Below are 57,671 nucleotides of genomic sequence, written 5' to 3'. Positions count from 1 at the left end.
TGGACAACGCGGCGTCGTCCCAGTCGATGAGCCACATGCGGCCGGGGGCCGCCAGCACGTTGCCCAGGTGCGGATCGGTGTGGCACACGGTCGACGGTGTCACCGCCGACGCCAGCGACTCGACCCGGTCCACCGCCGCCGCGATGTGCTCCGCGTTGTCCATCCAGAGATTCCTGGTCTCCGCCGCGATCGCGTCGGCCGGTGGCGAGGCGTGCAGCAACGCTTCGGTCGCCCGGGTCGCGGCGAGTTCCCGGTCGTGGCCGGCGACGGGCAGCACGGCCGCCAGTTCCGGCGTGACCGGCAGGGCGTGTGTCGCGGCGAGCAGCGCACCGAACTCGCGCCACTGGGCCTCATCGAGACCACCGTCGAGGCCGTTGCGGTCACCGACCCACGGGGTCACCGACAGGCGGCGTCCGTCGCGCTCGGAGCAGAGGCGACCGTCCCGGGTACGAACCGGAGCGGCCACCGCTCGCAGTCCCCGATCGGCCAACGCGCCCGGCACCACGAGCCCGGCGGCGCTGCCACCGGCGGACCACTTGATCGCGTACGTGGCCGTTTCCGTGCGGCCCAGGAAGTTCTGCGCTGCCCGATCCACCCCGCCGGTGACCACGTCGACGGCGGTCAGGTGGATACCGAAGTCCTCGGCGACGTGAACGATCACGACGCGGATGTTAGCGCCGTGGATTCCATCAGGCAGACAGATTTCCGTCCCTCCCGATGGGCGTGCTCGGCGGGTTCTCCGCCGCCGACCACACTTCAACTGATTGATTCAACTCGATTGATGGGCGAGAATGGCGGGATCAGGGGCCGTCATCGCCCGTCTTCCTCGTCCGGTCGGGAGGAGGTGTCGAGCATGGAGCGCTACGAGGACCTCGAAGGAACCGCCGTGGGCCTGATCAACGCCGTCATCAACTGACGTCGCCGGTCACCAACCGGGCGGGCACGGGCTGTCCCTTCGTCGCGTGTCCGCCCCTCGGTACCGAACCAACCGACCGGGCGGGAGGACAGGGTTGGCCGACCTCACCTGGCGGGACCCGGCGGCGTTGCCGCTGCGCCCGCTCATCGACCTGACCGCCGATCCCACGGTCCCGCCGTCCCTGGTCGCCGAGGCGGCACTGTTCTGCGCCGACCGGCCCGACCCCTGCGACTGGCTGCCCGTCCACGCGCCGCCCGCCGACCTGCGTCGCACGATGCGCCGCGCCGGCCTGCTCGACGCCACGGACCCGCTCGTCGTCCCACCCGGGGTGGCTGAGCGACTCACGATCGACGACCACACCGGCCTGCTGTGGGCGGCCCGACTGATGCGCGCGCTGGGCCGCCGGGAGGACGCCGTGACACTGCTGCGGCGCATCGGTGGTGACGCGCCGCCCCCGGTGTACGCCTGGCGCGATCTCCTGCTCGCCGAGGACGGCCGGCAACCACTTCCCCCGGTTCCGTCCGAGGCGGCGGGCCTGCCGGTCCGCCTCACCACCGCACTCGCCCACGCCCGGTCCGCCGTGGCCGACGGGCAGGCGCTCACCACGGCGGAGTCCCTGGCCGCTGCTCTGGCCGGGGACCGGATCGGGGTGGTCGCCCGGGCCCGGATCCTCGCCGTGCGGCTGCGCTGCCCGGACGAGCCGGTGCCCGACGCCGACACGGTCCGCGCGACCGCTCGCGACCTGGGGACGGACCGGACCGACCTCCTCGCCCGGGACGCCGCACTGACCCTGCTGCGGGCCGCCACCCGCGCCGCCCTGGACGGGACCGATGTCGGGTCGGCGTACGAGTTCGCCAGTGCCGCCCTCGACCTCGATCCGACCGGCGCGGCGACCCGGCTGCTCGTGGCGGACGCGGCGCGGGCAGCGGGTGACCGGGAGTCGGCCCGTACCCACTACCGGGTGGCCGTCCGGACCGGCCTGGCCGAGCGGACCGCCGCGCTGGCCGGACTGCTCGACCTGGCGGCCCCCACCGCGCCCGACGCCTACAGCGGGCCCACCGGTGGGTCGACTCCAGCCGCAGACACCGGTGAGCTGGTGGGGGCGGTGGCGGACCTGCTCGCCACGGACCGCCGCGCGGAGCGGGACCGCCTGGCGGTGCTCGTGGCGCGGGGTCCGGCGTTGGAAGGCACGGTCTGCGCCGACGCGGTGCGGTGGGCGGTCGCCGTACGCGATCCGGTGGCTGGGGCGCGTCCGCTTCCGCTGGAGCGCTACCGGCCGTTCCTCGATCTCAGCCCGAGCGGGGTCCTCGACCCGGTCGACACCCCGCCGGTCGCGATCCACACGCCGCTGATGTCGTACGCCGCCGTGCTGGAGCGTCGCGAGCCCTGGTTCCGGGAGATCCACCCGCAGCGGGCCACGGCCGCCATGTTCCGCGACGAGATGCAGGCGACGGCGGCGGTGTACGGGTACGCCTGCGGTGGTGCCTCGGCCGACTACCGGACGTGGCTGGCGGCACCGGACGGCTGCCCGCCCGAGGTGCGGGACCGGCTGGCCAACGTGTCCGACCTGCCGCCGCTGGACCGGGCGTTGCTGGGCCGGCTGCTGTCCGCGCTGGGTTTCCACGCCGAGGCCAAGCGGATCCTCCCCGGGCCGGACGTGCCGGTACGCGACCCCGAGAGCGCGTACGCGCTGGCCAGTTGGATCTTCGCCGAGCAGATGCTCACCACGGGGCACGCGGCCGAACTGGAACCGCACTTCCGCACGTTGTACGACCAGCTCGGCGACGACGTCCGGTACGCGCGCACGCGGGTGGTCACCACCATCAACGCCACGGTCAACGCGGCCCGACGCCGGGAGCCCGACACGATCGCCAGGTGGCGCAAGGTCGGCGAGGAGGACCTGGCCCGGTACACCGCGCTGCCCGAGGTGTCGGAGTTCGACGCCGCGATCATGACCAGCAGATGGTTCCGGGCCATGGGGTTCCTGCCGTTCCTCACCGGCGACCGTGACCTGCTGCGCGCGGACATGGACCGGTGGCTCGGCATCGCCCGGGAGGTGACCGGGCACGACGGGCACACCCGGATCATCGCCGCCGACAACTACTTCCCGGCCGTGGAGACCGCCGTGCGCACCCACACCCACCTCGGCGAACACGACACCGCACTGGCCCTGGTGGACGAGTTGGCGCAGCGGATCGATCCGATCGACCCGAAGACCTGGCTCACCGCGGGCGAACTGCGGTACCAGGCCGGCGACCACGACGGCGCGCTTGAGGCGTACCTGCGGGCCGCGCACCTGCAGTTCCCGTACGGCCGGATCTCCTGGTTCAACGCCGGCCAGGTGCACGAGCAACTCGGCCGGGCGGACCTGGCCGCCGAGTGTTACCGCCTGTCGCTCGCGCACTGGCCGACCGGGGTGACGCCGCTGCGCCGGCTACGTGACCTGCACCTGCGCGGTCTGCTGCCCGACGACGGGGGAGCGTTGGCGGCCTGGATCGCGGGTCAGCCGGCGTGGTCGCAGCTGCCCGCGTTCGCGGGGTGAGCCGGGTGGGGGTGCCGCCCTACGGGGCGCAGCGTGAGCTGCTGCTGCTCAGCGACACCGACGGGGCCGGCCTGCCCCGGCACAACCCGATGCCCCGGGCGTGGACGCTGTGGCACGTCCGGGGCGAGGTGGACGTGCCGCGCCTGGCCGCCGCGATGCGGGCCGTCGCCGCCGGAAACGACGTGTGGCGGGCCCGGTTCGCCGCCGGCCCGGAGCTGGTGTGCGGAGCCGGGCAGCCGTTCCCGGTGACCACGGTGGACTGTGCCGACGTGCCGGCGGACCGGCTGCCGGAGGTGGCCGGGGCGGCGCTCGGCGAGGCGGTGTACGCGCCGATCGACCTGCGCCACGACCCGCTGGCCGGCGCCTGCCTGGTGCGGCTGGCCCCGGACGAGCATGCGCTCGCCCTCGTGGTGGACCACGGCTTCGCCGACCACGCGACGCACACCCGGTTCGTGCGCCGCACGGCGGCGGCGTACGAGCATCCGGGGCGAGCCCTGCCGGCGCTGCCGTCGTTCTTCGCGCACGCGGCCGGGACCGCCGCCGATCCGCGGCGGGCGGCGTCCCGGGAGTTCTGGGCGGCGGCGATGAGCCGGGACGTCCCGGCCGTCGCCTTCCCCGGCGGGCGCTGGAAGCCGTGGCGGGACACCACCGCCAGCGCCGCCTGGCCGCTGCGGCTCGACGCCGCGACCACCCGGGCCATCCGGTACGGCCGGGACCTCACCGGCGCGACCGGCTCCGGCCTGCTCCTGGCGGCCCTGTCGTTCCTGCTCGGACTCTGGGCCGACGCGGACGTCCCGGTGCTGTACGCGCGGGGCGGCCGGTGGACGCGGGAGAGCGTCGAGGTGCCCGGCGCGTTGCACGAGGCGGTGGTGAGCGTGCCGCCGGACCACCTGCCGTCCGCCTCGCTCGCCGACCGGGTCCGTGCTCTCACCGCCGTCAATGCCGCCGCGCCGCCGCTGCTCGGCCAGTGGCTCACCGACTTCGGTGGGGTCGAGGCCCTGCGGGAACGGCGTCGGCTCGTGCTCAACGTGGTGGCGGCGGAGCCCACCGTGACGGTGGGCAACGCCACGATCGGCCCGGCGGACCGGTTGCTGCGCGGCAGCGTACGACCGCCCGCAGGTCGGCGCGGGTTCCCCGCCCACAACGCGCTGCACCTGGCGGTGACGTGGTCGGCCGAACAGCCCGAGGTGACCGTCCACCACGACCCCGAGGTGCTGCCGGCCGCCGCGCCGTTCGGTGCCGCCCTGGTCCGGTTCTTCGCGCTGCTGGCCGAGCAGCCCGACATCGCCGCCGACCGGGCCGCCGACCTGCTGCGCGCGACGTGGCTACAGGCGACCGACGCCACGGCCGCGTCGACCTGACGTGGCGTACCGCCGTGGCGGGCTGCTCCGGCAGCACGACTTCCGGTCCCTGTGGCTCGGGGCGGCCGCGAGCCAGTTCGGTGCCCGGATGGCCCTGGTGGCGCTGCCGTTGGTGGCGGCCGGCCCGATGCACGCCTCCGCCTGGCAGGTGGGTCTGGTCGGCACCCTGAGTACGGTGGCGTTCCTGGTCGTCGGCCTGCCCGCCGGCGCGGTCGTCGACCGGGTGCGCCAGCGGCGGCTGCTCATCGGCACCGACCTGGGGCGGGCCGCGCTCGTCGCCTCGCTGGCCGTGCCGGCGGCACCGGGCGGGGTGGCGCTCGGCCAGTTGTACGTCGTCGTCCTCGGCGTCGGGGTGCTCACCGTGTTCTTCGACGTCGCGCACCAGAGTTACCTGCCCCGGGTGGTGCGGGCCGACGAGCTGGTCGAGGGCAACGCCCGGCTGAGCACCACCCTCGCGGTGGCGCAGGTCGCGGGGCCCGCGCTGGCCGGGCTGGCCGTCGAGCTGGCCGGCACCGGACCCGCCGTCCTGCTGATCGCCGTGGGGTTCGCCGGGTCCGCCGCGTACCTGGCCCGGATCCGGACGGCCGATCCACGGCCCGCCACCACCGGCCGGTCCCGGCTCACCGGGCAGATCCGCGACGGCGTGGCCTACGTGCTGCGCCACCCGGTGCTGCGGGTGCTGGCGCTGGCCGGCGGCGCGTACAACATGTTCGCCCTGGTGGTGCAGACGATGGTGCCGGTGCGGCTGGTCAGCGAGCTGGGCGCGTCCCCGGCGACGGCCAGCGCGTACTTCAGCGCGGGCGGCGCGGGCGGCATCCTCGGCGCGGTCGTGGCCCGGTGGCTGGCCCGCCGGCTCGGGCAGTACCGCTCGGTCTGGCTCTGCCTGCTCGGCACCGCACCGTTCGCGCTGCTCACCCCGCTGATCGACAGCGTCGGCGGGATCTGGTTGGCGGCCGGCGGCTACCTGGTGTTGTGGGCGGGGGCGACGGCCTCCAACGTGGCGCAGGTCAGTCTGCGTCAGCAGTTGTGCCCGCCCGAACTGCTCGGCCGGATGAACGCCACCATGCGGTTCCTGCTCGGCGGGGCGATGCCGGTGGGCGCGCTGCTGGGCACCGTGCTGGGGGCCGCCGCCGGTGCCCGGGTGGCCCTGTGGGTGGGTGCGGTCGGTCTGCTCCTGTCCTGCCTGCCGTTGCTGCGCCTGCGGGTGGCCCCGGAGGGGGAAGTGATCAGCCGAGGGGGCGCAGGCGGGCGGCGAGGGTGTCGCGGTAGAAGTCGATGAAGCCGTCCGGGTCGGGGCCGGCGTTCTGCAGCACGAGGTGGTCGAAGCCGGCGTCGACGTACTTCCGCACCGCCGCCACGTGCGTGTCCGGGTCCGGTCCGACGGCGAACTGGGCCCGGATGTCGTCGTCGGTGACGGTGCGGGAGGCGGCGTCGAAGTTGACCGGGTTCGGCAGTTCGCTCATCACCTTCCAGCCGGTCACCGCCCAGCGGCTGGTCTCCCACGCCGCCCGCACGGCCTGCTGCTCGTCGGGTGCCCACGCCAGCGGCACCTCGGCGTAGCGCGGACCGTCGCCGCCGCCGCGCCGGTACGCCTCGACCAGGTCGGGTTTCGGCTCGGTGGCGAACAACCCGTCGCCGTACTCGGCGGCGATCGCCGCGGACACCGGACCGCTCGCCGCCACCGCGATCACCGGAGGCTCGGCGGGCAGGTCGAACACCCGCGCGTCCTCCAGTTGGAGGTGCCTGCCCTCGTAGGAGCGGTAGCCGCCCCGCCAGAGCAGCCGGATGATCTCCAGTGCCTCGCGGAGGCGTTCGTGGCGTCCCCGTACGCTCGGGAAGCCCCGGCCGACGACGTGTTCGTTGAGTCGTTCCCCCGCGCCCACGCCGAGGGTGAACCGCCCGTCGGAGACGATGGCCAGGGTTGCTGCGGCCTGCGCGATGATCGCCGGGTGGTAGCGCACGGTCGGGCAGGTCACCCCGGTGGCCAGGCCGATGCGTCCGGTGCGCGCTGCGATCGCGCCGAGCACCGTCCAGGTGAACGACGAGTGGCCCTGCACGTCGAGCCAGGGGTGGAAGTGGTCGCTCATCTCGACGAAGTCGAAGCCGGCCTCCTCGGCCCGTACGGCCTGCCGGATCAGCTCCTGCGGCCCGAACCCCTCGCTCGACAGCTTGTACCCGATCTGCATGGCATCTTCCCGACGCTGGGCGACTCGACCTCCCCTGCCACCTTTCCACCCGAACGGGACGGAAACCGTCGGACCGGAATATTCCCTGACGCCCCGCTTGCGGTGAGTCGGGCGCTCAGGTCACCAGCCCGGTCCGGTAGGTATCGGTAGAGCAGTTTGCGGCTGCCTGGTAGCCGAGTTCGGTGACCTCGGCGAGGAGTTGGTGCCGCCGAAGGCGGGGTCTTTGTCGGCGGCGTCGACGTAGGTGGTCGACGAGGGTGGCCCGGTGTTGCTGCGGTATCCGGACGAGGCGTTGCGGAAAGCTCCAGGTCAGCCCGATCTCTCAGGAGGTCGTGCCCAGTCGCGGTGCGGCGCGTACGTGGGCGCGTTCGCCCTGCCTGCCGACGAGGCTCAGGAACTCGACGGGCCCGGAACTGGTCGCGCCGAACCAGTGCGGCGTGCGGGTGTCGAACTCGGCGGCCTCCCCGGCGTGCAGGGTGAGGTCGTCGTCGCCGAGGACCAGGCGCAGGGTGCCGTTGAGGACGTAGACCCAGTCGTACCCCTCGTGGGTGCGCAGGTCGGGCACGCGGTCGTCGTCGCCCGCCGGCAGGACGAACTTGTAGGCCTGGATGCCACCGGGTCGGCGGGTCAGCGGCAGGATGGTCACGCCGTCGGCGGCGGCGATGGGCCGCAGGTTGATCCGGGGGTCACCGGTCAGGGGAGCGTCTACGAGTTCGTCGATGGTGACGCTGTGGGCGCGGGCGAGTGGGAGCAGTTGTTCGAGAGTGGGGCGTCGTAGGCCCGCTTCGAGTCGGGACAGGGTGCTGGCGGAGATGCCGGTCTCCTCGGCGAGGTCGGTGAGGGTGATGTTGCGGCGCAGCCGTAGCTGCTTGAGCCGGGGGCCGACCGCGTCGAGGGTGCGGTTCACGTTCTCGTCCACCCGGCCATTTTGCCATTCGGCAAGAATCTTTGCGGGTTCTCCCCGGTGGTCGCAGGATCGCCTCATGACTGGCCAAGACGGGGAAAGGACAGGTCGAATGACCGCACCGAAGGAGATCGTCACGGTCGCGGAGGCCGTCCGATGACGCACCGCTTCGACCGGGACTACTGGCAACGGCACTGGCAGCCCACGGCCGGGCACCGGCCCGGCTCGATGGCCGGCAACCCGCCGAACCCGTACCTCTCCCGGGAGACCGCCGGCCTGGCACCGGGCACCGCGCTGGACGCCGGGTGCGGCGCCGGCGCGGAGGCGATCTGGCTCGCCACCCGTGGCTGGCGGGTCACCGCCGTCGACATCGCCGTCGAGGCCCTGACCCACGCCGCCGACCGCGCGAGCGCCGCCGGATTGACCGGACCGCCCCTCCGGTGGGTGGAGGCGGACCTGACCGGCTGGGAGCCGGGCGTCGGCTTCGACCTGGTCACCACGCACTACGCGCACCCCGCGATGCCGCACCTCGCGTTCTACCGGCGGATCGGCGGGTGGGTGGCGGCCGGCGGCACCCTCCTGATCGTCGGTCACCTGCACACGCCGCACCCCGGCGGCCACGGGCACCACCATCCGGCCGAGGCGACGGTCACCCTCGCCGACATCACCGCCGGCCTGGACGTGGCGGAATGGGAGATCCACACCGCCGAGGAACACCACCGGGGCATCCCCGGACCCGGCGGACGGACTGTCGCCCTGCACGACGTGGTCGTACGCGCCACCCGCCGCCCCTGACCCCACCTTCACCGCGACGCCGGGACCGAGGTCCACCCCGGCGCCGTACCGAACCGTGCCCTCGAAAGGAAACCCACGCATGTCCTCGCCCGACAGTCCCTCCCCCCTGGGTGGCCCCGACGCGACCGTCCACGACCCGCGCCGACGCCGCGCCATCCTGGTCGCGGTGTGTGTCGCCCTGATGGCGGTCATCGCCTCCGTCTCCGGGCTCAACGTCGCCCAGCCGCAGGTCGCCGTCGAGTTCGACGCGTCGCAGAGCACCGTCCTGTGGATGATCAACATCTACACCCTCAGCCTGGCCGCGCTGCTGCTCCCGCTCGGCGCCCTCGGCGACCGGGTGGGCCGCAAGCCGATCCTGCTCGCCGGCCTGGCCCTGTTCGGCGTCGCCAGCGCCGCAGCCGGCCTGGCCACCTCCGCCGCGATGATGATCGCCGCCCGGCTGCTCGCCGGCGTCGGCGCGGCGATGATCATGCCGGTCACGCTCGCCGTCATCACCTCCACCTTTCCCGACGGGGAACGCTCCAAGGCCATCGGCATCTGGACCGGCGTCGCCGGTGGCGGCGGCATCCTCGGCATGTACCTGTCCGCGGTGCTCGTCGACTGGGCGAACTGGCGGTGGCTGTTCCTGCTGCCGGTGGTCCTCGTCGTCGCCGCCGCCGTCACGGCCCTGCAGGCCGTCCCGAACTCCCGCGAACGGACGCGGCACCGCTTCGACGTCGTCGGGTCGCTGACGTCCGTGGTCGCCGTGACCGCCCTCATCTACGTCCTGCACGAGGGCCCGGTGCACGGCTGGACCGCGCCGGTGACCATGGTGAGCCTGCTCGTCGGTGTCGTCGCCGTGATCGGCTTCGTAGCGTGGGAACTACGCCTTCCGGCACCCCTGCTCGACGTCCGGCTGTTCGGTGACCGACGCCTCGCCAGCGGTTCGCTGGCCCTGCTGACGCTCTTCGGCGTCCAGGCGGGCATTTTCGTCGTCCTGTTCCCCTACTTCCAGGCCGTCCTCGGCTGGTCCGGCCTACGCGCCACCCTCGCGCTCATGCCCATGGCGGCGATGATGATGCTGTCCTCCGGCCTCGCCCCGCGGGTGGCCGCCCGCGTCGGGGCCCGCGCGACCATGGCCACCGGCATCGTGCTCGGCGGTGCGGGTCTGGCCCTGATGGCCACCCTCGTCTCCGTCGACGGCGGCTACCCGGCGATCCTGCCCGGCATGCTCGCCATGGGACTCGGCATGGGCCTCACCCAGCCCCCCTCCACCGAGGCCATCACCACCGCCCTGCCCCGCGACCGTCAGGGTGTCGCGTCCGCCCTCAACGACGTCACCCGGGAGTTCGGCACCGCGCTCGGCGTCGCGCTGCTCGGCGCGGTCCTGACCGCCGGCTACCGCAGTGCCGTCGACACCCACCTCGACACGGTCCCCGCCGGCACCGCCGATGCCGCCCGGGAGGGCATCGCCACCGCCATCGCCGCCTCCGACACGGCCGGTGCCCAGGCGCCCGCACTGGTCCGCGCCGCCCAGGAGTCCTTCGTGGACGGCTGGCAGCAGGCCATGTGGGTGGGCACCGCCGTGATGGCAGTCCTGCTCGGATACGTCCTGGCCCGGGGCCCGCGACGGACCGCACCCGGGACACCGGTGACCGTGCCGACGTCGACCGGCGACGTCACCGTCGGCTGACACCGGCCGGACGGCCGTCCGCGTCCGACGGCCGAAGACCCGACGTGCCCCCGCTGCCGGACCGGCAGCGGGGGCACGTCGGGTCTACCGGGTCACGGCAGGGCCCACTTCTGGTTGGCGGCGGCCAGGCAGGTCCACAGGTGGACGGCCTGGCCGTCGGTGGCGCTGTTGTTCGACACGTCGAGGCACTTGCCGGACTGCGGGTTGCGCAGGGTGCCGTCGGTCTGGGCGGACCAGTTCTGTGCGCCGCTGCCGTTGCAGGTCCAGAGTTGGATCTTCGTGCCGTCGGCGGAGCCCCCACCGGAGACGTCGAGGCACTTGCCCAGTGCCTTCACCGTGCTGTTCGGGGTGACCGTCCAGGTCTGCGCTGCGGAACCGTTGCAGGTCCAGATCTGGATCTGCGTACCGTCGGCGGTGGCCGCGTTGCGGACGTCAAGGCACTTGCCGCCGAGCCCGACGATCGGCCCGGTACCCGGGGTGCCGGGGGTGCCGCCGCCCCGGACCAGGGTGAAGTCGTCCACGTCGAACAGACCGGTCCCGGAACCGGTGAAGGTCAGGTACACGGTCTGCGTACCGGTGGGCACCCCGGCCAGGGTGGTGCTGACGTCGGCGTACGTGGTCCAGCTTCCGGTGTTGGGCACCGTCACCTGGCCGAGCAGCGGACCGGTGGCCGAGCCGGTCCGGATGCCGATGGTGCCGCCCGCCCCACCGGAGACCACCCGGGCCCGCAGCGAGGTGACCCCGGTCAGGTCGAGACCGGGGTACGCGGCCCAGTCGCCCGGGTCGACGTAGCCGAGGGTCTGCCCGCCGTTGGCCCCGGCCTTGGTGAACGCGCTGACCCCGTTGGCCGAACCGAACGCCTCCGCCTGCACCGTGGTGGTGCCGCCCGGGGTACCGCCCAATTCCTTGATCCGGACGTTGCGGAACGACACGTCGTCGCCCGTACCGTGGTTCTGGAGCCCGACGTGGCCGGCGAGCGAGCGGGCCGGGTCGGTGTTGGTGAAGTCGTTGATCTTCCGACCGTTGAGGAACACCTGGAGGCGTTCCCCCTCGACCAGCAACTCGTAGGTGTTCCACTCTCCCGCCGGGTTCAGGGCGGCGTCCCGGGCGGCCAGGTCGGCGGACTGGAAGGTGTAGACCGCGCCGGTGGTGCGGTCGGCGGCGTCGGTGGCGTCGATCTGGATCTCGTACCCGTTGTCCACCGCCGACCAGGGGTCGGTCGACGGCGGGAAGCCGATGAAGACGCCCGAGTTGTCGTCGCCGGCCATCCGCCAGTCCAGCTTCAGCGAGTAGTTGGTGAACTGCCTGGCGCTGTACCAGTACAGGCCCATGCCGCCGACGGAGGTGAGGGTGGCGTCGGCGTTGCCGAAGCTGCCCGGACCGGCCTGCGACCAGCCGGTCGTGGACCCGTTGTAGAGGTTGACGTAGCCGGTCTCCGGACGGCAGTCGGCCTTCGCCCGGCCGGCCGCGTACCGGATGCCGCCGAGCAGGTGGCTGCGGAACGCGGCCTCCGTGTACGACGCCTGGGTGTGCCCCAGGCCGGTGTAGAACGACCGGCCGGAGTTGACCGTCTTGCACCAGGAGATCGGATGGTCACCGCCCATCGAACCGCCCGAGTACGACGACTCGTCCAGGGTGGCGAGGACCCGGGCGCCCGAGCGCGGGTTGGTCTGGTAGTTGTACCACTCGTCGGTGCGGGTCCAGGTCTGCGGCAGGTGCCCGGTGGCCGGGTGCGCCCGGTTCTCGACGCGGACGTTCGCCTGCTGGATGGCCGGGTGTGAGGCGAAGTAGCCGCCCACCAGGCTGCCGTAGTACGACCAGCCGTACTCGGTGTCGGCGGCGGCGTGGACGCCGACGTACCCGCCGCCGCCGTTGACGTACGACTCGAAGGCGGACTGCTGTGCGGCGTCCAGGACGTCGCCTGTGGTGTTGAGGAAGACCACCGCCTCGTACTGGGCCAGGTTCGCGGTGGTGAACCGGGACGCGTCCTCGGTCGCGGTCACGGTGAAACTGTTCGCGGTGCCGAGTTCGCGGATCGCCTGGATGCCGACGGCGATCGAGTCGTGCCGGAACCCGGCGGTCTTGGAGAACACCAGCACGTCGTACGGGGCGTCGGCCGCACTCGCCGACATCGGGACGGCGAGGATCGCGGCGGCGGCGGTCACCGCGCCGAGGACGGATCGAAGGAGTCTGCGCATGTCACTCTCCCGAACGGGTGGAGGAGGGTGCCGGGTGCCCCGCTTGCCGGGTCACGGCAGGGTCCACTTCTGGTTGGCGGCGGCCAGGCAGGTCCAGAGGTGGACGGCCTGGCCGTCGGTGGCGCTGTTGTCGGACACGTCGAGGCACTTGCCGGACTGGGGGTTGCGCAGGGTGCCGTCGGCCTGTGCGGACCAGTTCTGGGCTCCGCTGCCGTTGCACGTCCACAGTTGGATCTTCGTGCCGTCGGCGGTGCCGCCGCCGGAGACGTCCAGGCATTTGCCGAGCGCCTTGACGGTGCTGTTCGGGGTGACCGTCCAGGTCTGGGCGGCGGTGCCGTTGCAGGTGTAGATCTGGATCTGCGTACCGTCGGCGGTGGCGGCGTTGCGGACGTCGAGGCACTTGCCGCCGAGCCCGACGATCGGCCCGGTGCCCGCGGTGGTGCCGCCGGTGACGAACGTGAACGTGTCGAGGTCGAACAACGCCCCGGTGCCCCCGGCGAAGGTGAGGTAGAGCGTGCCGGTGCTGGCCGGTGCGCCGGAGAGGGTGCCGGTGACGGTGGTGAAGGTCTCCCAGCCGCCGGTGACCGGGACGGTCGCCTGGCCCAGCACGGTGCCGGTGGGTGAACCGGTCCGCACCTGGAGGGTGCCGCCGACACCGTTGGACGAGACCCGGGCGCTGAACGAGGTGGCCTTGTCGAGGCGGTACGGCTCGAACGCGATCCAGTCGCCGTTGTCGATGCTACCGACGGTCTTGCCGCCCTCGGCGGGGGTCTTGTCGTAGACGGTGATCCCGGACGAGGTCTTGAAGTGCTCGGCCTGGCGCTTGCGTGGCTGGAGGGTGTGCTGCTTGTGGGTGGTCAGCCCACCGGCGTCGGTGTACTCGGCGTCGAAGATCGCGAAGATGTTCGCCGCGTCGTCGTGCTCACCGTCGACCGGGATGGTGATCGTGCCGGAGCAGCCGCTCTTCGCGGTGATCTGGTGGCCGTGCTGGTCGTGGCCGAGCACGTAGGTCATCTTGACCCTGGCGCAGTCGATGGTGCCGTCCTCCGGGTCGGTGACGGTGATGCTGAACGGCACCGTGTCGCCGTAGGAGAACAGCGAGCCGTTCGCCGGGCCGGTGATGGTGACGGTCGGGGCGGTGTTGCCGACGCCGATCTGCACGCTCGCGGTACCGGTCGCGCCCTGCGGGTCCCGGACGGTCAGGGTGACGTTGTAGGTGCCGTTGGCGGTGAACGTCTTGCTGGGGTTCGCCGCCGTGGAGGTGGTTCCGTCACCGAACGCCCACGAGTAGGTGAGCGCGCCGCCCTCCGGGTCCGACGACCCGGCCGACGAGAAGTTCACCGTCAGCGGTGCCGCCCCGGAGGTCTTGTCGGCAGTTGCGGCGGCGGTCGGCGCGCGGTTGCCACCGGCGACGTAGTCGTACCGGTACAGCGCCGAGTTGGCGTCACCGTTGAAGTAGCCGGTGCCGTAGTCGAGGACGTACAGCGCGCCGTCCGGACCGAACGCGGAGTCCATGACCTGCTTGCCGTTCCAGGGGAACGACGCGTCGATGGCGCCCCGGGAGCCGTCGGCGTTGACGTGGATGGGCTTGATCCAGCCCCGGCCCAGTTCGGTGGCGAAGAACTGGCCGTCGAAGGACTGCGGGAACTTCGTGGTGGACGGGTTCGACGCGCTGTACCGGTAGACCGGACCGGCCATCGGCGACTCGGAGCCGCCACCGAACTCCGTTGGGCTGCCGGCGTCGCCGGCGTACCGGATCCAGGCCGGCTGTGCCGCGGGCAGGGTGGGCAGGCCGGTGTTGCGGAACGAGTTGTTGGCCGGGCCGCCGGCGCAGTTGTACTTGGCACCGGCGGTGCCGGCGGCGAAGTCCCACTCCGCGTACGTCTCGGCGGCCGTGTTGGTGCCGGTGCAGTACGGCCAGCCGTAGTTGCCCGGCCCGGTCACCCGGTTGAACTCGACCTGCCCGCTGGGGCCGCGCGTGCCGGTGGTACCGGCGTCCGGGCCGTAGTCGCCGACGTAGACCACCCCGGTGGCCTTGTCCACGCTCATCCGGAACGGGTTGCGGAACCCCATCGCGTAGATCTCCGGGCGGGTCCGCGCGGTGCCGGGGGCGAACATGTTCCCGGCCGGGATCGAGTAGCTGCCGTCCGCGTTCACCCTGATCCGCAGGATCTTGCCGCGCAGGTCGTTGGTGTTGGCCGCGCTGCGCTGCGCGTCGTACGCGGGGTTGCGGTTGGTCCGTTCGTCGATGGGCGAGTAGCCGGCGGAGTCGAACGGGTTGCTGTCGTCGCCTGTCGACAGGTACAGGTTCCCGGCCGCGTCGAAGTCGATGTCCCCGCCGACGTGGCAGCAGATGCCCCGGTCGGCCGGCACGTCCAGGATGTTGACCTGGCTGGACGTGTTCAGCGTCCAGTTGGCGTTGAGGGTGAACCGGGACAGCCGGTTCACGCCCTGCCAGGCGGAGAAGTCCGTGCCGGTGGCCGGGGCGTCCCCGGCGGGGGTGGACAGCGGCGGGGCGTAGTACAGGTAGACGTGCCGGTTGGTGGTGAAGTTCGGGTCCACCCCGACGCCCTGCAGGCCCTCCTCGTCGTGGGTGTAGACGGGGACCGTGCCCACCACGGTGGTGGTGCCTGCCGCGTCGGTGCGCCGCAGTGTGCCGTTGCGGGCGGTGTGCAGCACCGACCGGTCGGGCAGCACGGCGATGGTCATCGGCTCGCCGACCTCGGGTTCGCCCTTGGCGAGGGTGACCTGCTGGAAGTCGGCGGGGTTGATGGTGTGGGCCTGGGCTGGGGTCGGGCTGCCCAGGGCGACCAGCCCGGCGGCGGCCACCAGCAGTAGTGCGGAGCTGACCGACGCCGTTCGCCGGCCGAACGCGCCATGGTGTGAGGACACTGGCTGTCCGTCCCTTCCTGACGTTCGAATGCCAGGGCGGGGCGCGCGCCGTCGCGCCGGATGCCGTAGCGGGGGAGGGGGTCGATGGATCACCGCGCCGCCGGTTCACCTCGCCGAAACACTTCCGTGATGGCGAAGACATTAAGCTTTTTCGATCCCCCTGTCCATACCTTCTGTCGAGCCAGGGCGGACTTTCGCTCGAACCACGAAAAGTCCCCTGCCGCCGTCGCGTTGCGCGGCAACCGCATGCGGCGCGCGGGGGGCTGTCCGCTCACAACCAACGCATGATCTTTCCAGTGGCGGACCGCGGGATGTGGTCGACCGGCTCGATGGATCGCGGCACCTCGATCGGGTTCAGCTCGGCGGCGCACCATCCGTGCAGGTGTCCGACGGACGTTCCCGGCTCCAGCACGACCCGACACGCCGGCACCTCGCCCCGGACCTTGTCCTCCACCCCGAAGACCTCCGCATCGTGCACGCCCGGGCACCGGAGCAGGACCTCACGGATGCGCGCGCAACTCACCCGGGCCCCCGCGACCTTCAGGAACTCGGCCTGCCGACCGACGAGCCAGAGACCCTTCGGGCCCATCCGCCCGATGTCGGTCGTGGGGAACCATCCGTCGACCGTCAGTCCGGGGAGGTAGTCGCCGTCCCGAATGATCCCCTCGGCCAGTCCGTCGGTCCGGATGTGTAGTGGACCCTCGTCGGAGTCGGCGCTCCGGGTCAACCGGATCTCGACCCCGGGCAGGGGCTGGCCGACGTAGCCGAACGGGTCCGGGACCGACCGTGCGTCACCGATGGCCAGGGTTCCGGTCTCGGTGGAGCCGTAGATGTTGTACAGGGGCAGGGCGGCGGCCAGCGCCTGGTCGATCACCGATCTGCTCAGCCTGCCTGCCGACGACAGCAGCGCGGACAGTCCGGAGAAGACGCCTGTGCTGCTCGACCGGAGGACGAGATCCAGGTGGAAGGGAAGGCCGGTGAACACCTGGACCTCGGGTCGGTCGACCGCGGCAGCGATCACCGACAGGCTCGCACTGGGCGTGACCGCCCACACCCGGAGCCCACGTCCCAACGCGGCCACGAGGTGGCTGAATCCGTAGAGGTGGAAGCACGGGGCGGCCAGTACCACGCCGTCATGCCCCTGGTAGACGGCGTCGGCGATCCGCGGGCTGTCCACCGAGGTGGCTCGTACGCTCCGGACGATCCGGTTCGGCGTCGCGGTCGAGCCGGACGACATGAAGCTGTACGAGGGTTCCCCCAGTGGCGCCACGAGCGGCGAAACGGCGGTGGCGCGCTCCTCCAGGAGCCACCCCGCATCCGCCGGTCCGTCGCTGCCGCACCGGTCCCGTGGATAGCCCGACGCGGCCCGGATGCCCAGGCTGGCATGATCCAAACTGGGGTCCAGGTAGGTGACGTTGACGGTGGCGGCCTCCGCGCAGACGGCCGCGGCGACGACCGATGCGGCCTTCGAGCACCTGGCGACGATTGCCGTCGGGCCGGCGAGTCGGCCGGCCAGCGTCAGTCCGGCCGTCAGCAGCTCGCTGCCCGACCACCACCTGCCGTCCTCGAACAGCACCGGGGAGTCCCCGGCGGCCGACAGGATCCGCGAGAGGGTCACTCCCGTTCACCGGCCTCGGCCAACGCCAGCGTCACAAGTTGCCGGGCGGCTGTGCCGGAATCCGACGCGAGCACCCGGGACAGCATCGACTCGATGGAGACGGCGAGCGTACCGGGATCGCCCACCGGCAGGTGGCCCGAGTTCGCGACCACGAAGATCTCGGCGCAGTCGTCGACCTCGCGGATCTCCACGTACAGTTTGCTGCCGTGTCGTAACAGGTCCTTACCTCGGGTGAGCTTGCGGGCAGCTCTCGACGGACCGGCGGCCTTCCGTAGTCGCAGTGACCGGGTGTCGTTGTGGAAGCTGTCGAACCAGGGGAGTTCGTCGAGACCCCTGGCAACCTGTAGCTCCTGGCGCATGCTGTTGCAGACGTGCGGGTTGAACCGGCTCATCCGGTAGGCGCTCAACGAACCCTGGTAGACCGCGTTCGCGATGTCCTCGAAGCTCTTCTCCCCGACCTCGACCGGCAGCCCCCAGGGCTGCGCGATGTTGCCGACGAATGCCATCTCCGAGGGGGAGAACCGGTTGGACAGCATGCTCTGCATCACCACCTGCTCTCGTTCGGAGAGGACGGAGACGAGTACGGCGGTCGCGGCCATGAACACACTCGCCGAACTGACCCGGAGCTTCGCGGCGATGTGGTCCGCGGCGGCGGTTGCGGCCGGACTGACCAACATCGCACTACCGAGCACCGCGCGGTTGGTCAGCTTCACCGGAAACATCCTGGTCTCGTGCGACTCGAGAAGGCTCCGCCAACGCGACACCGCCCGCTCGGAGATCGCCGTGAGGCGTTCGCCCGCCTCGTGCTCCGCCCGGCCGACCCCGGTGATCCTGCCGCTGCCCGACCACACGTGGCCGCCGCGGAGCAGGGCGCGCATGTCCTGCACCAACGCCCGCTCACCGAACTTGTCGAGCACGAGGTGCGAGGTCACCCCGAGAATGGCGAGCGGCTTTCCGCCGGAAACGGCCAACGTGAATCGGACCGGCCACTGCCCCGCCGTGTCGAAAGACCGCTGGCTCCACTCCTCCAGGTAGGAGTCCACGTCGGCCGCAGCCAGTTCGACGGTGGGTAGCGCTACCCGTCCGGACGAGCTGACCTCCTGGTAGCAGGTGCTGCCGTCGTCGGCCAGCGGGAACCTCGTGCGGAGGCCTTCGTGCACCGACATCACGGTGGCGACGGTCGAGACGATGTCCCGATACTGGCTCGTCGGTTCCGCGGGAACCGCGAACCTGACGTTCAGGTGGCCGTCGTGCGGCCTGTCGCGTTTGATGGCGGGCCAGATACTCTGCTGGGCCCAGACGAGTGGACCCGAAGCGTTCCGCCCACCCGAAAACCTCACCTCACTCATCGGCCGTGGCCTCCCTGCAGCGGTGTCGGGCGTGCTACGAACGGAGGTCGGCCATCGCCCCGGACCCCACGAAAACGGATTTCGAGGGTGTCATGCCGACTTCCTCCAGCATGGAGAAGGCGTAGTTCTCGCGGACGATGAACCGGTCTCTGCCGTAGATCAGGTAGCGATCGCTTTCGACCGATGGCGTGAAATTGATGGTGACGACGTTCGCGCCGGCGAGATAGCCGATCTTCTGACTGCCGGAGGAGGTCTTCGCCAACGCGCTCACGGATGGGATGAGCCATCCCGGATTCAAGATACGGCTTACCGCGATCGCGTTGAGGGTCATGTCGGCGCTTCCCGGATCGGCACCCGTCAGTGGGGTGTCGAGGGCCGGGATGAACGGCGAGAAGCTGCACATGTCGACGTCCAGCTCCAGCGCGAGAAGGATGTCGTCGGCTACCGAGCCGACAGTCTGGCCCGGAAGCCCGACGATGCCGCCGACGCCCACCCGGAACCCCAGTTCCTTCAGGACCCGGATACTGTCGAGGCGCTCGTCGAGACGCTCCTCCCGCATCTCCAGGTTGAGGGCGGGATCGCTCGTCTCGAATTTCATGATGTAGCTGTCGGCGCCCTGCTCCTTCAGGTACTCGAACTCGGCTCTGCTCTTGATGCCGAGGTTCAGCAGGATCTCCACGTCGCCGCCGAAGATCTCCTTGATCCGGGGTATGGCGCGCCCGACGATCTTGGTTGTCTGTGGTATCTCCCCGCCCTGGAAGAAAACCACGTTGATGCCATTCTGCTTCATGACCCCGGCGACCTCGACGAGGTCGTCGTCACTCGCGGTGAAACGATCGATCTTGCGGGTGTTGTCGCGACGCATCGGGCAGAACTTGCAGTTGACCCGACAGATGTTCGCCACTTCCGAAACCCCGCGTACGACGACCCGCCTGCCGAAGACCTTGTCGCGGGCCGCCCTGGCCTCCTCGAAGAGGGCTGCCTGTTCCTCCCCGGCTGATTCGAGCATCTTCACGATCTCGGCCTTACCGATCACAGCATCTCCCCCACCGGTGCGTTCGGGTGATTGACAGTCGGAGTACGTGTCGACTGGCGGGCCAGCGCGGCCTCGATGTACGACGCCAGCACCCGGACGCTCATGGTGCTGGTCATCAGCTCGGCGTCTCCCAGGGTGACGCCGAATCTCTCCTCTGCTGTCGAGAGCACATACATGATCGACAGGGAGTCGAATCCGAGGTACCCCCGTAGATCCGTGTCGAGTTCCAGGTCGGCTTCAGTTGTCGTACCGTCCGAGTCGTGCAGCACCTCCAGGACTATCGACCGAATCTGCTCCGTGACTTCTGGACTGTTCTGCATCGGACGACTTTCTCGCTGGTGCCCCCGGGCGGTTCCGCTGCCAGGGGCTCCTCCGTCGAGTCGCACCACGAGCGAGTGCTGGGAACGGCTGATACAACTGGGTCGCCATCGCGTCTCCTCGCGGTGACTCATGTCAGGAAACCGCCCGATCAGCTCGCCGACCACGCAGCGCGCCTCGGCGATCGCCAACCCGTCGCCCAGGCAACGGTGCGCCCCCGAGCCGAAGCCGAGGTGGCCCGCGGTCCGCCGCCCGAGCAGGAACAGGTCGGGGTTCTCGTACTTCGCCTCGTCGCGGTTCGCCGACGCGAACGACGCGATCACGAGTTGGCCGTCGCCCTTCAACGCTGTGCCGGACAGTTCGAGGTCCCGTGTCAGGTAGCGGCTGGACGAGAGGGTCAGCGGCGGCTGGAACCGGAGGGTTTCCGCGATCAGGTCGTCGACATCTGCCGTGCCGGCGGCAAGCGCCTGCGCGACGTGTGGGAAGCTCAGGTAACACCAGATCGCGTTGGTGATCAGATTGACGGTGGCTTCGTGGCCGGCGACAACCAACAGGGTGATGGTGGCGATGAGGTCGTCGTCCGTGACGCCCGACCTTCTGGGGCGGGCCAGGAGATCCCCGATCAACCCGTTGCCATCTACCGGGTGTCTCTTCTCGAAGATCTGCGAGATGAAGTCGGTCAGTTCGGCACGGGCGCCGGCCATTCGCCTGGCGCCGTCGTCGGTCGCGAGAAACTCGGTCGTCCACCGGCTCAGCCGCGGCTCGTCCTCGGGAAGGATGCCGAGGAGCCTGGCGGTCACCAGTACCGGAACGACCCGGGCGAGGGTCGGCACGAGGTCCACGTCCTCGTCCTCGGGGAGCAGTGCGAGCTGCTGGTCGACGATGTGTGAGATCGCGGGGGTCATCGCCCGGATGCCGGACTTGGAGAAGGTGCCGGCAATCGTCTGCCGCAGCATCGAGTGGCGAGGATCGTCCGATTCGAGCATGTGACTGTCGCCGGATCCCGGGCGCTGGTTGCTCACCGAATTGGACGACAACATCAAACGCGCGCCTGCATGATCGAGTACGAGGTGACAGCGTCGGCCGTCCGGCAGCACGACGTTCTGGACAGGACTTTCGCTGCGGAGCAGGGAATAGCACCCGTGTGGGTCGGAGTAGATCGTCGATCCGAATCGCTCCAACAGATCAATCAACGCTAACTCCTCCACCTCGACACTTCCAACATGCGTTGCGGTCGGCTTCTCGTAGGGGTGCCGGCATCGGCGTCGGCGAACCACTCGACTGATGTGCGACTCAGGGGTCGGCGGGCCCGGCCCGGTGGTCGGGCATGGCGTCCACGCAGGCGGATCGGGCCCCGTGGACCGGGGTCGAACCGTCATCCGCCTGGGCGGGTTCGGTGGCAGGTCCACCTCCGAGAGGATGGTCATCGATCTCCACTCACAGTAGACGCGGTCATCGCGGGTGTCTACCCGGAGGAGAAGTTGAATTGACGTGTCTCGCTCGATCCCGGCCTGCGGGGGAGACGATCCGAAGTAGGCGAGGTCAGGCGACAGTGACCGGCCGACCCGGCCGGTCGGTAGCCATTCCGACCTGCCGGAATGGCTACCGACAATTCGCTCGGACCTTCGCGGGCCCGATCCACTGTGGCTCGCGCGACAGCGCGGCGGATGGATAGAATTTCTCGCGGCGGTGACGACCGGGCGGAGCTGGACGTGCGCATTCGACGGGCGGGGGAGAGTGCGGTGCTGCGCCGCTGCGTCGGCCTGGTGCGGCGGCTGGATCGCGCCGTGGGCATACCGATGCCGTTCGAGCTTGAGGAATTCCTCGACCGGTGGAGCAGGTACCGTGCCGGTCGGCCGGTCTCGTTGTTTCCGATGACCGATGCCGAGCTGCCTGCGAACACCTGTGGGCTGTGGCTGGCCCTGCCGGATCGGGACATCGTGGGTTTTCCGATGGCGGCGCCGCGGAACCACCGCGACCATATCGTGTTGCACGAGGTGGGACACATGCTCGCGACGCACGCGGACGGTCTGGCCGGACCCGTCGACGGCTTCTCCGGACTGGTGCCGGATCTGGATCCCGCCATGGTGCGCTCGGTGCTGGGTCGCTCCGCCTACGACGACGTGCAGGAACAGGAGGCCGAGCTGATCGCCTCACTGATCATGCATCGCTCCCTGACCGTCGCGCCGCGGTTACCGGTGGCCGGGCGGATCGGCGTGGTGATCGAGCGGCTGGAAAGGACGCTGGACCGCTGAGCCAGCCGGACCGCTCGGCCCGTTGAGTCGAGCGGGGTCGGTCGACATTCAGCGCTGACCGGGATCGCTGGTCCTGCCGAAGCGTTTGACGATCGGAGACCTGCCGTAGGCGTCGCTGACGTCTTCGAGGCGACGCACGACCGTGCCGAGGTCCGGCTTCTCGTCGGCGGGCGCGGCGGCAACTCCGACGTCGCAGGCCGGCTGGGTCCGGTCGTCCCGTAGCGCGGCCAGGCCGGCGGCGAAGACGGCGGCCTCGCGAACCGCGCGGGCGGCCTCGCCGGTCAGGGCCGCGTCGTCGACCGCGTCGTCGATCTGCCGGCGCAGCCCCGCACCGACCCGCTGCCCGGCCGCGAGCTGCGCGTCCTGGATCTCGATGACTCGACGGTAGAGGCGCAACCGAGCCCCGCCCCGGCCATGCGGAACCGGGAGCACCGCGTGCGGCCGGACCTCGCGGGCCGCCTCCCACAGCGGACGTAACCGTCGGTGGGTGTTCCGGTACTGCCGCCATCGGCCGACGGTCTTCAGCACGACACCGGTCATCGACAGCGTGACGCCGACGCCTGGGACCACCGCGGCGACGACGAACTCGATCAGACCGAAGCGGTCGTCCTGCTCCACGTCGATGCCCAGCCGGTTCAGGGACAGCGCCGCGATCCGGCCCGCGAAGTAGATCATGCCGGTCACGCAGGCCCACTGTTGTAGCACCAGATTGATCCGCATCATCCGATCGGAGGTGTGCGCGGCGTACTGGTGGATCAACAGGAACAGGCTCGTGACGGTGGCGCCCAGATAACCGGTGAAGACCAGGTAGTAGGCGACGATTCCGCCCGGCGCGTCCGGCGAGGTGAACCTGTCGGCCGGGGTGGGCGTACTCAGGAAGAGGCTGGTCATGGCAGCGAGCGCGAGCAGTAGCGCGACCAGCCAACGCCGGGCCCGGACGACGGCGTCGGCGCGTCCGTAGAGGATGTGCAGCACCATGACCTGAAGCGCGTACGCGGCGACGAGCGTCGTCCCGTTACCCGTCAGCTGGCCCAGATTGGTGACGACCAGGTTCTGCGCGCCACGCGCCGCCGGTGACTGGATCAGGAACGACAGGCCGAGCGTGCCCAGCGACACGGTCAGGGCGGTGCGGGCGGGCGTGCGCGCCGAGTCGCCGGCGGCGCTGAGGATGGCGGTCGACGCCAGAATCGTGCCCGTGGTGACGAATACGCCGTTCACCAGGTTCGCATGTGACATCGAGCGGCATCTTATCAGTCGATTATGCGCTATAGGCGACACGACCGTCGGCAATGACCTGCCCGTTCGATCCGAGGCGCTGGTGCCTGCCGACCTGGTGGAGCCGCTGTCCGGCCATCCGCCCTCAGTGCTCCGGTGTCTCCGGGCCTTTCGCGGCGTCGCCGGTCAGGCTCTGCATGATGCGCAGGATCGCCTGTCGGTCAGGGCGGGACAGCGTGGTGCTGCGTCGCATGATCTCCCGGACGTCGGCATCCCGCGCCGCCGCCAGCAGCATCAGCTGCTCGTCGATGTCGGCGGCCTTCTCGTCCGACAGGAAGTAGGCCGGCGGTACGCCGAAGAACGCGGCCAGTGCCTCGATCTGCTTGAGCGTGGGATTGTCCCGGCTGCCGTTGCGCAGTGCCCAGAGGTACTGCGGCGATATCTGCACGTCGCCTTCGGCGCTCACCGCGCGAGCGACCTCCGGATTGCTGTAGGGGCGGGTGCGCCCGGCCGGGATGACGACCGCGAAGAGGCGGTTCAACCGATCCGCGAGGTTCGAGTGACGGGCGCCGTCGTCCGGCTCAGGCATGGATGCGGCGACCTCCTCTTTACCTGCGCGTTCAGGGTAGCGCCATCGGCATCGCCTGCGACACGCCGGGATCACCGGTTGGCCCGGCCCCGGGCCGCCGGTCAACCGGTGATGCGGTTGGATCGCACCGACCGTCGGTGGGGCCGGGGCCGAGACCGTGTGAATAGTGGGGCCAGCCGGCTGCAGACCGTCGGGTTCGCAGACCCGGGTGTCTGTCTCCCTGACGTCCACCCCGGTTCTGCCGGACGACGACTGCCGGCCGGGTCCGGTCGTCGAACGGTGGTGTGTGCGGTGCCATGTTTCGTCCCGGGGGAGAGGGGCATCTTCCGGCGGCGACCCGTGCGGGCCGCGCGTCGCACTGATGGAGGTGCCCCGATGACGGCCGGTCGTCCGGAAACGTTGCCAGTGGTCGACGGCGGTTCGGGCCGTGCCGGCCGGCTGCGGTCCGGGAGACCGTCCCGGACGGCGGGAACCCGGTCGTGACCCCCGGAGGCGACGACCCGGGGACGGCGTTCCGGTCGGCCGTACACGCCGGGCTGCTCGACCTGCCGTTGCCCGGCGGCGGACGGACCCGTGACCGCTTCCTGCGTCTCGTCGAACTCGGCCGCGCCGACCTGACCCTGGCCCGGCTGGGCGAGGGGCACGCCGACGCCCTGGCGATCCTCGCCGAACTCGGTGTTCCGGTCGAACCCGGGTGGTGCCGTGAGCCGTGGGGTGTCTGGGCGGCCGTGCCGGCGTCGGTCACGGCGACCAGGGACGGCGACCGATGGCGGCTGACCGGTGACCGGCCCTGGTGCTCCGGGGCGGGTCTGCTGTCCCGCGCCCTGGTCACCGCGACCGCCGACGACGGCGTCCGGCTGTTCGCCGTCGAGGTCGACGCCGCCGGGGTCACCGCGTTGCCCGACACCTGGCCGGCCGTGGGCATGGCCGCCAGCGACAGCCGTACCGTCAGCTTCGACGGCGTGACCGGCGTCGCGGTGGGCGGGCCCGGCAGCTACACGGCGCGGCCGGGTTTCTGGCACGGCGGGCTGGGGGTGGCGGCGTGCTGGTACGGCGGGGCGGTCGGGGTCGCCGACACCCTGTACGACGCGGCGCGGCACCGCCGTCTCAGCCCGCACGCCCTGGCGCACCTCGGTGCGGTCGACGCGGCCCTGACCGCCGCCCGCACCGCCCTGTCCGCCGCCGCCGACGAGGTCGACGCGAACCCCACCGGGGACGCGGACCGGTTGGCGCACCAGGTGCGGGCCACCGTCGAGGCGGCGGCCACCACTGTCGTCGACCGGGTCGGCCGGGCGTTGGGGGCGGGCCCGCTGTGTCAGGACGCCCACCACGCCCGCAGGGTCGCCGACCTGACGGTGTATCTGCGGCAGAGCCACGCGGAGGCGGACCTGGCCCACCTCGGTGAACTCGTGGCGGCGGTGGGGGACCCCGGATGGTGAGGCCGATCGTCGACGCCGGCACCGACGAGAGCAGTTGGCGTGCCTGGCCGGCACCGGCGGGCTGGCCCGTGCTGGCGCTGGACGACGGCGTGCGGGCGGTGCCGCCGCTGGTGGTCGCCCCGCACCCCGACGACGAGGTGCTCGGGGTGGGTGGCCTGGTCGCGATGCTCGCCGGCGGCGTCGAGATCGCGGTCGTCACCGACGGCGAGGCGTCGCATCCGGACTCCACGGTCCACCCGCGGGCGACGCTGGCCGCGATCCGGCGGGCCGAGACGGTCACGGCCTGCGGGCTGCTCGGGGTCGCCCCCACCGCCATCGACCATCTCGGTCACCCCGACGGCGGTGTCGACGAGGCGGCGCTCGCCGAGGCGTTGACCGGCCGGCTGACGCCGGGGCGCTGGTGTGTCACGACGTGGCGTGGCGACGGACACCCGGACCACGAGGCGGTGGGGCGGGCGGCGGCGACCGCCTGCCGGCGTACAGGCGCGATCCTGCTGGAGTTCCCGGTGTGGACGTGGCACTGGGCCCGACCCGACCATCCCGACGTGCCGTGGCACCGCGCGCGCCGGATCGACCTGACCGGGCCGGCCAGATCGGCCAAGCTGGCGGCGGTCGACGCCTTCCGTAGCCAGGTGCTGCCGCTGGGGCCGGCACCCGCCGACGCCGCGATCCTCCCCCCGAACGTCCTCGCCCGGTTCGCGCGTCCCTACGAGACGGTGTTCGTGCCATGACCTCAGGCGGCACCCCGGCCGGGTACTTCGACGACATGTACGCCGGGGCGGAGGACCCGTGGAGTTTCGAAACCCGCTGGTACGACCAGCGTAAGCACGAGGTGACGGTGGCCTGCCTGCCGCGCCGGCGGTACCGCTCGGCATTCGAGCCGGGCTGCTCGACCGGGACGCTCACCCGCCGCCTCGCCCCGCGGTGCGACCGGTTGCTGGCGGTCGACATCGCCGCCGCGCCGGTGGCGAGCGCCCGACGGCGGCTGGCGGAGCAGCCACACGTCCGGGTGGAGCGGATGCGTGTTCCCGACGAGTGGCCGGCCGTGACGGACGACGGTTTCGACCTGATCGTGCTCTCCGAGTTGGGCTACTACTTCGACGACGCCGGACTGGATCTGCTGGTGGCCCGTACGGTCGACTCGCTCGAACCCGGCGGCACGCTGGTGGCCGTGCACTGGCGGCCGGCGGTGGCCGAGCACGCCCGCAGTGGCGACGACGTGCACCGGCTGCTCGCCGGCGTGGACGGCCTGACGCGGACGGCACGGCACGAGGAGGCCGACTTCCTCCTCGACGTGTTCCTCCGGGTGCCGCCGCCGGCCAGGTCCGTCGCCCAGGCCGACGGGCTGTGGTGAACCGGATTGCGGTCGTGGTGCCCGCCCACGACGAGCAGGCGTTGCTGCCCGGCTGCCTGGCCTCCGTCCTCGACTCGCTGCGGCACCTGCCGGTGCGCTCGGAGGTGATCGTGGTCGCCGACGACTGCCGGGACGCCACGGCCGCCGTCGCCGAACGTCTCGGTGTCGTCGTGCTGACGGTGCGGGCCCGCAACGTCGGCCGGGCCCGCGCCGCCGGCATGGCGTACGCGCTGCGCGACGGCCCGCAGGGGTTGTGGCTCGCCACCACCGACGCGGACAGCCGGGTGCCCCGCCGGTGGGGCGGCTGGCAGTTGCGCCACGCCCGCGCCGGCACCGACCTGCTGGTCGGGACGGTACGGGTCACCGACTGGGCGCCCCGCGCCACCCCGGTTCGTGACCGGTACGAGGCCAGGTACCGGCAGGGGCTGACCGGCGCCGGTCACCGGCACGTCCACGGTGCGAACCTGGGCTGCGCCGCCACCGCGTACGAGCGGCTGGGCGGCTTCGCCGACCTGCGCCACGGCGAGGACCACGACCTCGTCGAGCGTGGTCGGCGGCAGGCCATGCGGGTCGTCGCCGACGCCGGCTGTGCGGTACGCACCAGTGCCCGCCGCCATGGTCGGGCCCCGCACGGCTTCGCCGGTTACCTCGACGCCCTCGAAACCGACCTGCGGCCCCCGACGGTGGAGTCCGGGCGGATGCCGTGCGGCGGGTGCACCGTGGCGTGACGAACCGCCCTGCACCGGCGGCGCGCCGAGCGCGCGTACCGGAGAGGGCGGTGTCGCTCCCGGCCAGGGTCCGACCGGACCCTGGCCGGGAGCGTCCGGTCAGCCGATCCGGCCGGCGCGGTGCCGGCGGCGGGTCAGCACGACGAGGACCGTGCCGAGCAGGGCGAGCAGCACCCCGACGGTCAGCGGCGCGAGCATGGCGTCACCGGTCACCGGCAGGATCCCCCCGACGTAGCGGAAGGTGGAGCCGTTGGAGGTGCCGCCGGCGGTGCTCACCACGACCGTGGTGTCACCGGCCGCGCAGGGCGGTGTGCGGAAGGTCAACGAACGGCCGTCCGGTGCCACGGTGACCTGGTCGGCCGGGATGGTCGTGCCGCAGATGGTGACCGTGGTGCCGCCCGGTACGAACCCGGAGCCACCGACCGTCACGGTCGTGCCGCCACCGGTCGGCCCCTGCCCGGGGTTGACGGTGTCGATGCGCGGCGGGGCGGGTTCGTAGGTGAACCCGTCAGGTGCGGTGACGTCGTCACCGGGCAGCAGGACGGTGACGTCCACCGTCCCGGGCGAACCGGGCGGGGTGACCACGGTCAGCGAGGTGCCGTCCGGGTTCACGACCAGGTTGGTGCCGGGTGTGTTGCCGAAGTTCACGCCGGTGGCGCCGGTGAGACCGGTGCCGGTGATGGTCACCGTGGTGCCGCCGGTGGTCGGTCCGGTGTCCGGCACGATGGAGGTGATCGTCGGTGCGACGTACGTGAAGACGGGCGCGGTGGCGGTGCCCGCGGGGAACACCAGGCGGACGTCCGCCGGCCCGGCCGTGTTCGGCGGTGTCACCACGGTGATCGTGGTGCCGCCCGGGTTGACGGTGAACCCGGTGCCGGGCACCCCGTCGAAGGTCACCCCGGTCGCTCCGGTGAACCCGGTCCCGGTGACGGTGACCGTGGTGCCACCCGAGGTCGGTCCGCTCGTCGGGGTCAGTCCGGTCACGGTCGCGGCGCTGCCGTCGGCGAGGTAGGTGTAGTCCAACGGTGCCGCCGTGCCGCCGCCGGTGGCCACCAGCACGACGGCCGGTCCGACCGCGCCGGGCGGGGTGACCGCCGTCAGGGAGGTGCCGCCCGGGGCGACAGTGACGTTGGTGGCCGGTGTGCCGTCGAAGGTGACGGTCGTTTCACCGGGGACGAAGCCGGTGCCGGTGATCGTCACCGTCTGCCCGCCCGACTGTGGACCCGCGTTCGGGGTGATCGACGCGACGGTGGGCGCCGCTGCCACGTACGTGAAGCCGTCCGGGGCGGTCGCGTCCGCGCCCGGCAGGAGCACTGTGACGTCCACCGGGCCGACCTGACCCGGCGGGGTGACCACGGTCAGCGAGGTGCCGCCCGGATTGACCGTGACGTTGGTGCCCGGGGTGCCGTCGAAGGTCACTCCGGTCGCCCCGGTGAAGCCGGTGCCGGTGATCGTCACGGTGGTGCCGCCGGGGGTCGGTCCGGTGTCCGGGACGATCGAGGTGATCGTCGGCCCAAGGTAGGTGAACGTCGGCGCGGTCACCCGACCGGCCGGGAAGACCAGTTCGACCAGGGCCGGGCCCGCCGGGTTCGGCGGTGTCACCACGGTGATCGTGGTGCCGGCCGGGTTGACGGTGAAGCCGGTGCCGGGCAGGCCGTCGAAGTCCACTCCGGCCGCCCCGGTGAAGCCGGTGCCGGTGATCGTCACGGTGGTGCCGCCGACGGTCGGACCGGAGGTCGGCGTGAGGCCGGTGATGGTGGCCGCGCTGCCGTCGGCCAGGTACGTGTAGCCCAGTGGTGCGGCCGTGCCGTTGACCGTGCCGACCACGACCTCGGCGGGACCGACCGCGCCGGGCGGGGTGACCGCCGTCAGGGAGGTGCCACCCGGCGCTACCGTGACGTCGGTCGCGGGTACGCCGTCGAAGGTGACCGTGGTGCCGCCCGGGATGAAGCCGGTGCCGGTGATCGTCACGGTCTGGCCGCCCGACTGCGGGCCCTCGTCGGGGGTGATCGTCGCGGTGGTCGGTGCCGCCGACGGACGCTCGCAGAGCGCCTCGGCGACGATGACGGTTCCGACGGGAATGGTGGTCGGGACACCGAGGATGCTGCCCGACAGGGTCAGCACGGCCCGTACCGTGATCGCGGTGGCACCGGTGGCGGTGGTCGTCTCGACCCTGGTCAACGAGGCGTTCAGGCTCGCGTCCAGCAGCCCCGGCACCAGCACGGCCGCGCTGCCCACGACGGCGGGGGTGTTCGCCGTCAGCGTTACCGCCGAGCCGAACAGTTCCAGCCCGACGAGCGTGGTGTCCGCGCTGGTCGCGCCGACCTGGGGACAGACCGCGGTGGCGGTGACCTCCGCGGCGTCCAGCACGTCGATGCCGAGCACGGTCAGGTTGAGCCCGTTGACGCTGGAGGACGCCGAGGAGGAGTCGGCCGCCCGGGTGGCGGTGACCTCTTCGACGGTGCCGCTGGCGGTCACGCCGACCGCCCCCGGTACCGCGACCGCCAGCAGCGTCTCGGTGTCGGTGCCCCCGGCGGCCGGCGCGGTGGCGGTGCCGATGGTCGCGTCGGCGCTGATCACTGCTATCCCGGCCACCTCGGCGGACAGGTCGACGACGACGCCGCGGGCGCTCGCGTCGCCCGGTGCCGCCAGTGCCGGCGTCCCCAGGGTCAGGGTTGCCAGGCTGGTGACCAGCAGCGCCGTGGCGGCGCTGGTGGTTCTTCGCAGGACGGTCCTCACCAAATTTCCCCCGTTCAGATGGATGACGGGCCTGCGTGATGTGGCGGCAGCCGTCAACGAGTGAACGAGGGCAAATCGGGCAAGTTACGCATTTCGCAACCTCCGATGGGGCAACCGCCGGGGCCGGCGTGGCACCCGACGCCCCGACCGGCCGGTCCCGGTGGACCGCAACGCGCTCGACGATCCTCGGACGGAGGGCTTGATCGGGAGTGCGCTCCAGGTGGCAGGGTCGACGCCATGGCAGGGGACAGGGCAGTGGCCCGGCTGGTGCTGGGGACGATGAACTACGGCACGACGGTGCACCAGGAACGCGCGTTCGCGCTGCTGGACAGGTTCGTGGAGAGGGGTGGCGAGTGGATCGACACCGCCAACTGTTACGCGTTCTGGTCCGACCCGAGCGGTCGAGCACCCCGTTGATCAACGGCGGCTACGTGCGCCCCGACAAGCCCCTCCCCGAGGCCTACGACCACCCGGGGACGAGCCGGGTCCTCGGCGTGCTCGACGAGATCACCGTCGAGACGGGGGCGACACGCAACCAGGTGGTGCTCGCCTGGCTGCTGTGGCAGGGCATCCGGCCCATCGTCGGCGTGAGCAGCCTCGCGCAGCTCGACGAGGCCGTCGACGCGGTGGACGTGCCGCTGGAGGACGGGCAGTTGGCCCGGCTGGCCGCCGCCCGCTGAACAGGAACGGAAGGTGCCGGGTGGAACGTCCTTCCCCGGGCCGGTGCCGCCGTCGGGTGGCGGCGGCACCGGCCGGTCTGGTGGAGCCTCAGGTGGCGACGGTCGCCAGTGGCTTCAGGCCGTAGGTGCGGGCGTAGCCGTTCTCGGTGCCCACGAGCAGGTCGACGACCTCGAAGTAGCGGTCCCAGAAGGGGGTCTCGCGCAGGGCGTCGATCAGCAGGCGGTAGGCGTCGTGGTCGTCCGCCTCCCAGACCCAGATGTCGGTGACCCGCGCCGAGTAGAACTCCGTGTCGTAGAAACGGGAGCGGACACCACGGGTGCGGGCCTCGATGGCGGGGAGAACGTGGGTGGTGAAGGCCTGGACGCGTTCGGCCACGGTCATCGCCAACCACTCGGGCGTGGTTTTGACCAGCATGAAAGCGGTGACCGGCGGCTCGGTCCGGTCAGCGGGCATCGACGGCCCCCTGGGTGGTGAGGAGGGCGGGCCGCAGCGTCCGGGCGCACCACCGCGCGAACGTGGTGGCCGTCCCGGCCTGCGGTGAGCGGTCGACGCCCGAGTCCAGGCCCTCGTCCTTGGCGCGTTTCATGTCGACCATGGCCTCGACGAACGCCTCGTTGAGGCCGTAGCCGAGCATGGTGGAGCGCAGTTCGTCGAGCGACTGACGCCGGTAGCGGACCGGACGGCCCAGTTCCTCGGTCATGATGCGGGCCAGGTCGTCGGGGGAGAGGTCCTGCGGGCCGAGCACCGGGACGTCGCCCACGCCGGTCCAGGAGCGGTCCAGCAGCAGCGCGGCCGCGGCGGCGGCGATGTCGGCGACGGCGACCATGGGGGCCGGGCGGTCCGCGGCGACGGTGTCGGTGAAGACCCCGTCGTCGCGGATCGCGTCGACCTCCTCCAGCAGGTTCTCGTAGAAGGACGGGCAGGCCAGGGCGCGGTAGGCGACGCCGGAGTCGGCGATCAGGTCGTCCATGGCCAGGGAGGCGGTGACCAGCCCGGCCCGGGTGGCCTGCGGGGTGCCGCGGCCGAGCGCCGAGACGCCGACGACGTGGCCGACGCCGTTGGCGGCGAAGGCACGCACGGCCGGGCGGGTGAAGCCGCTGTAGGCTTCGTCGGGCGTGCCGGAGGCGTCCGGCGGCACCAGCCAGAACACGGCGTCCGCCCCGGCGAAGGCGCGTTCGACGGTCGCGGCGTCGCCGTGCGAGCCGACGACCACCTCGACCCGTCCACGGACGTCTTCGGGGAGCCGGGCCGGATCCCGGACGACGACACGCAACTCCTCACGGCCTGCGGGTGCGGCCTCGATCAGCAGCGACAGCAGGTGCCGCCCGATGTTCCCGGTGGGTCCGGTAATGACGATCATGAAACCTCGATTGTCGGATCGGCAGGACTCACCCATCGTGCGGACGGGCACCGCATTGCCACAATGGGAACTTCAGCATCCAATCATTGCCTGAAGTGGAATAAATGCGGTGAGCAGCCCAGTCCCGAACCTTGATGCCAACCTCGCCGTCGCTCTCGACGCCCTACTGACCGAGCAGAGCGTCACCCGCGCCGCCGCGCGGCTGCAGACCTCCCCTGCGGCGATGAGCCGTACCCTGGCCCGGTTGCGCCGGGTGCTCCGCGATCCACTACTGGTGCGGGCCGGACAGCGGATGGTGCCCACTGCGCGCGCCGAGGCGCTGCGGGACGAGGCCGCCGCGGTGGTACGCCGGCTGGAGGCGTTGCTCGCCCCGAGCGGCGGAATCGATCCCGCGGCACTGCGGCGGACCTTCACCATCCAGGCCGCGGACCTGGTCGGTGACGCGGTCGCGCCCGGTCTGCTCCGGCTGGCCCGACGGCGGGCGCCGGGCGTCTCGCTGCGGGTGCTGGCCGAGGAGTGGGAGGCGGGCCCCGCGCTGCGTGACGGACGGATCGACCTGGAGGTCGGGGCCATCGACCACGTCGACCCGGAGACCCACGTCGAGGAACTCGTCACCCTGCGGATGGCGGCCGGTGTCAGGGCCCGGCACCCCCTCACCGAGGGAACCCTGACCGCCGCCAGGCTCGCTGCGGCCGAGCACGTGGCGGTCAGCCGTCGTGGACGCTTCACCGGCCCGCTGGACACCGCCCTGGCCGCACAGGGGCTCAGCCGGCGGGTCAGCGCCGTCCTGCCCGGACACCTGGCCGCGATGATGCTGGCCGCAACCGAGGACGTGGTCTGCCTGGTGCCGACCGCGCTGCCGGGTGAGCCTCCGTCCCGGCTCAGCGACGCGGCGCACGCGCTGGGGCTGCGCCTGCTGGAGATTCCACTGCCGCTGCCACCACTGACGATCGGTATGGCCTGGCACCCACGGCACAGCGTCGACGGCGCCCACCGGTGGCTGCGCGACGCCGTGCGTCACGTGCTCCGCCCCACCCGGGAGGGATAGGACCCGGGCATCAGGCCGCGTACGTGCCCGCGCTGTCCGCGGGTGTGGACGCGGCCGATCACCGGCGGCGGCGGGACATCCACTGCCAGAGGTGGGTGCCGTCGACGCTCGGGTCGTTGCGGGCCACGTAGATCCAGGAGAAGTGCCCGGGGAACCGGTAGCCGTTCCAGACGACGTGGTCGTAGAGGGTGACCAATGATCCCGGGATGAGGTCGTGGGCGTGGACCGTGTTGGTCTCCGGTGGCACGGTGTCGTCGTCGAGCGAGGTGACCAGCCAGGTCGGGGTGCGGATCGCCGCCAGCTCCGCGTCGGTGACCAGCGGCGGGCCCCCGCCGCCGAGCGGCTCGACGACGCCGCAGATCGGCACCGACGCGGCGAACAGGTCGGGGTAGGCGACCGTCATCTTCAGGGCCATGTAGCCGCCGTTGCTGCAGCCGACCACGTGGATCCGGTCGGGGTCGACGCGCTCACGGCGGACGAGGTCCCCGACGATGTCGCGGATCAGCGGGGCGAACCGGGGGCCGTCCTCCATCCAGTACGAGGTGCTCTGCGGGGCGACGACGTACGCGCCGGAGAAGATCCGTTGCGCCTGCGGGGTGGCGAAGCCCAACGCGCCCCGGTTGGCGCGCAGCGTGGTCTCGTTGTCGTAGTAGCCGTCGGGCAGGGAGGCGCCCTCGCCGGCGCCGTGTAGCCAGAGGATCAGCGGCCGCCGGCCACGACCCGGTGAACGCTCCGGGGAGTACAACCGGTACTTCATGCCGGAGCCCGAGACGTGGTGGCTGAACGCGTCCACCTCGGGGTTCGACAGCCGCCCCTGGACGAAGTCGGTGACGGTGACCGGTGGGCCGTGACGCCGGACGAGCGGGGTGTTCTGCGTGATGGTGTAGACGAGGTCCAACCGGACGTTGCGGCCCTTGCTCAGGATGTAGCCGAGGGTGCCACCGCCGAGTTGACCCTCGCCGTGGTTGAGGTCGAGCACGATGTTTCCCTGCCGGTCGAGCCGGGCCGCGGTCACCGTGCGGTCCAGGTCGTACTCGCTGAAGATCAGGTCGCCGGGGGCGATCGGGATCGGGCTGGTGGCCCTGGCGTGCACGCTGAACGTCCCGGGGTGGAGCCCGGCGGGGTCGATCGGCCCGAGCCGGCGGGTGTCCAGGGTGACCGAGGTGACCTGTTCGCCGCCGTCGAGTGTCGTCGCGTCGAGGGTGAAGCTGACGCTCACGGGGTGGTGGCCGCCGGCGTGGGCGGCCGGGCCGGGCAGCGCGAGGCCGAGGGCGACGCCGGCGCCACCGGCCAGGACGGTGCGGCGAGTGACCGACGTGGACATGCGACCCCCGACAATTACGTAGACGTGCGTCGATAGAGGGTCAACGTAGCGTCGGGGAGATCCGCTGGCAACCGGTGGGCCGTGGCTCTCACCCCACCCGCGACGGCGAACCGGGCTCCCCTGTGGTCGGGTCAGGGTGGGAGACTGGGGCGTGCCGCGTCACGCCGTCCGGAGCCAAGCGGAACACCACCGCGTCAGTTCGGTGCCGGCGTGATCGCAGGTCACTGGGAGGTAGTCGTGGTCGGCGGGCGGATCGCCGGGGCGTCCACCGCCTGGGCGCTCGCGCCGTACGCCGAGCGGATCCTCGTCCTGGACGCCTCGCGGCCCACCGCGTTCTGGCCGCAACAGTCCACCTGGGACCGGTCGGGCAACCTCGCCTGGTCCGCACTCGGCCTGCTGGAGACGGTCCTGGCCTGCGGTGCCCCGCGCACCTACGGCGACACCCAACGCATCGGCGCGGACGTGGTCGAGCGGGTCTACCCGCGTGAGGACGCCTACTCGTTCCGGATGAGCGTGCCCCGCGAGGTGCTGGACCCGGCGCTGCTGGCGGCGGCCAGCAGCCGGGGCAACGTCACCGTGGCCCGTCCGGCCCGGGTGCGGGACCTCACGATCGAGGCCGGGCGGGTGCGTGGGGCGACCGTGCGCCACGGCGCGGTCGACAGTCAGGTGACCTGCGACCTGCTGGTGCTCGCCGACGGCCGGTTGTCCCGCAACGCCGAACGGGTGGGGGCCAGCGCCTACCGGGTCGTGGAGTCACCGTGGTTCGCGTTGCTGGCGTACTACGGGGACCTGCCGCTGCCCACGGACCGTTCGTACTTCTCCCTGCAGGACCGCAGCGTGCTCATCTCGACCCCCTGCGGCGACGGGCAGTGGTGCGTGGCGGTGGACCTGCACCAGAGCCTGATCGACGAGACCGGGCAGCACCCGGCGCGGTCGTTCGAGCGGCTGGTGCGCGACGACCCGTATCTCGGCCCGGCCGTCGCCGCCGGCCACCGGAGCACCCCGATCGGCGGTGCCGGGCGGATGCGGATGCTGCGTCGCCCGATGAGCGGGCCGGGATGGTGCCTGGTGGGCGACGCCGGATACCACCTGGATCCGGTCACCGCCCAGGGCACCCGGGCGGCCCTGGTGACGGCCCGGATCCTGCGCGACCGGGTCGCCGGGGCCGGCGGCGTACGGGGCACGGACCTGACCGGCCTGACCGACGAACGCGACGACGCCCTCGACGACGACTGGACCTACACCGAGCAGATCGTGCGCGGCTGACCCGTCGTCGGGCCACCGTGCGATGCGGGGGCGACGGTCACCCGACCGGCCGGGTGCCGTTGACCGTCACCCGCTGGCCGTAGCGGGAGTGCGGGTAGTAGTCCCACACGGCATGGTGCTGGGTGCAGCGGTTGTCCCAGAACACCAGCGTGTTGGGCGTCCAGCGGACCCGGCAGCTCAGGATCGGCTGCCCGGCGACCCAGCCGAAGAGCATGTCCAGCAGCGCCCTGCTCTCGTGGCGGGAGAGCTGCACGATGTGCGAGGTGAAGCCGGCGTTGACGAAGAGCAGCCGACGGCCGGTATCCGGGTGGCGTACGACGACGGGGTGTTCGCTCTTGGGCACCACGTATTCCGGCGGGGGAGTGTGGCCCTGCCACGGGATCAGCCCGTCGTGGACCGCGGTCAGGCCGTCGAGCAGGGCCCGCACCGGTGGAGAGAGCATCTCGTACGCCAGGTGCATGTTCGCCCAGAGGGTGTCGCCGCCGACGCCGATCTGCGGGGTCCGGGTGACGTAGAGCATCGACCCCAGCGACGGTTCGGCCTCGGCCGTGCCGTCGCTGTGCCAGTCCTCGCCGGCCACGAAACGGGAGTCCGGGCCGGCGCTGATCTCCAGGATGGCCGGGTCGCCGCCGTCGAGGTCGGCCAGCGGCTGCTGGCGTAGCTCGCCGAAGTGGCGGGCGAAGCGCTTGTGTTCCTCGGCGGTGAGCACCTGGTCGCGGAAGACCAGCACGTGGTGGGTGAGGAAGGCGCGCCTGATCTCGGCCAGTTGCTGCCCGGTCAGCTCCGTGGCGAGGTCGACGCCGCAGACCTCCGCGCCGATCACCGGGGAGATCGGTTCGACGGTGATGGTGTCGTAGTGCTCGGGCGGGCGGGTGGTCGCCCGCTCGACGGCGGCAAGGACGTGCTCTTCCACGTGCTCCTCCTGATGTCCGGTGTCACAGTCCGCGGGCCAGCAGGTCGGCCACGATCAGCCGGCCGAAGGCGAGATTGCCGTGGATCGGGTCGTCCGGCTCGCAGAACGCGGCGCGCTGCCGGCCGGTGGCGTCGGTCACCCGCGTGCGGAGGTCCACGATCTCCACGCCCAGCCCGGCCAGCGCACGGCGGATCGTCTCCTGGGCCGCCGTGAAGACCTGCGGGTCGGACATCCCCGGTACCCGCTGCGGTGGCAGCACCGCGAGGACACGCAGTCCGAGGCCGCGGACGTGGCGGTAGAAGGCGAGCGCGTCGCGGGCCATCGCGCGCACGATGTCGTCGAAGAGGCCGCCGGTGAGGAAGCCGGCCGGGAAGTCACCGTCGCCCGTGCGGTAGATCTGCCAGTTCGCGGTGGTGGCGTAGAAGTGGACGCTGAGGCCGAAGGTCGACACGAGCGGGACGGTGAGCCGGCCGAGGCGGGGCACGCCCACGGTGGTCAGGAAGCCGCAGTGGAGTTCCTGCACTGCGGTGTCCCGGAACACCACGTCGTCGTCGTGGGCGTCGAAGAACCCGACGGTGAAGTCCCGGCCGGAGCCGACCGGCCCACCGACGAACGGCAGCCCTGCCGCGGTCGCCGCCCGGGCGATCGGGCCGGCGTGCGAGTCGCCGAGCAGCAGGAACCTAGCCGGCGCGGTGGTGGTCGAGGACGGCGTCGTCACAGAACAGGTCACCTCCGTCGGGGGTGTCGGCGGGTCGGTCCGTGGCACGTGTCGGTGCGGCCGCCTCGCGGTCGCGGGTGAGGGCGGCGAAGAAGTGCCGCATGACGAAGGCGACCCCGGCCGGTGTCACGGTGCGCAGGTCCGGCGCGAAGAAGACCCCCCGGAACGGGAAGCCGGTGATCAGCTCGTAGGAGGGGAAGTAGTCGACGTGGTCGTGTTCCTGGGCCAGTTGACCCGCCGCGGCCCGCAGCACGGACTTGGAGTATCCGGTGGCGGTCAGCACGTGCGCCCCGGTGGCCGTCGCGGTGAGCGGCACCGGCGACACGGTCAGCAGCACGGTCAGCCGGGGGTTGGCGGCGCGCAGCGACGCGACGACGGCGGTGAGGTCCCGGTGCACCTCGGCCGTGGTGTAGTTGTGGAAGGTGTGCCGTCCGGCGTCGAAGGTGCCCCGGACGGTGCCGGGGCAGACCGGGTGGACGGTGCCGGTGGCGGTGTCGCGCCAGGCCTCGGTCAGCCCGAGGGTGAACAGGAGACACCCCGCGCCGGTGACGGTCCGCCGGATCGCGGCCAGGGTGGACCGGCGGGCGGCCAGGGTCGCCTCCGGCGAGTCGTAGCCGTCGGGTTCGACCGACGGACGGTACGGGTCGACGTACCGGTCGCCGTCGCGCCACACCTCGTCGGGTCCGGTGTCGTCGGTCAGCGCCCAGGTCAGCCACTGGCGTAGGGCGGCGGCGGTGTAGATGGTGCCGGTGCGGAAGGAGTACGCCCCGAAGTGACGGGCCCGGCGTTCGGCTGCGGTCAGCCCCGGCGGCGGCAGCTCGGCCTCGGCCCAGTTCATGCCCTCGTCGCGCAGGGCGGGACCGAGGTGGCGGGCGAAGCACGAGCCGGCGGTGAGGACCGGATCGTCGGGGCCGATGTCGAACTTCGGCGTCCACACCTCGTCGACGGCCAGCATGTCCGGCTCGGCGACGGCGGGCCGCCAGAACGACCTGGCGGGCAGCGCGCGGTACGGGTTCATCGTGCTCCCGTCGGGTCGGTGGGCGGGTGCGCGTCGCTGATGGTCCCGGCCACCGTGCGGGCGTGTGCCGCCGTGACGATGCCGTGGTGGGTGGTGTCCACCACGTGCCACACGAGTGCGGGCAGGTGGGTGCGCCACTGCCGGGCCTGTTCCTGCGGGGTGGCCGGTGCCGGCAGGTCGGGCGTCGGCCGGCCGGCGAGCCAGAGCCGCCCGGGTGTCCGGGCCAGCCGGGGTGGGGTGTGCTGCGCCATGCTGGCCAGGTTGGCCCGGCAGCAGCGCGCCAGCGCGTCCGCGTACGCCGTCGCCGCCGGGTCGGCGTCGACGGCCCCCAGTTCGTGGGCGAAGAACGCGGCGAGGCGCTGCCCGTCGTACGCCCGGAAGGTCGCGGCGGCGTCCGGCGGCGGCGGGTCGAGCAGGTGGAGCAGGTCGGCGGGCTGGCCGGCGGCCTCGGCTTCGGCGGCCATGCCGAGCGCCACCCACGCCCCGAACGACCACCCGCCCAGCTGCCAGCGCCACCGGTCGCGGGGGAAGCGCTCGCGTAGCGCGGCGTGGTACCGCGCGGCCCGCTCGGTCAGCGACCAGGCGGGCGGTGCGGGGTGGGTCAGCGCGGGATCGGCGATGACGCAGACGGTGAGGTCCGGGTCGAGCGCCGACACCAGCGACCGGTACGCCTGCACGTCGCCGCCGACCGGATGGACCAGGCAGAGCACCGAACGCCCCCGCCCCGGCTGCCAGAGCTGCACCGTCACGGCGGCCTCGGTGGGGTGGGCCGGTTCGCCGAGGAGGTCCAGCAGCTCGGTCAGGCTCACCCGGTGGCTCAGCTGGGACAGGCTGAGGCTCACCCCGAGGCGTCCCTTGACCTCGTCGATCAGGTCGAGCAGCAGCAGCGAGTCGGCGCCCAGGTCGTAGAGGGACGCGGCCGGGTCGAGCCGGTCGGTGCCGAGGCGGTCCCGTAACCAGCCGCCGATCTCGTCGGCGGCCGACCGGGGCGGCGCGGTGGGCGTCGCCGCCGGTGGTCCGGTCGACGGCGTGTAGAAGGCGGGTGCCCGGTCCAGGGCGGTGGCGCAGACGAGCAGGTGCGGCAGTCGCAGCCGCAGGGCCTGTTCGACGACCCGCAGCGCCTCGTCCACCCGGAGACCGACCGCCAGGTGTGCCCGGTGCCGGGGGTCGGCGGGCAGCGCGTCGGTGGCCAGGCCGACCTCGGTCCAGACGTCCCAGTCGAGGCAGATCCGCAGGGTGCCGTCGGTCGGGTCGGTGCGGTGCCTGGCGAAGCCGTCCAGCACCGCGTTGCTGGCGACGTAGTCGAGTTGGCCCACCCCGCCGAGCTGCACCACCATCGACGAGCAGTAGACGACGAACGCCGACCGGTGCAGCGCGACGAGCCGGTGCGCGAGCAGCGCGCCGTGGATCCGGGCGGTGGTCGTCCGCCGCATCGCGGTGGGGTCCCGCCTGTCGATCAGCGCGCCGGCCGCGACTCCGGCGGCGTGGACCACGCCGTCGAAGCGTCTGCTGCCGAGCCGGGTCACCAGGTCGTCGGGGTCGGCTTCGGCCAGGTCCGCCTCGACGAGGTCGACGCGGTCGGCCCACGGGGTCAGGTCGGCCGGTAGCGGCCCGTGCCGGGCCAGCAGGACGACCCGGCAGTCACTCTGCTGCTCCAGCAGCCAGGAGGCGATGCTGCGTCCGATCCCGCCGGTGCCGCCGAGGACCAGGTAGGTGGCCGGACCGGACGGCAACGCCGGTGCCGCCGGCCCGGTCGCCGGGTGGACCGGCAGCAGCGCCTGCTCCCACCAGTAGCCGTCCCGCAGCGCCAGTCGCGCCGGTGGCGGGGTCGCGTCGGTGAGCAGGGCCGCGAGCGCCGGTGCCCAGCCGGCCGGATCGGCGGCGGGCAGGTCCACCCAGTGGCTTCCGACGTCGCTTTCCTGCGGTGCGACCGTGCACACCCCGGCGAGCAGGGCCAGCTCCGGGCGGCCCACGTCGCCGTGCACGGGTTGGGCCTGCCGGGACAGCCACCAGGCCCGTAGCCGGGGCCGGTGGGGCAGGCCGGCGGCGGCGGCCAGCAACGCCGCCGGGGTGTCGACGCAGGCCCGGTACGCGCGGTCGAGGGTGTCCGCGTCGACCTGCCCGTCGACGGCCAGCGGCAGCGTGTGCAGCCACTGCACACCGGCGCGGGCCGCGTCCGGTGCGGTGGCGTCGGTCAGGGCGGTGAGCAGCCGGCGCAGCGAGTCGGGATCGGCGGGGTCGACCCGGTAGCTGTCGGGGCCGAGGCGGGCGAAGTCGGTGGCGGCGGTGACGGTGACCACCCGGGCGTGGGATGCCGCGAAGGCACGCAGCGCGTCCGGGGGCGGTGGCTCCGTCGCCATGATCACGAGTGTTTCCGGGCGGCGGTCGGCCGGCGCGGTCCCGGCGTGCCGCCACCGCACCCAGTGCGGCTGGTGCAGCCACTGCGTCTCGGGTAGCCGCTGCGGCCACCCCTGGTCGACCGACGTGTCCCGGGGCGACGACGTCCCGGCCGGTCGGGTCGGCGCACCGGCGCGGACGAAATCGTGGTCCCCGAGGGTGAACGCCGGCGGCGGAAGGTCCCAGGGCGGCTGGGTCGGCCCGTCCGGCCAGCGGATCGGTCGACCGGCCAGCCAGGCGGCCACGAGGTCGGCCGCCGCCGTGCCGGCCGCCCCGGTGGCCTCGACGGGTGCCGCGTCGACGGGGGTGACCTCGACGCCGGTCACGGTGCGCAGCCAGGCCACGGCGGTCGTCACGTCGGCGCAGACGGCCGCGGCCCGCCAGCGGCCCGCCGCCCGTCCGGCCTGTAGGTGACGCCGCACCCGGGGGTACGTCTCGGGTCGGGCGGTCAGGTAGTCGGCGAGGCGGTCGGCATCGGTACGCAGGGCGGCGGCACTGCCACTGGCGAGCACCACCACCGGCACCTCGGCGTCGGGCGGCGTCGCCGGGTGCGCGCCTGCCGGTTCGACCGCCTCGCACACGAGGTGGGCGTTGGTGCCGCCGATGCCGAAGCTGCTCACCGCCGCCACCCTCGGCCGGTCCACCGGCCAACCGCGGGCCTTCGGGGGAACGTAGAACGGGGCCGGCTCGGGGCCCAGCCGGGGACTGAGGCGACGGAAGTCGACGTTCGGGGGGATCCGCCCGTGGTGCACCGCCAGGACGGCGCGTACCAGGCCGACCACGCCGGCCGCCGCGCCGAGGTGACCGAGTTGACTCTTCACCGACGCCAGCGCGGTACGCCCCGGCTCGGCCAGGTCGTACGCCTGACGCAGCGCCGCCACCTCGACCGGGTCGCCCAGTTCCGTCCCGGTGCCGTGCGCCTCCACGTAGCCCACGTCGCCGCTGGTGCGTCCACTGCGCCGCAGCGCGGTGCGGACCACCTCGCGCTGCCCGGCGACCGACGGTGCGGTGAAGCCGAGCTTGTCCGCGCCGTCGTTGTTGACGGCCGAGCCGGTGATCACCGCGTAGACGGTGTCGCCGTCGCGGCGGGCCGCCCGCAGGGGCTTGAGGACGACCACCCCCACGCCGCTGGCGCCGACGGTGCCGGCGGCGTCGTCGCTGAACGGACGGCAGTGCCCGTCGGGGGAGAAGATGTGCTGCGGCTGGTAGCGGTAGCCGGCGGTCAGCAGCGGGTCCACCAGCACCCCGCCGACGAGCATCACGTCGCTGTCGCCCTGCCGCAGCAGCCCGGCGGCGACGTGGACGGCGACCAGGGAGCTGGCGCAGGCCGCCTGCACGGTGAACGCCGGCCCGGTCAGGCGCAGGTGGTAGGCGACCTTGGTGGCGAGGAAGTCCTTCTCGTGGTGCAGCGCCCACTGGAAGGGGTCCGGCAGCGTCGTCGGGTCGGCCTCGCGCAGCATCGTCTGGAAGTAGGTGTTCTCGCCGCAGCTGGCGAGCAGACCGACCCGCCGCCGGGCGGGATCGGCGATGCCGGCGTGCGCCAACGCCTCGACGCAGCTCATCAGCAGGTGCCGTTGCTGCGGGTCCATCAGCCGCGCCTCGTGGCGGCTGATGCCGAAGTGTCCCGGGTCGAAACCGAGTAGCCCGGACAGTTGGCTGCGGGCGCCGACCAGGCCCTCGGCGGCGTCGAAGTGGACGATGCCCCGGTCACCGGCCTCCACCATCGCCCAGAACGCGGCGAGGTCGTCCGCGCCGGGCAGCCGCACGGCCATGCCGACCACGGCGACCGGCTCGTCCGCCGGGCCCCTGCCGGAGTCGTCCCGCCCCGGGTCGGCTGCCGGCCGGAGCTCGGCGGTGACGTCGTGCCGCGCGGTGAGGAACCGGGCGAGGCGGCGGACGGTGACGTGTTCGAACAGGGCGGGGATGGTCAGCGGCAGGCCCTCGGCGACGCCACGCAGGTGCAGACGCATCAGGTCCAGGCTGCCCGCCCCGGCGTCGAAGAAGCGCTGCTCGGGTGCGATCGGCACGCCGACGACCTCCGCGAAGAGCCCGGCCAGCCGCGCCTCCAGGGCCGACCCGGGCATCGTCGGCGCGGCGCGCCCCGGCTGCAACTCCCGGCCCGGCGCGGTCAACGCCCGGCGGCGGTCCAGCTTCCCGCTTGCGGTACGCGGCAGCTCCGGCAGCCACCGGAACCGGTCCACCCGCACGTACGCCGGCAGCAGCCCCGCGAGATGACCGGTCAGCTCCTCGACGGTCGGCGGCTCGGCCCGCACCTGCAGGCAGGCCACCAGCCGGGACCGGTCGCCGACGACCACGGCGTTGACCACCGCCGGATGGGTGAGCAGCGCCGCCTCCACCTGGCCCAGCTCCAGCCGGTGCCCGCTGACCTTCACCTGCTGGTCGTCGCGGCCCAGGTAGTGCAGCAGGCCGTCGCGGTCGAAGCGGGCCCGGTCGCCGCTGCGGAAGAACCAGCCGAGGCCGGGCAGTTCGACGAAGCGGGCCCGGTCGAGCGCCGGATCGTCCAGGTAGCACGGGGCCACCAGGTCCCCGCCGATCAGCAACTGCCCGGGGCAGTCCGGCGGCACCACCTCGTCGGCCGGGTCCACCACCCGCAGCCAGGTGTTGGTGACGGGTCGGCCGATGGCCGGGCGGGCCGGCCAGGTCGCCGGGTCACCGTCGAGGCACAGGCCGCTGACCACGTGGGTCTCGGTGGGGCCGTAGTGGTTGAACAGGCGCGCGCCGGGCAGCCCGGCGAACCAGCGGCGGATGCTGTCGGTGCAGATCAGTTGTTCGCCGGCGGTGACGACGTCGCGCAGCCGCGACGGATACCGGCCGAGGCGTACGCCGTGCTCGGCCAGCAGTTGCAGGGCGACGTACGGCAGGAAGATCCGTTCGATGCCGGCGGTGTCGAGGTGGTCCAGCAGGGCCGGCATGTCCTGCCGCCACCCGGGCCGGGGCAGGTGCAGGGTGCCGCCGCCGCACAGGGTGCCGAAGATCTCCTGGAAGGAGACGTCGAAGGAGAGCATGGAGAACTGCAGGGTCGCCGCCGCGTCCACCAGCCCGCCGGCCCCGCCCTGCCAACGCAGCAGATTGACCAGCATGGCGTCGCCGACCTGGACCCCCTTGGGAGTGCCGGTCGAGCCGGAGGTGAACAGGGTGTAGAGCGGCCGACCCGCGTACGACGGCGCGACGGGTGCGGTCGCGGTGGACAGGACCACCGGGTGGCGGGGGTGGCCGGCGTCGTCGATCGCGTCGAGCGCGGGCCCGTCGCCGGGTGCCAGCAGCACACAGCGGGGCTGGACCTGGCTGAGCACCTGCCGCAGCAGCGTCGGCGGGTAGGCCCGGTCGAGCGGTACGACGGTGAGGTTCAGCCGGGCCGCCGCCAGCAGCGCCACCACGTGCTCCACCGACGGTTCGAAGAACAGCGCGACGTGGTGCCGGCCGTCGTCCGGCACCGGATGCCGCCGGGTCAGCTCGGCGGCGAGGCCGGCGGCGTACCCGTCGAGGTCGGCGTAGCTGAGCCGGCGGTCGCCGGCGACCAGCGCGGTCGCGGCCGGCTGCGCCCGCACCCGCCGGGCGAAGCTCTCCGCCACCGTGGGCAGGGCCAGGGGGGCGTGCGGTCCCCGGCCCGGGTCGGGCAGCGCCCGGCGGTGGGGGCGCACCAGGTCGGCCAGGGTGCCCGGGGTGGTGCCGGTCACCGCGTGCAGGCCGCGCCGGAACAGGTCGGCGGCGGCGGCCACGTCGGCTTCGGTGAAGTGGTCGTCGGCGTACTCCCACAGGCAGTCGAGGCCGCCGTCGTGGGCCACGACGGACAGGGTGAGCGGGCACTTGGCGTCGGTGGAGGCCAGCCACACCGGACGCGACGCGCAGCCGCGCAGCGTCAGGGCGGAGAAGTCGGTGTTGTCCAGGACGAAGAGGAAGTCGAACAGGGGCGTATCGGTGCCGAAGTCGTGGTCGGCGACGGCGTGGGCGAGGGCCACGTCCTGGGCGTCGAGCACCGGGCGGATCGCCTGGGCCTGCCGTCGTAGCTGCGTCCGCAGGTCCTCCCGGGGGGCCAGGGTCAGGGGCAGCAGCACGGTGTTGGCGAACATGCCGACGCTGGCGTCGAAGTCGCGTACGGGGCGGTTGGCCACCGGGCTGGCGACGCGCGGATGGGTGCGTCCGGTGATCCCGTGCACGGCCCACCCGAAGAGGGTCAGCAGCAGCGGGAAGCGGGTCAGCCCCAGTTCGTCGCCGAGCCGGTCGAGGGCGGTACGGCCGGCCGCGTCGACGGTGGTCCGCAGCAGGTGGTCGCCGCCGTCGCCGCGCCGTCGGCCGGGCCGCAGTGGCGCGTCGGTCTCGTCCACGGCGGCGTAGTGGTCGCGCAGGGCGTCGCGGTGGGCCCGGTAGGCGGGGTGGGTGAACCAGTCGGCCTGCCACCGGGCGTAGTCCAGCGGGGTGGCGACCTCCCCGTCCTCCTCGACGGTCGTGCCGTCCAGCGCCGCCGCGTACCCGGCGGACAGGTCACGGAACAGCACGTCGAGTGACCAGCCGTCGACGGCGATGTGGTGCAGGTGCAGCAGCAGCACCGGGCCGCCGTCGTGGGTCAGCAGGTACGCCCGCAGCAGGCGCGGCCGGCCGAGGTCGAAGGGGACGGCGAACAGGGTGCGTGCCTGCTCCCGCCAGCCGGCCGGGTCGGCGTCGTCGTCGGGTTCGCGCCACGGGTCGTAGGGTTCGGCGACCTCCTGGCGCAGTCCCTGCGGGGTGGCCCGGAACGCGGTGCGCAGCGCCGGGTGCCGGGCCACCACCCGGCGCAGCGCCCGGCGCAACGCGTCGACGTCGACCGGGCCGCGCAGCTCGAAGGCGAGGCCCACGTGGTAGGCGGTGGAGGTCGGTGACCGTTGCTGCAACAGCCAGAGCCGCTGCTGTTCGGAGGTGGCCGGTGCGGTACGGGCGCCGGCCGGGGCGGACGGCGTCGGGTACGGCGAGCCGCCCGTGGCGCCGGCGGTGGCGACCGCTGCGGCCAACGCGGCGAGATCGCCGTCCAGCACCGCCGTCGCGGGCACCTCGCGGCCCCACCGCCGCTGGATCGCGAAGCGCAGCCGCAGCGCCGTCAGCGAGTCGCCACCACTGGCGATCCACCTGTCGTCGGGTCGCAGATCGGGCACGCCGAGCACCTCGCCGGCCAGCTCGAGGACGGTCCGCTGCCATCCGGTGACGGGGGTGCCGGTGGGGTCGTCGTCGCGCCAGGGCGGGTCGTCGCGTCGCAGCAGCGCGGCGGAGTCGACCTTGCCGTTCGTGGTCAGCGGCAGCGCCCCGACGCGGTACACCCGGTGCGGGCGCAGGTACGGCGGCAGGGTCGCGTTCAGGTGCCGGTCGAGCTGCCCGAACGACAGACCGGGGGCGGCCACCACGTACGCCAGCAGTTCGTTGGTGCCGTGGGCCGGGTCCCGTCGGGTGCACACGTACGCCTGCCGGATCCCCGGGTGGGTGAGGAGTTGCCGTTCCACCTCGCCGGGTTCGACCCGGAAACCCCGGACCTTGACCTGCCGGTCGACCCGACCGACGTACTCGATCAGGCCGGCGCTGTCGGCGCGCACCAGGTCCCCGGTGCGGTAGTGGCGGCGGCCGCCGCCGTCGAGCCAGGGCAGCCGGACGAAGCGGACGGCGGTCTCGGCGGGCAGGTTGCGGTAGCCGGCCGCCAGCGCCTCGCCACCGAGGTACAGCTCGGCGACCTCCCCGGGTGCGGCGACCCGGGTGCCGTCGACGACCAGGTGCGCGTCGGTGCCCGGCAGCACCCGGCCGATCGGTACCACCTGCGCGTCGAAGTCACGCGGCACGGGGTGGCACAGGGCGAACGTGGTCGCCTCGGTGGGCCCGTAGACGTTGTGCAGCCGGGTGCGGCTGGTGGGGTTGTCGCGGTACCAGCGGCCGATCAGCCGGGCGTTGAGCTGCTCGCCGCCGACCAGCACCTGACCGACCGTGGCGAAGCAGTGCGGTAGTTCGTCGACGACCGCGTTGAACAACGCCACCGTGATGAAGAGCGTGTCGACGCGTTCCCGGCGCAGTGCGGCGTCGAGCAGGCGCGGTGTCGTGGCCGTCTCGTCGTCGAGGACGACGCAGCAGCCGCCGGTGAGCAGCGGCACCCACACCTCGAAGCTGATGGCGTCGAACGCCGGGTTGGCCAGGCTCGCGTAGCGGGCCGCCGGGGGCAGGTCGAGGTAGCCGGGCCGGGCCAGCCGCAGGACGCCCGCGTCGCGCACCTCCACGCCCTTGGGGTGGCCGGTGGTGCCGGAGGTGTAGAAGACGAACGCGACAGGCGCGGCCGGTGCCGGCGGCTCCCCGGGCGGGTCGGGTGGGGTGTCGGACAGCAGCGTCCGCACCGGCAGCGGCCGGATCCCGTCGGGAAGGTCGGCGGGCGCGTCCGGGCCGTGGACCACGGCCACGGTGGCCGAGTCGCACAGCATGTGGTCCCGGCGTGCGGGTGGGCTCTGCCGGTCCAGGGGCACCACGGTCGCGCCGAGCCGCAGGATGCCGAGCATGACGCCGACCAGCCGCCAGCCACGCGGCAGGTGCACCGCGACCGTCTGCCCGGGGCGGACCCCGGCCCGGTGCAGCGAGCGGGCCACCGTGGCACTGGCGGCGTCCAGGTCGGCGTAGCGCAACCGCCGGTCGCCGTCGATCACGGCGACCGCGTCGGGGGTACGGCGGGCCTGGGCGAGCACCGCGGCGGCGAGACCTCCGGGTGTCATCACGTCTCCCGGGTGCCCGGCGCACCGCCGTGCGGGATCCGGTCCACCTCGCGGCACAGCAGCGCCGCGACCTGCGGCACCACCGCGCCCTCCAGGATCTCCCAGTGGTCGCAGTGCACCTGGGTGAGGTGGAAGTCGGCGGCGTTGCGGCGACGCCAGAAGGCGCGCACCTCCCGCAGGAAGCCCTCGTCGCGGCCGGCGGTGGCCTGCAACAGCACCAGCCGGGCCGGTGACGCCGGGGTCGGGTAGTCGCGCATGGTCGACCGGTTGTGGTTGTAGATGCGGTGGTACTGGTCGATCTGCTCGTCGTCGATGCCCGGGTACATCCCGTTGAACTTGACGAGCTTGTCGCGGAACTCGGCCATGTCCACCGGTTCGATCGCGCCGCGGCGGGCCGGGTCGTCCGTGCCCAGCGTGTCGAGCAGGACCACGCTGAGCCGGTCGTGCCCGGCCAGGGCCAGCCGGCGTCCCATCTCGTAGGCGACCAGACCGCCGTAGGACAGCCCGGTGAGGACCACCGGCCCGTCCAGCAGGTGCGCGACCTGCCGCAGGTACGTCCCGGCCATCGCCTCGACCGTGGGCAGGAACTCCTCACCCGGGTTGACCCCCGGGGACTGGACGCCGTGCACGCCCAGGGACTCCGGCAGCGCCTTGGCCAGCGCCAGGTAGCAGAACGCTGTGCCACCGGCCGGGTGCACGCAGATCACCTGCCCGCCGCCGTCGCCGGCCCGGAACTCGATGAGGTTGCTCGGTGGCCGGCCCGACGCGCCGCGCCGCAGCCGGCCGCCGAGCGCCTCGATCGTCGGGTGCAGCATGATCTCGTGCACCGCGAGCGGCTCGCCGAACGCGTCACCGATCGCGTGCGCCAGTTTGATCGCCGAGATCGAGGTGCCGCCCACGTCGAAGAACCGGTCGTTGATGCCGATGTCCGGGTGCAGCAGCAGACGCTTCCAGATCTGGTAGAGGGTCAGCTCGATCTGGTCGCGGGGGCTGGCCAGGTTGACCTGCCAGGGCGCGTCGGCGCGGGCCCGGCGCAGCACCTCGGCCCGGTCGAGTTTGCCGTTGACCGAGAGCGGCAGCCGGGGCAGCTCCACGAACAGTGACGGGATCATGTAGCCGGGCAGCCGCTGCGACAGCTCCGCGCGCCACTCGCTGACCAGCAGCGGGGTCGCCGCGTCCCGGACGACTGCGGCGACCAGCCTCGGCTCGCCGGTGTCGGAGTCGACCAGCACCGCCGCCTCGCGCACGTCCGGCCGGTCCAGCAGCGCGGTCTCGACCTCGCCCAGTTCGATGCGGAAACCCCGGATCTTGACCTGGCCGTCGCGTCGGCCGAGGTACTCGATGTTCCCGTCGTGTAGGAACCGGCCCAGGTCGCCGGTGCGGTAGACCCGTTCGCCGGGCACGAACGGGTCGGGGACGAACCGTTCGGCGGTCGCCCCCGGCCGGCCCAGGTAGCCCCGGGCGACCCCGACACCACCGATGTGGATCTCACCGGTGACCCCGACCGGAACCGGCTCCAGCCGTTCGTCGAGCAGGTAGACGCGGGTGTTGGCCACCGGCCGGCCGATCGGGCACTGCCGCGCCCACGGCTGCGGGTCGAGGTAGGCGGTGCTGTAGACGGTGGTCTCGGTCGGCCCGTACCCGTTGAGGACCCGCAGCCCGGGACGGGCCTGCTGGATGCGGTGCAGGCCCTGCTCCGGCAGCGGTTCCACCCCGACCAGCAGGTGCCGCAGCGTCGACCCGGCCAGCCGGGTCACCGGGTCCTCGTCGAGCCACCTGACGAACGCCGGCGGCAGGTACGCCTGCGCGACCCGGTGCTCGCGCAGCCACCCCATCAGCGCCGTCGGGTCACCGCGCAGCGGCTCGGGTACGAGGTGAAGGGTGCCACCGGTGGTCAGCGGCAGGAAGATCTCCTGCACGGAGACGTCGAAGCCGACGCTCGACCACAGCGCCGCCGCCCCCGCAGCGGTGCCGAAGCGGGACACCCAGTCGTCGAGCAGGTTCGTGACGCCGCCGTGCGCGACGGCGACGCCCTTGGGCCGGCCGGTCGAGCCGGACGTGTAGATGACGTAGGCCAGGGCGGCGGGGTGCACCGCGACGTCGGGGGGCGTGTCGTGGCGTCCCTCGGCCTCGACGGCGGTCAGGTCGTCGTCGCCGAGCACCAGCGCCGGGGCGGCGTCGGCGATCATGCCGGCGAGCCGCTGCGCCGGCAGCGCCGGGTCCAGCGGCAGGTACGCGGCACCGGCCTTGAGTACGCCCAGGATGGCGACGACCAGCCCGGCGCAGCGGTGCGCCCGCAGCCCGACCACCTGGTCGCCGCGTACGCCCCGGGCGATCAGGGCGTGCGCCAGCCGGTTGGCCCGGCGTTCCAGCGTGGCGTAGTCGAGCCGTTCGTCGCCGTCGACCACGGCGGGCCGGTCGGGGTGTTGCCGTGCCTGCGCGGCGATCCGCGCCATGACGTCCGCCGGCCGGGTGCGGGCCCGCCCGGTGGCGTTCCACTCCACCAGCAGGCGGTGCCGCTCGTCGGGGCCGGGCAGCCGCAGCGCACCGACCGGCGTGGCCGGGTCCGCCGCCACCTGGCCGAGCAGGTGCACGAAGTGGCCGGTCAGCCGGGTGATCGTCGCGGCGTCGAACAGGTCGGTGTCGTACTCGACGACGACGTGCAACGTGTCCTGCTGCTCCAGCACCTCGACGGACAGGTCGAACTTCGCCGCGCCGGTGCTGCTCGACAGGGGCCGCAGCGCCAGCCCCGGCAGCTCCAACTGGCCGCGGGGGATGTTCTGTAGCACCAGCATCACCTGGAACAGCGGCGAGTAGCTGCCGTCGCGCTGCGGGTTGAGCGCGTCCACGAGCTGCTCGAACGGCAGGTCGGGATGGGCGTACGCGTCGAGTGCGTGCCGGCGGACGTCGGCCAGCAGGGCCGCGAACGGCTGCTCCGGGTCCAGCCGGTTGCGGATCACCACCGTGTTCACGAAGTGCCCGATCAGGCCCTCCACGTCCCGGTGGTTGCGGTTGGCGAACGGGGTGCCGACGCACACGTCGTCCTGGCCGCTGTAGCGCCACAGCAGCACCGACAGGGCGGCCATCAGCGTCATGAACAGCGTCGCGTCACCCGCCCGTCCCACCTCCCGCAGGCCGTGCAGCACCGCCGCGTCCACCGTCGTGGCGTGGCAGTCGCCCCGGTAGCGCTGCACCGCCGGCCGGGGCCGGTCGGTCGGCAGGGCCAGCAGCGCGGGCGCACCGGCCAGCGTCCGCGTCCAGTAGCCGAGCTGACGTTCCCGTTCGCCGCCGTCGAGCTGCCGGCGCTGCCACAGCACGTAGTCCGGGTACTGCACGGGCAGTTCGGTCAGCGCGCCGGTCCCGCCCCGCGTGTACGCGCCGTACAGCGCGGCGAGTTCACCGAGCAGGATGCCGACGGACCAGCCGTCGGCCACCATGTGGTGCACGGTGAGCAGCCAGCGGTGCTCGTCGGGGGCCAACCGGAGCAGGCTGCTGCGCAGCAGCGGACCGGTCGCCAGGTCGAACGGGGTCCGCGCCTCGACCACGGTGGCGTCGTCGGCGTGGCGGGAGCGCTGCGGGCCGGGCAGCGCGGTGAGGTCCGTGACCGGCAGGGCGACCGGCCCGGCCGGCCGCACCACCTGGCAGGGTTCCCCGTCGACGAGCGTGAAGACGGTGCGCAGCGCCTCGTGCCGGCGCACCACCTCGGTCAGGGCGCGGGTCAGCGCCGCGGTGTCCAGGGTGCCGGTGAGGTCGAACGCGATCGGGTTGTTGTAGAACGGGTTGCCCGGGGCGAGCTGGTCGAGGAACCAGAGCTGCCGTTGGGCGAACGCGACCGGCACCGGTCGCCCGGGATGTGCCCGACGCTCGATCGTGTCGCCCGCGTCGCCGGCCAGGATCGCGAGCAGCTCCTGTTTGTGCCGCCTGATCTGCGCCAGCAGGTCGGGGGTGAGGACCTCCCGGGAGCCGGTGAGGCGCAGGCGGTCACCGTCGACCCGCAGCCCCACCGCGTGCCGGTGCAGCGTCGCGAGCAGGTCGACGGCGTTCACAGTTCCACCGTGATCGTGTCGGGGGTGGCGGGCCCGGGGACGTCCGCCGCCGGTCGTGCGCCGCCGAGCAGCGCGTAGACCAGCCGGTGCGAGGGGTCGAGGTCGAACAGGGCGGCCAGGTCGGTCGGGTCCAGCGCGCCGATGCCGCACAGGCCCAGACCGTGCCCGGGGGCGGCCATCGTCAGCAGTTGCGCCATCGCGCCCGCCTCGATGGCGGTGAACCTCGCGCTCTGCTCCTGGTACAGCGGCTCGATGGCCGCCTGCTGCGCCACCAGGAACAGCGCGAAAGCGGCGGCCTCGAAGACCGGCCGGTTGACGAAGTAGTCGAAGGCGTCGGGGCTCAGCGTACGGTCCCGGCCGAGCGCCAGCAGCCGGTGCGCGGCCGGGTCGTGGTAGTACGCCCCGCCCGGCACCCCGTCGACGCGTCCCGCCTTGACCAGCACGTACGTCTGCACGGCGTAGCTGCTGCCGGCCGAGCCGTACTGGAACACCGCGCGGTCGTCGACGGTGCGTGCGGTGAGGGTGGCCAGGAGCCGGCCGAGCGCCCCGGCCGGCAGCGGATCCGTGGTGAACCGGCGTACCGAGCGGTGGTCGGTGTAGCGCCGGTCGTAGGTCGGGTCGGCCGGCGTGGCCAGCGCGACCGTAGGGGTGCCGGGTGGAAGGTCACGGCGGCCCCGGCCGGCCGCGGTGAACGCGGCGCGGGCGGCCGGGTCCTCGACCACCGTGGCGGCCTGCCCGGCGGGGGCGGCGACAGCCTTTCCGGCGGTGTGGTCCCGGAACATCCGCAGCAGGTCACCGAGGGTCGGTTGGCCCATCAGCCGGGCCAGTCGGGGTCGGAAGCCCAACTCGCCGGAGAGGGCGTTGGCGATCCGCACGATGTCGATGGAGGTGGCGCCGAGCATCAGCAAGTTGGCGTCGGGCGCGATGACGGGCAGGCCGAGGATCCCGGCGACGATCTCCACCAGGCGGTGCTCGGCCGCGCCGGTGAGCACCGGTGCCGTGGCGGCGGTGTCCGCCGTCGGTGCCGGGTCGGGGAGCAGGCTGCGGTCGACCTTGCCGTTGGCCGACAGCGGCAACGCGTCCAGGACGGTGATCGACGACGGCACCATGTACGCCGGCAGCGCCCGCTCCAGGTGGGCGACGAGCACGGCCGGGTCGGGCGGGCCACCGGCGGGCACCACGTACGCGGCCAGCCGTTTGGTGCCCTGTGCCTCGCCCAGCAGCCGCAACGCGGCGGCACGTACCGCCGGGTGCGCCTGCAACGCCGTCTCGATCTCACCCAGCTCGATGCGGTAGCCGTGCACCTTGACCTGGCCGTCCTCCCGGCCGAGGAACTCGATCGTGCCGTCGGGACGCAGCCGGCCCAGGTCGCCGGTGCGGTAGAGCCGCACCCCGGTGACCGGGTGCACGACGAAACTCGCCGCGGTGGCCCCGGCGTCCCGCCAGTAGCCCTGCGCCAGCCCGACGCCGCTGATGTAGAGGTCACCCGTGGCCCAGGTGGGGCGGGGCCGCAGCGCCTCGTCGAGCACGTGCACCCCCTGGTGGGCCAACGCCCGGCCGTACGGGATGCTGCGCCACGCCGGGTCGACGTCCCCGACCGGGTGGTGGATGGACCAGATCGACGCCTCGGTGGCCCCGCCGAGGCTCTCCACCCGGATCCCGGGCAGCGCCGCGCGCAGCCGGTCGGGCAGGGCGAGCGGTATCCAGTCACCGGAGAGCATGGCCAGCCGCAGCGACGCGGGCAGCGGGTGGCCGGCGTCGGCGTGGTCGAGCAGCAGACCGGCCAGCGCCGGCACCGAGTTCCACACGCTGACCCGGTGGGTGCGGACCCGGTCCGCCCAGTGGGCCGGATCGCGGGCCAGCTCCGGGTCGAGCGTCACGACCGCCGCGCCGACCGCGAGCGTGCCGAAGATGTCGAAGACCGACAGGTCGAAGCTGAGCGCGCTGACGGCCAGGACCCGGTCGGCCGGCCCGACGGCGAACCGTGCGGCGACGTCGAGGAGGGTGTTCACCGCGCCGCGGTGGTCGATCGCCACCCCCTTCGGGACGCCCGTCGACCCGGACGTGTAGATCACGTACGCGAGGTCGGTCTCCGCCAGGTCCACCGGACGCAGCGGCGGCCCGCCCGCGCCGAGGGTGGTCGCGTCCACCACCAGCCGCTCGACACCCCCGGGCAGGGGCACCCGGGCCGATTCCACCAGGGCCAGTCCCGCGCCGGCCCGCTGGAGCACCCGGGCCGTCCGTTCGGTGGGCCACTCCGGGTCCAGCGGCAGGTACGCGCCGCCGGCGTACAGGACCGCGAGGGTCGCCACGACCTGCTTCCAGCCCCGGTCGAGTAGCACCGCGACGAGCTGGCCGGGCTGGACGCCCCGGTCCTGGAGCCGCCCGGCCAACCGCCGTGCCTCACCCCGCACGGTGGTGTAGTCGAGTTGCCGGTCCACGGCGAGCACCGCGGGCGCGGTGGGGGTCGCCGAGGCCTGCCGGTCGACCAGCTCGTGCAGGAGGGCCCGGCCGGCCGGTGGGGCCGTCGGCGGCGGCGGGGCGAGTGGCCCGTCCACCGGGGTGTGCCAGGCCTGCGGGTTCTCCAGTCGCCCGAGCAGCGTCCGGTACGCGGCGAACATCTCGGCGACCAGACCGGCGGGGAACAGTTCGTCGATGCTGTCCCAGTTGAGGTGCAGCCGCCCACCGGCCTCGACGACGGTGTGGTCGATCCACACCTGCGGGGTCTGGGTGATGCCGTGGACGACCTCACCGCCGAGCGCCGCGGCGAGGCCGCTGTCGCCCACGTCGGGTGCCGCCTCGGCCAGCGTGCTGTTGAACACGACCGGCAGGGCCGCGTGGCGGGTGCCCCGGGCGCGGGCGAGTTCCCGGTTGACCCGGACGCCGCTCGCCGCCGCGTGGTCGATGTCCTGCCAGAGCTGCTCCTGCACGGTGCGGGCCCGGGTGACGAAGTCGACCCCGGGGGTGGCGTCGACCTCCAGCAGCACCAGGGAGGTGAAGTCGCCGATCACCGCGTTGATGCCGGGGTGCAGCGGCAGCCGGTTGAACAGCGGCAGGCTCAGCGTGAACCGTGACCGGCGGCTCCACCGGGCCAGCACCTGGGCGAACGCGGTCACCAGCAGCACCGACGGGGTGACCCCGTGCCGGCCGGCGGTCTCCTTCAGCCGACGCCACCGGTCCGCCGGCACCACCTCGTCGTAGCGGGTGAACCGGGGCTGTCCGACGCTGTCGGGCTGCCGTAGCAGGGGTAGCTGCGGTGCGGGCGGCAGGGTGTCGACCCGCTGCCGCCAGTAGTCGAGCGCCCGCCGGTAGCGCGGCGTGTCCCGCAGGGCCTGTTCGGCCAGGACGTAGTCGCGGAACGTCACCGTGAGCGGGGGCAGGTCGACGTCCGGGTCCGCGTAGAGCAACGCCAGTTCGTGTTCCAGGATCTGACCGCTGGCCGCGTCGAGGATCAGCGCGTCGATGCTGACGTGTAGCCGGGTCTCGTCGTCGAGCAGGGTCACCGCGAACTCGAACAGCGGCCAGCGTCCGGCGTCGAGCACCTGGTGGGACATCCGCTGCCGGGTTTCGGCGAGCCGGTGGCCGGCGGTGCGGGCGTCGAGGCCGCGCAGGTCCTGCCGGGCCATCGCGTACGGCGGCACGTCCGCCAGGACCCGTTGCCCGCCGTCGTGGAAGACCGCGCGGAGCATGTCGTGGCGGTCGATCAACCGGTGCAGCGCCCGGGTGAACCGGTCCTCGTCGAAGTCGCGCAGCCGCAGTTCGCTGTAGCCGTGCGCGCCGACGCCGCCGAGTTCGAGGGTGGAGCCGCGGCCCACCCAGTACGCCTGCTGGATGTCGGTGAGCGGGAACGGTTCGTGCCGGCCGGCGGGGTCGGCGACGAGCGGTGGGAAAGCGTCGACGGTGGGGGCGTCGGGCCTGGCCAGTTCGGCCGCGAGGTCGGCCAGGACCGGTTTGCGGAACAGGGTGCGCAGCGACAGCCGCGCCGACATCCGTTCGTTGATCGCGTGGACGAGCCGGGTCGCCAGCAGGGAGTGCCCGCCGAGGGCGAAGAAGTCGTCGTGCGCGCCGATCCGGTCGCGGCGCAGCACCTCGGCCCAGATGGCGGCCATCCGGGCCTCCCGCTCGTCGCGGGGTGCCACGTAGGTGGTGGCGACGTCGGCCTGCTCGGGCGGGCGCAGGGCCCGCCGGTCCAGTTTGCCGTTGGCGGTCAGCGGCAGCCGGTCCAGCACCACCCAGCGGGTCGGCACCAGGTGTTCGGGCAGCCGACGCCGTAGCTGGTCGCGGGCCGTCGCGGCGGTGACGTCACCGACCAGGTAGCCGACCAGGTGCGGGTCGCCCGGGGTGTCCTCGCGCAGCAGGACCGCCGCTTCGCGGACCCCCTCGACGTGCCGCAGTGCACTTTCCACCTCGCCCGGTTCGACCCGGAAACCACGGACCTTGACCTGGTCGTCGACGCGTCCGGCGAACTCGATGGTCCCGTCGCTGCGGCGGCGGGCCAGGTCGCCGCTGCGGTACATCCGCTGGCCCGCCCCGGCGAACGGGTCGGGCAGGAACCGGGCCGCGGTCGCCGCCGGCTGGTTGAGGTAGCCCCGGGCCAGGCCGGCGCCGCCGATGTACAGCTCGCCGAGCACGCCCGGCGGCACCGGTTCGCACCGGCCGTCGAGCACGTAGAGGCGGGCGTTGGCGATCGGCCGGCCGATCGGCGGGAGTGCCGGCCAGTCGGCCGCCGCGGCGGTGGCCAGGGCGTACTGGCTGACCACGTGGGTTTCCGTGGGGCCGTACTGGTTGTAGAGGTGGCGGCCGCCCAGCCCGGTGACCAGGGCACGGACGTCGTCGTCGACCCGCAGCGCCTCACCGGCGGTGACGATCTCGCAGCCGGCGGCGAGGGGGGCGTCGCCGGCGGTGAGGCCGGCCATCTGGTGCAGCACGGCCGCCGGCAGGAACGCCCGCCGCACGCCCTGCCCGGCGAGGACGTGACGTAGCCGGCCGAGGTCGCGGGCGTGGTCCTCGTCGATCAGCACCAGCGTGCCGCCCTGACCCAGGGTGCTCCAGATCTCCTGGGCGGAGACGTCGAAGCCGATGGAGGCGAACTGGAGCACCCGCTGCGGCGGTGGGCTGCCGGGTGCGGCGTAGCGCAGCTGCCAGTCGATCAGGTTGTCCAGGCACCGCCAGGTCTGCGCCACCCCCTTGGGGCGGCCGGTGGAGCCGGAGGTGTGGATGACGTAGGCGAGGTGGTCGGGGTGGGTGCCGGGGTCGGGGGCGGTGGTGGGGTGTGCGGTGAGGTCGGTGGTGTCGAGGTTGATCAGTGAGGTGCGGGTCAGGGCGTCGAGGGTGGGGTGGGTGGCGGTGTGGGTGAGCACGGCGACCGGCGCGCCGTCGGCCAGCAGGTGACCGAGACGTTCGGTGGGGTGGGCCGGGTCCAGGGGGAGGTAGGCGCCCCCGGCCCGGGCGACGGCCAGCACCGCGACGATCAGCTCCGGTGAGCGGCGCAGGCAGACCGCGACGAGGGTGTCGGGTCCGACGCCGTGGTCGCGGAGGTGGTGGGCGAGCCGGTTGGCGCGGGTGTCGAGGTCGCGGTAGGTGAGTGTGGTGTCCTCGAAGGTCACCGCGACCGCGTCGGGGTCCGCCGCGACCCGCCCGGCGAAGCGGGCGACGACGCCCTGCTCCACCGGGGACGGCACCGCCTGGCGCAGCACCTGCGCCCGCTCCCGCTCGTCGAGCAGGCTCAATTCGTCGATCGGCCGGTCGGGGTGGGCGACGAGTTGGGTGAGGATGCGGTGCAGGTAGCGGATGTGCCGTTCGGCGGTGCCCGGGTCGAACAGGGCGGTGGCGTACTCGAGGCTGCCGGTGATCCGCCCGTCCTGTTCGGCCAGGGACAGGGTGAGGTCGAACTTGGCGGTGGCGTGGGGTGGCGGCAGGGCGGTGACCCGCACACCCGGGAGGGTCAACTCGCCGTCTTCGGTGTTCTGCCAGGCGAACATGACTTGGAATAGGGGGGTGTGGGCGAGGTTTCGGGTGGGGTTGGTGAGTTCGACGATGTGTTCGAAGGGGAGGTCTTGGTGG

The 57,671-nt window shown here is 72.8% G+C and carries 36 protein-coding genes and 1 pseudogene (1 of these 37 running past the window's edge); 15 read left to right on the top strand and 22 right to left on the bottom strand.

The window, feature by feature from the left end:
* Positions 1-661 carry the 5' portion of a phosphotransferase family protein gene (locus B5D80_RS14990; RefSeq protein WP_158224185.1) on the bottom strand. The gene continues 281 nt to the left of window position 1, outside the view, so 661 of the gene's 942 nt are visible here — the first part of the coding sequence; its start codon is at positions 659-661; its stop codon lies off the left edge, out of view.
* Between B5D80_RS14990 and B5D80_RS33375 the strand changes: the two genes are divergently transcribed.
* The 4 genes from B5D80_RS33375 (at position 650) to B5D80_RS14975 (ending at position 6,098) form a co-directional block, all read left to right on the top strand.
* Positions 650-916 carry a hypothetical protein gene (locus B5D80_RS33375; protein ID WP_158224184.1) on the top strand — a complete coding sequence of 89 codons (267 nt, stop codon included), beginning with the start codon at positions 650-652 and terminating at the stop codon, positions 914-916. The genes B5D80_RS14990 and B5D80_RS33375 overlap by 12 nt on opposite strands.
* Positions 917-1,010: 94 nt before the next feature.
* Positions 1,011-3,458 carry a tetratricopeptide repeat protein gene (locus B5D80_RS14985; protein WP_088644490.1) on the top strand — a complete coding sequence of 816 codons (2,448 nt, stop codon included), beginning with the start codon at positions 1,011-1,013 and terminating at the stop codon, positions 3,456-3,458.
* Positions 3,459-3,463: 5 nt separating this feature from the next.
* Complete coding sequence (locus tag B5D80_RS14980) at positions 3,464-4,819, top strand: condensation domain-containing protein (protein WP_144081671.1); 1,356 nt, start codon at positions 3,464-3,466, stop codon at positions 4,817-4,819.
* Between the two features lies 1 nt (position 4,820).
* Positions 4,821-6,098: an MFS transporter gene (locus B5D80_RS14975; RefSeq protein ID WP_158224183.1), complete on the top strand. Its 1,278-nt coding sequence runs from the start codon at positions 4,821-4,823 to the stop codon at positions 6,096-6,098.
* On the opposite strand, the gene B5D80_RS14970 is transcribed toward B5D80_RS14975, so the two are convergent.
* From B5D80_RS14970 to B5D80_RS14965, 3 genes and pseudogenes are all read right to left on the bottom strand, one after another.
* Entirely contained in the window at positions 6,046-7,005 is a 960-nt protein-coding gene (locus B5D80_RS14970) for a TIGR03557 family F420-dependent LLM class oxidoreductase (RefSeq protein WP_088644487.1), read from the bottom strand. The genes B5D80_RS14975 and B5D80_RS14970 overlap by 53 nt on opposite strands.
* A 137-nt stretch (positions 7,006-7,142) precedes the next feature.
* Positions 7,143-7,309 (bottom strand): annotated as a pseudogene (locus B5D80_RS35105) (ISL3 family transposase); the annotation flags it as partial.
* Between the two features lie 18 nt (positions 7,310-7,327).
* A complete protein-coding gene (locus B5D80_RS14965) occupies positions 7,328-7,924 on the bottom strand; it encodes a helix-turn-helix domain-containing protein (protein ID WP_088644486.1) in 597 nt (198 codons plus the stop codon).
* A 141-nt stretch (positions 7,925-8,065) separates the two neighbouring features.
* On the opposite strand from B5D80_RS14965, the gene B5D80_RS14960 reads away from it, so the two are divergent.
* Positions 8,066-8,704: a class I SAM-dependent methyltransferase gene (locus tag B5D80_RS14960; RefSeq protein WP_088644485.1), complete on the top strand. Its 639-nt coding sequence runs from the start codon at positions 8,066-8,068 to the stop codon at positions 8,702-8,704.
* 79 nt (positions 8,705-8,783) lie between these two features.
* The gene (locus tag B5D80_RS14955; protein ID WP_088644484.1) at positions 8,784-10,376 is read left to right on the top strand and encodes an MFS transporter; all 1,593 of its coding nucleotides are present in this window, start codon (positions 8,784-8,786) and stop codon (positions 10,374-10,376) included.
* Positions 10,377-10,468: 92 nt separating this feature from the next.
* Here the strand turns inward: B5D80_RS14955 and B5D80_RS14950 are convergent, their stop codons facing one another.
* The 6 genes from B5D80_RS14950 to B5D80_RS33370 all read right to left on the bottom strand — a co-directional run bounded on the left by B5D80_RS14950 (position 10,469) and on the right by B5D80_RS33370 (position 20,980).
* Complete coding sequence (locus tag B5D80_RS14950) at positions 10,469-12,574, bottom strand: ThuA domain-containing protein (RefSeq protein ID WP_088644483.1); 2,106 nt, start codon at positions 12,572-12,574, stop codon at positions 10,469-10,471.
* Between the two features lie 51 nt (positions 12,575-12,625).
* Positions 12,626-15,466: a PQQ-dependent sugar dehydrogenase gene (locus B5D80_RS14945; protein WP_088644482.1), complete on the bottom strand. Its 2,841-nt coding sequence runs from the start codon at positions 15,464-15,466 to the stop codon at positions 12,626-12,628.
* Positions 15,467-15,737: 271 nt separating this feature from the next.
* On the bottom strand, positions 15,738-17,084 hold the full coding sequence (locus tag B5D80_RS14940) for an ANL family adenylate-forming protein (protein ID WP_088644481.1): 1,347 nt from the start codon (positions 17,082-17,084) through the stop codon (positions 15,738-15,740).
* The gene (locus tag B5D80_RS14935) at positions 17,081-18,244 is read right to left on the bottom strand and encodes a condensation domain-containing protein (protein ID WP_158224182.1); all 1,164 of its coding nucleotides are present in this window, start codon (positions 18,242-18,244) and stop codon (positions 17,081-17,083) included. Before B5D80_RS14935 ends, B5D80_RS14940 begins: the two co-directional genes overlap by 4 nt.
* A 223-nt stretch (positions 18,245-18,467) precedes the next feature.
* A complete protein-coding gene (locus B5D80_RS14930) occupies positions 18,468-19,469 on the bottom strand; it encodes a biotin synthase BioB (RefSeq protein ID WP_088644479.1) in 1,002 nt (333 codons plus the stop codon).
* Positions 19,466-20,980: a cytochrome P450 gene (locus B5D80_RS33370; RefSeq protein WP_158224181.1), complete on the bottom strand. Its 1,515-nt coding sequence runs from the start codon at positions 20,978-20,980 to the stop codon at positions 19,466-19,468. The genes B5D80_RS14930 and B5D80_RS33370 overlap by 4 nt, the downstream gene beginning before the upstream one ends.
* 474 nt (positions 20,981-21,454) lie before the next feature.
* Between B5D80_RS33370 and B5D80_RS33365 the strand changes: the two genes are divergently transcribed.
* Complete coding sequence (locus tag B5D80_RS33365) at positions 21,455-22,042, top strand: hypothetical protein (RefSeq protein ID WP_158224180.1); 588 nt, start codon at positions 21,455-21,457, stop codon at positions 22,040-22,042.
* Positions 22,043-22,090: 48 nt separating this feature from the next.
* Here the strand turns inward: B5D80_RS33365 and B5D80_RS14915 are convergent, their stop codons facing one another.
* Together B5D80_RS14915 and B5D80_RS14910 are read right to left on the bottom strand one after the other, a co-directional pair.
* Positions 22,091-23,332 carry an MAB_1171c family putative transporter gene (locus tag B5D80_RS14915; RefSeq protein WP_144081669.1) on the bottom strand — a complete coding sequence of 414 codons (1,242 nt, stop codon included), beginning with the start codon at positions 23,330-23,332 and terminating at the stop codon, positions 22,091-22,093.
* A gap of 70 nt (positions 23,333-23,402) precedes the next feature.
* Positions 23,403-23,846 (bottom strand): helix-turn-helix domain-containing protein, encoded by a 444-nt coding sequence (locus B5D80_RS14910; RefSeq protein ID WP_088644475.1) that lies wholly within the window; start codon positions 23,844-23,846, stop codon positions 23,403-23,405.
* Between the two features lie 479 nt (positions 23,847-24,325).
* Here B5D80_RS14910 and B5D80_RS14905 point away from each other — a divergent pair, with 479 nt between their 5' ends.
* The 4 genes from B5D80_RS14905 to B5D80_RS14890 are packed head-to-tail and all read left to right on the top strand — an operon-like array spanning position 24,326 to position 27,367.
* The gene (locus B5D80_RS14905) at positions 24,326-25,285 is read left to right on the top strand and encodes an acyl-CoA dehydrogenase family protein (protein WP_088644474.1); all 960 of its coding nucleotides are present in this window, start codon (positions 24,326-24,328) and stop codon (positions 25,283-25,285) included.
* Positions 25,279-26,016 carry a PIG-L deacetylase family protein gene (locus tag B5D80_RS14900; RefSeq protein WP_088644473.1) on the top strand — a complete coding sequence of 246 codons (738 nt, stop codon included), beginning with the start codon at positions 25,279-25,281 and terminating at the stop codon, positions 26,014-26,016. The genes B5D80_RS14905 and B5D80_RS14900 overlap by 7 nt, the downstream gene beginning before the upstream one ends.
* Positions 26,013-26,639: a class I SAM-dependent DNA methyltransferase gene (locus tag B5D80_RS14895; RefSeq protein WP_088644472.1), complete on the top strand. Its 627-nt coding sequence runs from the start codon at positions 26,013-26,015 to the stop codon at positions 26,637-26,639. Before B5D80_RS14900 ends, B5D80_RS14895 begins: the two co-directional genes overlap by 4 nt.
* Complete coding sequence (locus tag B5D80_RS14890; protein WP_211291501.1) at positions 26,636-27,367, top strand: glycosyltransferase family 2 protein; 732 nt, start codon at positions 26,636-26,638, stop codon at positions 27,365-27,367. The genes B5D80_RS14895 and B5D80_RS14890 overlap by 4 nt, the downstream gene beginning before the upstream one ends.
* Positions 27,368-27,466: 99 nt before the next feature.
* Here the strand turns inward: B5D80_RS14890 and B5D80_RS14885 are convergent, their stop codons facing one another.
* Positions 27,467-30,106 carry an IPT/TIG domain-containing protein gene (locus B5D80_RS14885; protein ID WP_158224179.1) on the bottom strand — a complete coding sequence of 880 codons (2,640 nt, stop codon included), beginning with the start codon at positions 30,104-30,106 and terminating at the stop codon, positions 27,467-27,469.
* Positions 30,107-30,343: 237 nt separating this feature from the next.
* On the opposite strand from B5D80_RS14885, the gene B5D80_RS34320 reads away from it, so the two are divergent.
* Both B5D80_RS34320 and B5D80_RS34315 read left to right on the top strand, forming a co-directional pair.
* The gene (locus B5D80_RS34320) at positions 30,344-30,523 is read left to right on the top strand and encodes an aldo/keto reductase (RefSeq protein ID WP_169733062.1); all 180 of its coding nucleotides are present in this window, start codon (positions 30,344-30,346) and stop codon (positions 30,521-30,523) included.
* 14 nt (positions 30,524-30,537) lie between these two features.
* Positions 30,538-30,786, top strand: a complete 249-nt coding sequence (locus tag B5D80_RS34315) for an aldo/keto reductase (RefSeq protein WP_245854604.1) — start codon at positions 30,538-30,540, stop codon at positions 30,784-30,786.
* A gap of 88 nt (positions 30,787-30,874) precedes the next feature.
* Here the strand turns inward: B5D80_RS34315 and B5D80_RS14875 are convergent, their stop codons facing one another.
* Both B5D80_RS14875 and B5D80_RS14870 read right to left on the bottom strand, forming a co-directional pair.
* On the bottom strand, positions 30,875-31,240 hold the full coding sequence (locus B5D80_RS14875; protein ID WP_088644469.1) for a darcynin family protein: 366 nt from the start codon (positions 31,238-31,240) through the stop codon (positions 30,875-30,877).
* The gene (locus B5D80_RS14870; RefSeq protein ID WP_088644468.1) at positions 31,230-32,147 is read right to left on the bottom strand and encodes an NAD(P)H-binding protein; all 918 of its coding nucleotides are present in this window, start codon (positions 32,145-32,147) and stop codon (positions 31,230-31,232) included. The genes B5D80_RS14875 and B5D80_RS14870 overlap by 11 nt, the downstream gene beginning before the upstream one ends.
* Positions 32,148-32,256: 109 nt before the next feature.
* Here B5D80_RS14870 and B5D80_RS14865 point away from each other — a divergent pair, with 109 nt between their 5' ends.
* The gene (locus B5D80_RS14865) at positions 32,257-33,195 is read left to right on the top strand and encodes a LysR family transcriptional regulator (protein WP_211291499.1); all 939 of its coding nucleotides are present in this window, start codon (positions 32,257-32,259) and stop codon (positions 33,193-33,195) included.
* Positions 33,196-33,253: 58 nt separating this feature from the next.
* Here B5D80_RS14865 and B5D80_RS14860 read toward each other — a convergent pair whose 3' ends face one another.
* Positions 33,254-34,519: a prolyl oligopeptidase family serine peptidase gene (locus tag B5D80_RS14860; RefSeq protein ID WP_088644466.1), complete on the bottom strand. Its 1,266-nt coding sequence runs from the start codon at positions 34,517-34,519 to the stop codon at positions 33,254-33,256.
* A gap of 210 nt (positions 34,520-34,729) precedes the next feature.
* Here B5D80_RS14860 and B5D80_RS14855 point away from each other — a divergent pair, with 210 nt between their 5' ends.
* On the top strand, positions 34,730-35,785 hold the full coding sequence (locus B5D80_RS14855; protein WP_158224178.1) for an FAD-dependent monooxygenase: 1,056 nt from the start codon (positions 34,730-34,732) through the stop codon (positions 35,783-35,785).
* 37 nt (positions 35,786-35,822) lie between these two features.
* Here the strand turns inward: B5D80_RS14855 and B5D80_RS14850 are convergent, their stop codons facing one another.
* From B5D80_RS14850 to B5D80_RS14825, 6 genes are all read right to left on the bottom strand, one after another.
* Positions 35,823-36,698, bottom strand: a complete 876-nt coding sequence (locus tag B5D80_RS14850) for a TauD/TfdA dioxygenase family protein (protein WP_088644464.1) — start codon at positions 36,696-36,698, stop codon at positions 35,823-35,825.
* Between the two features lie 22 nt (positions 36,699-36,720).
* Complete coding sequence (locus B5D80_RS14845; protein WP_211291498.1) at positions 36,721-37,416, bottom strand: hypothetical protein; 696 nt, start codon at positions 37,414-37,416, stop codon at positions 36,721-36,723.
* On the bottom strand, positions 37,379-38,434 hold the full coding sequence (locus B5D80_RS14840) for a GSCFA domain-containing protein (RefSeq protein ID WP_088644463.1): 1,056 nt from the start codon (positions 38,432-38,434) through the stop codon (positions 37,379-37,381). The genes B5D80_RS14845 and B5D80_RS14840 overlap by 38 nt, the downstream gene beginning before the upstream one ends.
* On the bottom strand, positions 38,431-47,562 hold the full coding sequence (locus tag B5D80_RS14835; protein ID WP_088644462.1) for a non-ribosomal peptide synthetase: 9,132 nt from the start codon (positions 47,560-47,562) through the stop codon (positions 38,431-38,433). The genes B5D80_RS14840 and B5D80_RS14835 overlap by 4 nt, the downstream gene beginning before the upstream one ends.
* Positions 47,562-51,608, bottom strand: a complete 4,047-nt coding sequence (locus B5D80_RS14830) for a non-ribosomal peptide synthetase (protein WP_088644461.1) — start codon at positions 51,606-51,608, stop codon at positions 47,562-47,564. The genes B5D80_RS14835 and B5D80_RS14830 overlap by 1 nt, the downstream gene beginning before the upstream one ends.
* Positions 51,605-57,671: non-ribosomal peptide synthetase (locus tag B5D80_RS14825; RefSeq protein ID WP_211291497.1), on the bottom strand; the 6,067-nt coding region annotated here is incomplete at its 5' end. The genes B5D80_RS14830 and B5D80_RS14825, both read right to left, overlap by 4 nt.

This window comes from Micromonospora wenchangensis (genome assembly GCF_002210435.1).
GTDB lineage: Bacteria > Actinomycetota > Actinomycetes > Mycobacteriales > Micromonosporaceae > Micromonospora > Micromonospora wenchangensis.
Note: the sequence above shows the minus strand (reverse complement) of the source record. Positions and strands in the feature narration are given on the sequence as shown.

Excerpts from the sequence above, each read along its gene's own strand:
- B5D80_RS14970 (WP_088644487.1), bottom strand. The coding sequence starts at position 7,005 with ATGCAGATCGGGTACAAGCTGTCGAGCGAGGGGTTCGGGCCGCAGGAG.
- B5D80_RS14960 (WP_088644485.1), top strand. The coding sequence starts at position 8,066 with ATGACGCACCGCTTCGACCGGGACTACTGGCAACGGCACTGGCAGCCC.
- B5D80_RS14955 (WP_088644484.1), top strand. The coding sequence starts at position 8,784 with ATGTCCTCGCCCGACAGTCCCTCCCCCCTGGGTGGCCCCGACGCGACC.
- B5D80_RS14950 (WP_088644483.1), bottom strand. The coding sequence starts at position 12,574 with ATGCGCAGACTCCTTCGATCCGTCCTCGGCGCGGTGACCGCCGCCGCC.
- B5D80_RS33365 (WP_158224180.1), top strand. The coding sequence starts at position 21,455 with ATGGATAGAATTTCTCGCGGCGGTGACGACCGGGCGGAGCTGGACGTG.
- B5D80_RS14910 (WP_088644475.1), bottom strand. The coding sequence starts at position 23,846 with ATGCCTGAGCCGGACGACGGCGCCCGTCACTCGAACCTCGCGGATCGG.
- B5D80_RS14900 (WP_088644473.1), top strand. The coding sequence starts at position 25,279 with ATGGTGAGGCCGATCGTCGACGCCGGCACCGACGAGAGCAGTTGGCGT.
- B5D80_RS14895 (WP_088644472.1), top strand. The coding sequence starts at position 26,013 with ATGACCTCAGGCGGCACCCCGGCCGGGTACTTCGACGACATGTACGCC.
- B5D80_RS34320 (WP_169733062.1), top strand. The coding sequence starts at position 30,344 with ATGGCAGGGGACAGGGCAGTGGCCCGGCTGGTGCTGGGGACGATGAAC.
- B5D80_RS14875 (WP_088644469.1), bottom strand. The coding sequence starts at position 31,240 with ATGCCCGCTGACCGGACCGAGCCGCCGGTCACCGCTTTCATGCTGGTC.
- B5D80_RS14870 (WP_088644468.1), bottom strand. The coding sequence starts at position 32,147 with ATGATCGTCATTACCGGACCCACCGGGAACATCGGGCGGCACCTGCTG.
- B5D80_RS14860 (WP_088644466.1), bottom strand. The coding sequence starts at position 34,519 with ATGTCCACGTCGGTCACTCGCCGCACCGTCCTGGCCGGTGGCGCCGGC.
- B5D80_RS14840 (WP_088644463.1), bottom strand. The coding sequence starts at position 38,434 with ATGAACCCGTACCGCGCGCTGCCCGCCAGGTCGTTCTGGCGGCCCGCC.
- B5D80_RS14835 (WP_088644462.1), bottom strand. The coding sequence starts at position 47,562 with ATGACACCCGGAGGTCTCGCCGCCGCGGTGCTCGCCCAGGCCCGCCGT.